Here is a 57,671-nt window from a genome sequence, read left to right on the forward strand (position 1 = left end):
GGATTGTCTGCTGCTCCTTAATCGCTTCAATGGCTACCTTCGCCTTGAAGCTTGCACTGAATTTCCTGCGTTCTTTTTTCATTTTTACAACTGCTAAGTTAAACATTTAAGCAGCTGTCCAATTTTTGGGGAGTACTATAAACCTTTCAAGCGATGAATTTGAAAGTTGGTGATGAGATAAGTTGCGATAGTCTCAAAGAACAAGAAAACTTTTTTTGGAAGCAGGCTTATCAAGACGTTTGGAATGATGAGAAAGTGAGAATTGAAAAAGTAGCCAAACTGATTGAACGTATTAATGAGCAGGCATTAGTAAAAATTGTTGGCTTTGGTGCTGATACGGAAATGCTAATAAAGGAGCATCCAGATGAAAAAGGGAAACCCGACATCGCTGTGATGCATCGCTTAAAACCTGGAATTACACTGCTAAAAGTGGAGGTAACAGGGACTGAGAGAATGAGGGGAGCAGATTATTGGGTAAGACCTGACAAAATTGAATATGCTGAAAACCACCCGGACGAAGACGTTTGGATAATTCTTCACTTCTCAATGCCGGAAGAAATTTTCATTTTCATCCAACCCGTAAAAGGCAAGAAATATGAGCGGCAGGAGAAAGTAATAAGAGGTGCGGGAGAAATTTTCTGCATATTTAAGGATGGTGATGAGGAATTAAAATCTCAGGAACAGTTTTCAGAACACTTAACGAAAAAAATAGACGCAAATAGCAACGACAGCGGTTAGACGTGCTGATTAATAGCGATTATTTCAAACCGATGACGCCTTATGTCGTTAATATCATTAAGATGGATAACTAACGCATATGCGATTTGAAATACCTGATTTCAGCTTATTGACGGAAGTGATGCCAGGAAAAGCATCGTTGCGTGGACGGGTGGTGATTTTCCACTTCCCTACGCATACGGTTTTGGAATTGGTCCGCGCCGGTAATCCTTTACTGGAATCGATCAGCCCGCGCTACGACTGGGACCGCGTGAATAAATACGGGGAAATTGACAAGCTGACGTTTATCGTGCACCGCTACGTTACCGATGAACTTACCACGGTATTTGAGCAAGCAAAAGCTTGGTATCTAGATGCGATGGATTGGCTGGAGATCAGGGACGATGCACTGGATCATTTCCTTAACGACTGGGAAAATCATTCGGACGACCTACCAAACTAATCAAACAATAAATTTCGTATTATTGCCGGTACATCATGTACCCTACGCTATTAGCAACGCATTCATTGGTCCGGTGGCTTGTGCTGGCTGCATTGCTTATTGCCGTTACCTGCGCTTACAACGGTTGGTTTTTTAAAAGGAAATTCTCCCGGTTTGATAATACCGTGCGCCACTGGACGGCAACCATTGCCCACATCCAGCTGATATTGGGCCTCTGGCTCTACGTCATCAGCCCGTTTTCCAATCATTTTCTACGACATTTCCCGGAGACGATCCATCAGCGGGATTTTCGTTTCTTCGGCATGGAGCACAGTTTGATGATGGTCGTAGCCGTCGTGTTGGTTACCATCGGTTCGGCAAAAGCCAAGCGGAAAGCAACGGACAATGAAAAATTTAAGACCATGGCCATCTGGTATACGATAGGTCTATTGATTATCCTAGCATCGATTCCCTGGGCATTTTCGCCATTTACCAGCAGACCGAATTTCCGGCCGTTTTTTTAAGCGCACTTCACGCTTTGTTGTTGACAATAAACACCGTGCCTACCGGGTCTTGCATCATTTTCCGCGGCACGGCGCTTAATCGCCTTTCTCGTTAACACCTCGGAAAGTAAAGGTTGTTATCGTATTCTTTTCGTACCTTTGATTAGCGTAAGACAATGAGTAAATTATTCATAAAAAATATGGTTTGCAATCGTTGTATCATGGTGGTACAGAACGAGATGGACAAACTTGGCATAGGCACCAGCCATATAAAATTAGGAGAAGTCACTCTCGATCGGGAATTGTCCGATGCGGAAAGAAAGGCACTGGATAATGCATTGACCGATGTGGGGTTTGAACTCATCGACGACAGAAAAAGCCGCATCATCGAGCAAATCAAAACGGCAATCATCGAGTTGGTGCATCACCGGGAAAGCGACAACAAATACAACCTATCGGAGGTGCTCAGCCATGCCCTCAACCATGATTACAGCTACCTATCCAATCTGTTTTCAGAAGTGGAGGGTACCACGATTGAAAAATATTTCATTGCCCAGAAAATCGAAAAGGTGAAGGAACTATTGGTGTATGATGAACTGACGCTTAGCGAGATTGCCTACCGGCTCAACTACTCCAGTGTGGCATACCTAAGCAATCAGTTCAAAAAGGTGACCGGGCTTACCCCTAGCCATTTCAAGAAAATCAAGGAAGACAAACGAAAACCACTGGATAAGGTATAAATCTTACAAAACAATTCCAGAATTCCACAACGACTTGAACGGATTAAGTTGCCACCTTTGTATTGTACGATAAAAGCATGAGCAATGGCAACAGCAACAGCTAATAATTTGATAAAACAGTCTTTCCCGGTACTGAGCATGACCTGCGCATCCTGCGCGGCCAGTGTGGAAAGCATGGTCAAAGCTACCGAAGGGGTAACCGACGCATCGGTTAATTTTGCGACGGCCACCTTATCGGTGGCGTACCAGCCGACCATCACCAGCCCCCTTGCCTTGCAGGAAGCCGTTCGGTCGGTGGGTTATGATTTGCTCCTCGAAAGCGAAGACACACGGCAAGAGACACTGGAAGCCATCCACGAACAGCAATTCCGGTCGTTAAAACAAAAAACTATTTGGGCCGTTGCCCTCTCCTTACCCGTGGTGGCTATTGGTATGTTTTTCATGACCATACCCTACGCCAATGAGGTCATGTGGTTGTTTACCACGCCCGTGGTGCTGTGGCTGGGCCGGGATTTCTACCGTAATGCCTGGAAACAGGCCAAGCACCGTAAAGCCAACATGGACACCTTGGTGGCATTGAGTACAGGCATCGCCTACGTATTCAGTGTTTTTAATATGCTAATGCCCGAGTTCTGGCACGAGCGGGGCCTTGAGGCCCACGTGTATTTCGAAGCGGCGACGGTCATCGTTGCCTTTATACTGCTTGGGAAACTATTGGAGGAAAGGGCCAAAGGCAACACCTCGTCAGCCATCAAAAAACTGATGGGTTTGCAGCCGAAAACCGTAACATTGGTACTGCCTGACGGCCGCGAACAGCAAACCGCCATTGAAGATGTGCATGTGGGCGACGTGGTTTTGGTGAAGCCGGGTGAAAAGATTGCGGTGGATGGAATGGTCTTGTCCGGCAGCTCGTATGTAGACGAAAGCATGTTGAGTGGCGAACCCCTGCCTGTGCTTAAAGCGGCAGACGAAAAGGTCTTTGCGGGCACCATCAACCAAAAAGGAAGCTTCCGGTTTAAAGCGGTGAAGGTAGGCAAGGAAACCATGCTTGCCCAAATCATCAAAACGGTGCAGGATGCGCAGGGCAGCAAAGCTCCGGTACAGAAACTCGTAGATAAGATCGCTGGCATTTTCGTCCCCATTGTGATGGGCATCGCCCTGCTTACATTCATACTGTGGGTGGTATTGGGCGGCGACAATGGTATAGTACATGGGCTTTTGGCTGCCATTACGGTACTGGTCATCGCATGCCCTTGTGCCTTGGGACTGGCCACCCCCACGGCGATCATGGTGGGTGTGGGTAAAGGTGCCGAAAACGGGATACTCATCAAAGATGCCGAAAGCCTGGAGCTGGCGAAAAAAGTAAACGCCATGGTGCTCGACAAAACCGGGACCATCACCGAAGGTAAACCGGAAGTAACCGGTGCGAAATGGCTGAACGACGACGATACGGCAAAACAGGTTTTGTTTAGCTTGGAAAAACAATCCGAACACCCATTGGCCGCTGCGGTGACCAATCACCTCGCCGAGGCAAATACGGTAGATTTAACGGCATTTGAGAGCATTACCGGCAAGGGCGTAAAAGCGGTTTACAACGGCGAAACGTATTTCGCCGGGAACAAAGGGCTTCTAGCAGAGCATGGTGTTTCCATTGCAGCCGTACTGCAACAGCAGGCTGACGAATGGGGTAAACAGTCAAAAACGGTCATCTGGTTTGCAAACCGCACACAAACACTGGCCGTACTGGCTATTTCGGACAAGATTAAGGAAACTTCCGTATTGGCCATCAAGCAAATGCAGGAAATGGGCATAGCGCTATACATGCTTACGGGCGATAATGAAGCCACGGCCAAGGCCATTGCGCAGCAAACCGGTATTGGGCATTACAAAGCGGAGGTTTTGCCACAACACAAAGCGGATTTCGTGAAAGAGCTCCAACGGCAGGGTAAAACCGTAGCGATGGTGGGCGATGGCATCAACGATAGTACCGCATTGGCTACGGCAGATGTAAGCATCGCCATGGGCAAAGGCAGCGATATTGCTATGGATGTGGCGAAAATGACCATCATTTCATCCGACCTGACCAAAATCCCGCAGGCCATCAGACTGTCTAAACAAACCGTAGCAACTATCAAACAGAACTTATTCTGGGCGTTCATTTACAACCTGATTGGCATCCCTATTGCAGCGGGGATATTGTACCCAATCAATGGTTTTTTGCTCAACCCCATGATAGCCGGGGCAGCGATGGCCTTGAGCAGCGTGAGCGTGGTGAGCAACAGCTTGCGGCTGAAATGGAAAAAAATAAACGATTCATTAACGACAAATCCAAACAAGATGGAAAATAGTAATCAACATTTGCAGTTCAAAACAAACATCAACTGTGGCGGCTGTGTGGCCACTGTGACGCCGCATCTCGACCGGCTAGATGGTATTGCGCATTGGGAAGTAGACACGGATAATAAAGATAAGATACTGACCGTATCGGCTACCGGAGCATCCGCGCAACAGATCATGGAAACGGTACAACAGGCGGGTTTTACCATCGAGCCGGTCAACCAGTAGCCATTGCGGGTCGGAGAGGCGCGTCGCCTTTATTTCTCCAGCTCGGTGTCGCTCGTATTTGCTAAGATACGCCGCCCTAGCATGTAGTGCCGCGTTTGACGCATTAATTAAATGAAATGTGGATGTGGCGCAACAAAACCGAAAACTAATTTACATGGGAACGGTTGAAATCATAATAGCAAATAACAATGCAGGCATTATCATCGATAAGGACCGGTCCTTATGTAAAGGCCGGAAAAGGCTGCCACTTTCGGGTTTGGGCTCCGCTAACGCATGAGGTTACACTACATCTTATCTCGCCTGACGAAAGCTGGCATGACATGGGGCGGGGAAGCGATGGCTACTTTGAAGTGGAACTCCCGGATTGCCCGATAGACGCCCAGTACTATTATGTGCTGGATGGCGGCGACGACCTACCCGACCCGGCATCACACGACCAACCCAACGGCGTACATGGCCCATCCGCACTCGTTGACCATGGCAACTACCAATGGAAAGATCACGAATGGGAGAATCCACCCCTGGAAGAGCTGATAGGCTACGAGCTGCATGTGGGAACATTCACCGAACAGGGGACATTCGAAGCCATTATTCCCAGGCTGGGCGACCTGAAATCAATCGGCATCAATGCCATCGAACTCATGCCTATCGCCGAATTTCCCGGCAGTAGAAACTGGGGTTACGATGGCGTTTTTCCATTTGCTGTCCAACACACGTACGGCGGCCCGGAAGGTTTAAAAAAACTGGTGGATGCTTGCCACCAAATCGGGATAGCTGTCTATCTCGACGTGGTGTACAATCACCTCGGGCCCGAAGGCAATTATTTCAATCGGTATGGGCCGTACTTTACCGAAGCATACCAAACGCCCTGGGGCGCAGCAATCAATTTCGACGGCCCTTGGTCTGACGGGGTACGTGATTACTTTGCCAGCAATGCGCTCCATTGGTTTCACCACTACCACATCGACGGCCTGCGGCTAGATGCCATCCATGCCATGATGGATAACGGGGCCGTACATGTGCTACAGTATATCAACAAGCATGTAGACCAATATATTCAAGAAAGCGGAAAAAATGTTTATTTGATTGCCGAGAGCGACTTGAACGCACCGCGTGTTATCCAGAATTCCCAGACAGGTGGATATGGTTTCGATGCACAATGGTTAGACGACTTTCATCATGCATTGTTTGTTTTGCTATATCCGGAAGGTAGGGAACGGTACGAAGACTTCGGTGCCATGGAACAGCTGGCCAAGGCCTATACGGATGGATTTGTGCATAGCAGCGAGTACGTGAAGGCGCGCCAACGAAAACATGGTGCATCTTCCGCAGGCATCCCCGGATTTAAGTTCGTGGCGTTTATCCAAAACCATGACCAGGTGGGCAACCAAAAGAACGGAGCACGGTTATCCAGCCTCGTATCCGAAAGCCATCTACGCGTGGCCGCGGCTGCGTTGCTCCTCTCCCCTTATATCCCCCTGTTGTTTATGGGTGAAGAATACGGAGAAACACGGCCTTTTCTATACTTCACCAGCCACAGTGATCCGAAACTGATTGCCCGGGTAAGGGCCGGACGGAAGCGTGAATTCAGCGATTTTTTTGACCATGAGGATCCCCCCGATCCACAGGCGGAGTCATCTTTCGCATCGTGCATTCTTGATTGGCCCATCCGCACGCAGGGGAAACATGGCGAGTTGCTGGAATGGTATAAACGGCTCATCGCGCTGCGCCAGTCGCATGCCGCATTACGGAATTTCAACAAGCCAGCCACGCAAGTCGACGTCATCAATTCCCATGCATGGGCATTGCGCAGGCAGGATGAATCCGGGCAGTCGCTGTTGCTAGCCCTTTTCAACCTTTCCGGCGACACGATACGGCATACGCTACCCGCAAACACAACGTGGACGTGTTTGTTAGATTCAACAGCGCCCCTTGCCGCGGCAGCGACTACAACCGCTAACGCCCATGCGCTGCTCCTGCCCCCGGTGAGTGTATCGGTGTTTACGGCTGAAACATAAATACATCCGGATACTCCGGTACCGGAATTTTGATGTTAACGCATGATAATTTGTTATGGTCACAACTACAAATGCCCCTTGGTGGAAAACCGGCGTCATTTACCAAATCTACCCACGTTCATTTATGGACGCCAACAATGACGGTATCGGCGACCTGCAAGGGATTATCAATAAACTGGATTACCTGCAATGGTTGGGAGCCCATGCGATTTGGATTTCGCCGATATACCCATCGCCCATGGCCGACTTTGGCTATGATATTGCGGACTATACGGGGATAGATGAACGATTTGGCACCATGGCTGATTTCGACCAGCTTCTCCAAGAGGCGCATCGCCGGGAGTTGAAAGTGATCCTTGACCTGGTGCCGAACCATACGTCCGACCAGCATCCGTGGTTCATCGAATCTAAAAGTTCGAGGGATTCACCCAAGCGCGACTGGTATATTTGGCATGATGGCAAGGCCGACGGCAGTCCGCCAAACAACTGGAAAAGCGTATTCGGCGGAAACGCGTGGGAATGGGACGACCATACCAAGCAATATTACTATCATGGTTTTCTGAAAGCGCAGCCCGATCTGAACTGGTGGAACCCCGATGTGCGGGAAGCGATGTTTGATGTGATGCGGTTTTGGTTGGACAAGGGCGTGGATGGCTTCCGGGTTGACGTGATCTGGCATTTGATCAAAGACCGGCAACTACGTGATAATCCGCCGAATCCCCACTACGACAATACGCAATCGACCTATAACCAGCTGTTGCCCGCATACTCCACCGACCAGCCAGAAGTACACCATATTGTGCAGAAAATGCGACAGGTGGTTGATGCCTATGACGACCGACTGATTATTGGCGAAGTTTACCTGCCTTTGCACCAACTGATGGCTTATTACGGGCCGCAAAGCGACGGTGTGCACATGCCCTTCAATTTCCAATTGCTGACCATGCCGTGGCGCGCGCAGGAAATTGCCTCAGCAATTGACCAGTATGAAGGGGCGCTACCCGCCGAAGGGTGGCCGAATTGGGTACTCAGCAATCATGACCAGCCCCGGTTGGCAAGCCGCGTAGGCGAACACCAAGCCCGCGTGGCAGCGCTACTGCTGCTTACCCTTCGCGGTACCCCCACGCTCTACTACGGCGATGAAATCGGCATGCGCGATGTAGCCATCCCTTTTGAGGAGCAACAAGACCCCCAAGGCTTGAACATGCCGGAAAAAGACCTCAGTAGGGATCCAAGCCGCACACCTATGCAATGGTCAAATGCTGCTTATGCTGGCTTCTCGACAGCCAAACCGTGGCTTCGCGTAGATAAGCGATACCCGCGCTACAATGTGCAGCAGCAGCGGGAAAACCCGTCCTCCATCCTGCACTTATATCACGAACTCATCGCGCTACGAAATAGGGAGCCTGCCTTGAACCGGGGGACATATACACCGATTCATTCGAACGACCAGTACCTGGCCTATCAGCGGGAATCGCCCGACGGCGACAGCTTCTTTGTGATGCTTAACCTTTCGTCCCGTCCCTGCCGGCACCGCCAGGACCCATCCCAGTTACGCAACGGCGTGGTTGAACTATCGACATCACCGGAATTGAAAGGGATGGCTATCGGTGAGCAAATTTATTTGAGTGGCGATGAAGGTATTATTGTAAGGCTATCAGCAGTGAGACACTAAAGACAGAAATCATGGACGATTCATTTCAAACCTTATTGCAAAAAGTATGGCACTGCACATTGATGTGTGAGAAATGTGCCAACGAAAGTATTTTACGGCCAGACCATGGGCACCTCAGCGAATGCATACGGCTCAGCCAGGATTGTGCTGAAATTTGTGTGCTATTAGCCAAATCCATCAAACGGCAGTCTATCTTGTTGCCGGCGCTGCTTGACCTTTGCGAGTGGATATGTAACCAGTGTGCCCGGGAATGTAACAAACACCCGGCAGACCATTGCCAGCAATGTGCGGCCGCATGTTTGTTGTGCAGCGAAGCTTGTTATTTGCTAAAAGAGCGCCTGCAAACACGGGGCGACAACGGGTTTGATCAGTCGGCTAGCTGATATACCTGCATCGAGCGTCCGGCGACCTCGAAGTGACTACCCGCTTCGAGTTGATTCGGCGACGCAGCGATCTGTGCTGATGTGGTATCGATTACCTTTATCCAGAAATCACCATACCGTTTGTCTTTGGGCAATATAAAATCCAACGGCTCTTGGTACGCATTGAAAATGAGATAAAAGCTGTCGCCGATGATTTTTTTCCCTTTTTCGTCTACCGAATGAATGCCCTCGCCGTTCAGGAATACGGCGAGCGACCGGGCAAAATCGTGATCCCAGCTTTCTTCGGGCATCTCCCGCCCATCGGGCAGGAACCATGCGATATCTTCCGTGCCAACGCCTTTTATTGGCTCACCGGTAAACCATTTCCGTCGGCAGAACACAGGTTGAGAAAGCCGCAATTCGATCAACTGCCGCGTATATTCCAACAATGAACCATCAACCTGGTCCCAATGAAACCACGATAACTCGTTGTCCTGGCAATACGCATTGTTATTCCCCTGCTGTGTTCGCCCCGCTTCGTCACCTGCAAGCAGCATGGGCACGCCCTGTGAAAGAAGGAGCGTTGCTAAGAGGTTGCGCTTCTGTTGGGCGCGCAATGCATTTACTTCCACATCGTCCGTAGGACCCTCAATGCCGCAATTCCAAGACCGGTTGTGGCTTTCGCCATCGTTGTTGTCCTCTTGGTTCGCCTCATTGTGCTTCTCGTTGTACGATACGAGGTCGTGCAACGTAAAACCGTCGTGAGCCGTGATGAAATTGATACTCGCAGTCGGTTTCCGATAATCGTCTTGATACAGGTCCGAACTCCCGGTGAAACGTGCTGCAAACTCGGACAGCATGCTTTCGGCACCGCGCCAATAATCGCGTACACAATCGCGGTATTTACCGTTCCATTCCGCCCAGCCCGGCGGAAAATTGCCCACTTGGTATCCCCCCTCGCCCAAATCCCAGGGTTCGGCAATTAATTTCACCTGTGAAATGACGGGATCCTGCTGGATGATATCGAAGAAAGCACTTAACCGATCAACTTCATGCAGTTCGCGTGCCAAGGTAGCGGCTAGGTCGAACCGGAATCCGTCTACGTGCATCTCGGTAATCCAGTAGCGCAGGCTATCCATAATCAGTCGGAGAACGATGGGCAGGTTCGCATTCAGTGTATTTCCGGTGCCGGTATAATCCATATAAAACCGGGGATCGTCGGTAAGCCGGTAATAGTTCGCATTGTCGATGCCTTTGAAACTCAGCGTGGGCCCTAGGTGGTTCCCTTCGGCCGTGTGGTTATACACCACATCCAATATCACTTCGATTCCGGCTGCATGCAACGCCTTAACCATGTTTTTAAACTCGTTGACTTGTTGCCCCAACGCGCCGGAAGACGCATAGCGCACTTCCGGCGCAAAAAAACCGATGGTATTGTAGCCCCAATAATTGGATAACCCATCGCTATGCCGGTCGTTTACGAATTGGTGTACGGGCATCAGTTCGATGGCTGTAATGCCGAGATTTTTCAGGTATTCTACTGTTTTGGGGTGGCCCAAACCGGCATAGGTTCCGCGAAGATCGTCCGGAATTTCCGGACGCAGTTTCGTCAGCCCCCGCACGTGGGCTTCGTAAATAACGGTTTGGCGAAAAGGAATGTTGAGCTGCTTATCGCCCTCCCAGTCGAAACCCGGATCCACAACGACCGATTTTGGCACGTGTGGTGCGCTGTCCTGTTTACTGAAGCTCAAATCTTCATCCGGATGGCCCGCCTCATAGCCCAGATGGGCTTCGTGTGCATCTAAAACGCCCGATATCGCTTTGGCGTAGGGGTCTAGCAATAGCTTATTGGGATTGTAACGTTGACCAGCCGACGGTTCGAAGGGACCATCCATCCGATAGCCATAGCATTGCCCCGGCGCCAGACCCGGCACATAACCGTGGCACACCTGATGGGTGCGCTCCGTAAGGGTAATCACCGTTTCTCCGGCATCGGGGGTAGCGCCATCAAACAAACAAAGGTGCACGGCTGTTGCCTGTTCGACATAGATGGAAAAGTTCACGCCTTCCCCATCCCAAGTTGCACCCAGGGGATACGGTTTACCGGGATAGATTGTATATTTCATAAACAACCAACCGCGGAGCACTTGTAATTGTTTTGAAATTCACTACCGGCCATACAATTGTACCCATTCGCTCAATTGGCGTCGTAAACGGGTGGTTAGTTGGTCCGGATCGAGCCGCCAGCGCCAGTTACCCGTGGGCACTGCCGGTATATTCATGCGTGCTTCCGTTCCGAGCCCCAATAAATCCTGTAAGGGGATAATGGCTAAGCGGGCCGGGGACGCGTAGGCCAGCCGGCACAGCGTTACGACAGCACGTTGCGGCGTAAGCGTGCCAGCACCGGCGTACGCGCTCAACCGTGCCTTTGCGGCCGTTGACTCATTGCGATACCATCCCACGGCCGTGTCATTATCATGTGTACCGGTAAACACGACATCGCGGGCCGAATGATGATGCGGCGCGTGTAAATTAGTAGCGATATCGTCGCCGAAAGCGAATTGCAAGACTTTCATTCCGGGAATGCTCAGCTCGTCACGCAACCGGTAAACCCCTTCATGGATGTCGCCCAAATCTTCAGCGATGAACGGCAGACCGCCAACGGATTTTTTGAAGGCCCTGAAAGGCGCTACTCCCGGGCCGGGCTGCCACGCGCCTTCTTTCGCACGCTTTGCCGTAATGGGAATTTCCCAATAATCGTAAAACGCCCGGAAATGATCGAGCCGCAACAGATCGTAAAATGCCAAGTTTTTTGTTATCCGCTGCGTCCACCAGGCAAAGCCGTCGCTGGCGTGGTTTTCCCAACGGAAAACGGGCATGCCCCATAGCTGTCCGTCAGCGTTGAAATAATCCGGTGGTACACCTGCCATATCCGCTATTGCCCCATTGTCATCCAACTTGAACAGCCCACGGTGCACCCATACATCTGCGGCATCATGATTAACGTAAAAAGGAATGTCGCCGATGAACTGCACGCCCGATTGCCGACTGTATTGGCGGAGACGATTCCACTGCAAAAGAAACTGATACTGCAGCCATTTTACTTTTTTTAGTTCGTATGGATATGATGTGCCGAGTGCTTTCAGTGCATCTTGCTTGCGGTTACGGTAGGCAACCGGCCAGCTATACCAAGGCTTACCGCGGTATCTATCCTTTAGCACCGAATATAACGCATAGTCGTCTAGCCACCCGGACTCACGTTTGCAAAATGCCTCGAACCCTTGGTCTCGGCGACCTACCCATTGACGAAGGTAGTTTCGGAAAGCTTTACCAAAAAGCACGTTTTTCAGCGCCGATGCTTGGTCGTATACCGCTTCTGACGCGTTGGGAAGCTCGTGCATTTCCAGATCGGCTTGGACAAGCCACCCTTGTCGCGCAAAATCGGCCAGATCGAGAAACAAGGCGTTGCCGGCCATTGCCGAGTGCCCGCTATACGGGGAATAGCCTACTGCCGCGCTTGTTGGATGGTGAGGCAGCATCAACCAATACCGTTGGCGCGCTTGCCCCAAGAAATCCACGAACCGATAGGCTCCGCGCCCCAGATCACCGGTTCCAAACGGCCCTGGCAAGGAGAATAGCGGCATCAACACGCCCGCTGCCCGGTGAGTTTTCTGCGTGTCGTCGGTGGCTATCCACACACTTACCGGAAGCGGATGAACGTGCTGGCCAAGTATGAACTGGCTTACGTTTTCCTTGATTTCGCCGGTAAATACGTTGCGCCACTGCCGGGGTGCATGGTCCGGTAGCATGATCCGGGTAGTACCCCAGTCGATATGCTCTAATTTTCTAGTTCGACCCACCATGCGGCTTCCGATATGGATGGGCACCACCACCAGCAGCCATTGGTGGTTTAGGCGGCGGATAAAGGACAAGACATGTTTCCGATATCTTCCTGACGCCGCAATGGGGATATACAATCCTTTCTGAAAAAGGTCAGGGTACTGGCGGCGTAGCTGTGCCAGCCATTCCGTGATGCTGTATTTCACCTGCCCCGAATGACGGTCTTTCCATAGTTGATGTACCACATCGGTTCCGGCACCCATTTTATGCAGTCGCTGTTGCCATGCCTGGCGTTCGGCGAAATCCACCGGTCGCCGGTTATCGGGGTCTACAAATGAAAAGTCCCAACCTTCGCTGCCCTGATAGCAGTCCGGAATGCCGGGGCATGTAAATTTCAATACCACTTTTGCGAGCGAGTTCAGGATAGACAGGTCCACAAATTCCGTATGAAATGGGCGAAAATGCTTAAAAAATGGGGCGCGCGGATGAAGTATACTCCGGATGAAACGCACTACCGATTGCTCATATGTTTGATTGGGGGCGGCCCAGTCCGTATGTCGCTTGGCTTCACGCATCGCTTTGATAAGGTAGGCCTCCAAGCGTTCCCGGTAGGGTTTAAGCGGCTTACGGGGCATCGGAAAGGTGCCCCATAGCGTTTGGTAGATGAAATATTCGTCGTTCGCGTCAGGCATGCCATTCGTTTTGAATGACGCATTCCATTTCATCCATGTCGCCACGGCCGCACTCCATGCGCGTGGAAATGCCGTAATCACCTGCAAACGTGCGCTAGCATCTTCGCCCCGTTTGGTATCGTGTGTGGCCGTGGCATTCAAGGTGTGTTGTTGGTATTGGCTACGTTCTTCCATAAATTGGTGGAAGTCGGCGACCGATCGGCTGAACTCCGCGGGCGATCCACCAACCTCATTCGCACCGATATACCGATTGTAGGCATACATCAATGTATCTTCCAGCCCTTTGGCCATCAATGCACCGGTAAGCTGCATACATCGTTGGTAAAACAAAGCGATATGCGCCAATTGAGGTCCGGTATTTATTTTCTTCGCAGAGACCAGCAACCCTTCCAGCAAGGCCAGTTCCTTACGCAAATCAGGACGATCGGCGGCAGCCAGTTCCAGCGTCTTCCTTATCGACTCCACTTCCGCGTCGGTAAGCGGGAAAGCATGCCCGTACCAACGGTAGACGGGGCAATGGATGATAAATTGTGCCAACGCCGATTTCAGCATCTCTTGGCTGTGATTTTTAGATAGCGTTGCTTCTGCCAGCACGACCTCTTGCAAAAACCGGGAAAGGTTGTCCAGTTCGCCTTTCATCGCTTCCATCAATTGGCTTTCTTTCGCCTGCCAAAGCAGCGGTGGAATCGGCTGGTCCTGACCGGTAAGTTTACTATAAAAACGGGTTAGCCGCTCCTCATTGCTCCCATCTGATAGGACTGCGTTGGCCATGGCGAGGAAATCGTATCCGGAAGTTCCTTGAATTGGCCATTGGGTTGGAAGACGTTCGCCCGGCTGGAGGATTTTTTCGACCACGATGAGCACATGGTCGCCGACTAATCGACGTAACCGGAGTAGATAACCTGTCGGATCGACAAGACCATCGATGTGATCGATCCGCAGGCCTGTAAACACACCATTTTTTACGAGTTGAGCGATCAACCGGTGGGCCGCATCAAAGACGCTGCCATCTTGTACGTTTAATGCGATGAGGCTATTGACTGTAAAGAATCGCCTGTAATTGATGCGATGATGCGTTTCCTTCCAACTACAGGGCTCGTAGTATTGAAGTGTGATTAAGTCGCGGATTATCGCCGGGTCATCTAACAATTTGTCTCCATTCAACCTACGGATAAATGCTTGTCCAGCCGGATTGATTGGCCATACCTTTCCTGCAAATGCTAGTCCGAATTGCTGATTAAAGCTGCTGAGCGTGACACGACCGGTATGGATGGCCTCTTCGAGCGGAACATCGAGAAAAGGCAGCATTAAGCGGCCGGAAAAATAATTAGGCGACGCGAAAGGTGTATCAAAGAACGTGCGATAGGTCGACTCGGGGCCTTTCTCCAGCACATCCCACAACCACGGATTTTCCGGATGGAAGGCCATATGATTGGGTACGATATCTTGTATCCAGCCGATTCCGGCATGGGCAAGCTTAGTGGCAACACGCTTCAGCTGTTCAAGCGAACCGATTTCGGGATTGAGCTGCGTGGGATCGGTCTGATCGTAACCATGGCCGCTTCCGGGAACGGCGCGGAAAATAGGCGATGCATAAATGGCGCCGACTCCCAAACGGTTCAAATATGGAATAAGATGTTCCAGGTCGCGAAACGTAAAGTCCTTATTGAACTGTACCCGATAGGTCATATTTGGAAGTTGCACCATAAGTAGGAGAATTAACCAACGCACTGCGTAATTGTTCGGATATACATTTTTCTAACAGTTCATCCATGTGCGAAAACAAAAGCGTTGTGTGGCTTGTTGGCTTCTCACAATAGCAATGATATGGGAACGCTAGACAGGTTTCAGCTCGAACAGATGGGGTTCAATCCGCCGGAAGGCCCCTGCATCGCCAATGGGCGATGGCTTCGTTTTTTTATTTTTCGCGATAGGCCCTGGTTGGGAATAGAGGAATATCTCTCAGCGGAAACCAGCCTAGCGGGGCCTGCGGCTGGTGAGATTTATGCCGTCAATTACGGCACACATAAGATGGAGGCCATACAGACATTGGACGACATTAAGTTTTTTTTATACCGGAATTATTGATTCGTCAACTCGTTGCTAAACTGATGTGCTCTAATTCTACTTCCAGCATATGAAAAGGATGCGGTTTGCCCTGTTGAGCTAGTAAGGGCAACGATACGTTCCAAACCTTTATCCCATCCGCCGTTTCAGCGGCAAATTGCCCCTTATGCGCATGACCATGGAACACGGCGATGATGTCATCAGTGTTCCGTTGAATGGGCTCCAATAGCCGCGAAGAACCCAAAAATGGGTAAATTTCCAACGGCTCGCCCACGACGGTATCGACGATTGGCGCATAATGCAATACGGCAATTTTTCGAACTTCGCCGCCATGCTGGCCTAGCCGCGCCAGGGCCCGTTCCAGTTTTAGCGCCTCATCAACTGCTTCCTGAACAAACAGCTTCATCATTTCTTCACCGAATTTGGATAACATCGCTGCACCGAATCCGCCCCCAAAGCCTTTTACACCCGCAAAGCCAATACCATGGATGACAACGGATTCGCCGTCTAGTATCTGAATGTTGGCTTGTGCCAGGGTTTCTTTGATGAGTTTTTGACGTCCTTTTTCATAGTCGTGGTTGCCAAGTACGCCGACCATCGGTATGTTACATCCCTTGAGTTCCTCTACCAGTAGCGCCGCTTCGTCTTCATCACCTGTATCGGTTAGGTCGCCGGCCAGCACCAAGACGTCGGCCTCCCGGCAAATGGCCGTAAAATATTCCTTCCACTTCCCCCGGTCGGTCTCCCGCACGTGCAAGTCACCTACTGCTGCAATTTTGATTGTTTTTTGACTTACTTCCATCGCTATATGTTTATATGCTCCTCATTGTATACGACTTGTAGTTCCACACTTTGACATCTACCTCATACTGCGTCTGGTCGATAAGCGGTCCGCGGCATACTTTTTCGACCGAAGGCGGCAATTCGTACTGTTCATTTGCCCGTTTCATCAGCTCATGAAATACCCAATCGGGCACGATATCGCGGTAATCTGAAGGATAGACAAACTGAAAAATGAGTAGTTGTGCCAGCAGCAAATGCCAGTGTGCATCAAGCCGAGCCAATAGCCGCTGCCAATCCAATCGGTGTCCGGTTTTTAATAGCAGGTGATTGACATCTGCACTGTCATTCCGCTCGCGGTTTTGGACATAAATCTTGCACCATATCAACTCTTCCGGCGCAATGAACCTTACCGGCAAACCAAGAAAATCACCTGTCTCTGCATGGGCGAACCATGTTTCGTCGACGCTACAGATTCCGTTGACGGTATCAAAAATAATGTCAATAAAATAGTCGTCTTTAAACGCCTTAGCCAGCCACCTGGAATCCGTCAGCTCAACGCGGTATCCATCGTTCGCAAAACACTTAAGCAGGTGCGTATAATCTTTTGGCTGGCAGAAAACGTCAAGGTCTTTCGTATCGCGCTGTATGCCCGTGTGAAAAGACAATGCAAATCCACCGCCAACCATAAAATCACACGCGCCGTTAAGCAATACCGATACAGCATCGTGGTAAATTGAAGTCGGATTTTCAGACCCGTCGTTTAATAGCACATCCATACCTGAGCGTCTGATTGCAAAGCTAAATTCACCAAATCATTCCCTCATGCGACGGATTGATTCGCCCAGTATACCACTTGGTGCTCGCATCGTTCACGTCCTTCTTGTCGCCCATGTTGCGCTTCCTTTGGTCTTTTGTCAAGTTGATTTTTCTCATTTCGCCCACCACCGCTGCCTTGAGCGGATTAATGGACTTTTCTTTCTTTTCTAACATAATAACTCCTTTTACACTACTATTTTTTCACTGCTTTCACTCACCCTGGATGGAGATGACACCTGAGCAGCCAAATTGTTGGCTTTTTTCAGCGGATAGTCTCCCCGATAACCGTACCACTGGGCAAAACCGCCCATTTTTTTACAATGACTAGACCATCGACAATTCCATAGGTTTCGAAATCACCATTTTCGAGGTGCGGCCCACCCACGATACGGACGTTATCGCCAATTGCACAGTTTTTATCCAGAATAGCGCATTCGATGTGACAGTCCGCTCCGACGCCCATAAACGGCAAACCTTGTTCGGCTAACTTTTCAATTTCATTCAGCGTCTGGTAACTATCGGTCCCCATCATGTAGGTGTTGTGCATCGTGACGCCGGGACCGATACGTGATCGGATGCCAATGACCGAGCGAACGATTTGCTCGGCTGCGATTACGCACCCATCTGCAACGATGGCATTGCGGAGATAGGTCCCCGCGATTTTAGACGGTGGCAAATGCCGCGGCCGCGTGTAAATCACACTTTTATTGAACAGATTGAACTTGGGTAAATCATCCGTCAACCCAATATTGGCTTCGAAAAAAGATGAAATGTTTCCGATATCTGTCCAATAACCATCGTAAAGGAAGCTGTTGACATGATGTTTCTGGATGGCCTCGGGAATCAATTCTTTCCCGAAATCGGCGTAGGGCTCGGTGAGTAGTTGCGCTAAAATATCTCTGTTGAAAAGGTAGATGCCCATGGAAGCTAAATAGTTTCTTTCCTCTTTACGCAGATTGTCTTCCACGTCAGACACCCAATCCGGAAGAGCTTCTACAGGTGGCTTCTCGATAAATGAGGTGATCTTGCCGGCTTTATCGGCTTTGAGAATCCCAAACGAGCTTGCGTCTCTGGCAGCTACCGGGATGGTAGCCACCGTAATCTGCGCGTTTGAACGGCGATGGCTTTCTATCATTTCACCTAAATCCATCTGATAGAGCTGATCGCCAGACAGTATCAAGACATATTCAAATGCAAGGTGTGCGAGGTAACGATGCAGGTGCCTTACCGCATCTGCGTTGCCCGAGAACCATTCTCGGCCATCGTTCGTTTGCTCTGCCGCAAGGATTTCGACAAATGCATTGTTGAACGACGGGAAATGGTAGGTGTTTTTAATATGTGAATTGAGCGATGCGGAATTGTGTTGTGTGAGGACAAAAATCCGGTCTAATCCCGAATTGAGGCAATTCGATATCGGTATATCCACCAAGCGGTATTTTCCAGCTAAAGGTACCGCTGGTTTTGAGCGGTTTTCGGTCAGCGGGTGGAGGCGCGTGCCTTTTCCCCCACCCAATACCACGGAGATGACGTTGTTTGCCATGATTTTATATGTTAACGAAGCAGGCGCCGCGAGTGACTATCGATACGCTACTCAAGTTACCATCTGACAAACATCCGGGATTTTTGTTTGACTACGTTTGGAATCGCCAATGGGCTAAGCGTTAGGTAAGGATATCTATGACCCCTGCCCTTATGGTTATTTCAATTTTTTTCCTTTTTTTGAGTGTGATTAACTCATCGTCCACATGGATTGTTTGGCCATCGGAATCAATGACAACCTCACGAGTGGCGGTAACGATCTGCCAGGGAACCGCACTTGCCGTTTGCGGTACCTGCTGCCGCAAGCGGCGCAAGTACGTCGAAAACACCTCCCTGTTACTTTGCTTCAATAGCGCCACTTCGAAATTTCCATCGGTTGGGTCGGCACTCGACGCGAGAACAAGATTGGGACCGATTGATTTGATATTCAAAACTTCCACTAAAAGGTAATCGTCTTCATACACTAGGCCGTCTATTGTTACTTTCGCTCGTGTAGCCGGAGAGGTTTCTACAATTTCTAGCAGCTTTTCTAACGCCAATTCCAACTCGTCTTCAGCAGTATGCACGTGATCGAAATCTACGGTTTTCATTTTCTCCATGAGCGTAGGAATCAGACCGAATCCCAGACCCTCAATAAAAAACCGGGCTTTCCCCAACTTGCCGATCAACCCGACATCCACTTGTTTCGGTTTCCATTGCTGTATATTCCGCTCAAATGTGTCCAAATCGGGCGAAATCCCTAATGTTTTTGCAAAATTGTTTGCTGTACCACTCGGGATCAGGGCCACTGTCAGTGGCTTGTCGAGTATACTTCGTGTCAGCAGTTTTTTCAGTACTTCGCGCACCGTCCCATCTCCTCCGGCAATAACCACCAGGGCTGTTTTGCTTGCAAAACGTTTCCATCCTTTCTCTTTTAAGGATGCGTACTGGCACGTGAAACCTAGCGATTCGATCCGCCTGATTAATTCTTCTTTGACATGGTCTTGATCTCCGGCTTTGGGGTTATGTAGAAGGCGGGCGTGGGTGTTTTTTTTCATTTGCAAAATTTCCGCTAAGGATATCGAATGTACATTCAACCAAACAAAGAATCACTTGTACTTGTTTTAACCAATATGAATGACATGGTACCATTCAGTAGCTGTCAAAAACTTTTTTTATGCGGATTTTAGTAACGAATGACGACGGTATTTATAGTCCTGGCATTAATGCGCTGGCCACCATTGCTTCAAAATTTGGTGAAGTAATTGTTGTAGCGCCCGATGTTGAACAATCATCGATGGGTCATGCAGTAACCCACTCGCGTCCGCTTTCTTATAAAAAGTCACCTATCGAGTTCGAGGAAGGAATTGAAGCCTATCGTGTAAATGGTACTCCGGCCGATTGTGTAGCACTTGGAACCCATCTCAGGAACAATATACAGGTCGTGTTATCTGGCATTAATATGGGCCCGAATCTAGGGAACTCGATGTGGCACTCGGGAACGTTGGCAGCTGCTAAGCAAGCGGTGCTATTTGGCAAAAAGGGAATTGCATTCAGCACACCCGTAGGGAAGAGCGAACCTGCGTTTGATTTATTAGCGCCCTTCGTTGAAGAAACGCTCAAGCTATTACTCCGAAATCCCGACGAAGTGGGGTTATTCAATGTGAATTTTCCGCCGCGGCCCACAGGTATACGCTGGACCCGCCAATCCGTACGATTTTATGACGGCCAAATTATACCGGGACAGGACCCGATGGGGAGAAAACATTATTGGTTCACTGTTATTCCCTTAGACCCGGCAGAAGCGGGAACCGACCGATGGGCTGTGGAAAACGATTTGGTTTCCATTACTCCCTTACGACTTGATCTCACGGACAAAAATATGCTCCAAGCCCAATTGCAAGTCAATAAAGCACTTGCTGAAAACGATAGCCCCTAACACGGGCGATGCAGCTAAACAAAATGACCGCATCGCTGTTAAGAAAAATAAAAAGTGTACATGGCAAAAACGATACTTGTTATTGATGACGACGAAGACATCTTGGAAATCCTAAATATTGTGTTTCAGGATTCCGGTTATGAAGTCATTCTCTCTAGGGTAGGCCTTGAAACCGAATTCATTAACGTGCTGCATCCCGACATCGTACTTTTGGACGTGCGTATCGTTGGATCGCCCAAAACGGGAGCCGACATCTGCAAAGACCTTAAAGCTGACGCACGCACGAAGCACGTGCCGGTTATCCTCTTTTCCGCCGAGCACGACCTACATACCATGGCTACTGCCTGCGAGGCGGATAGTTATATTGCCAAGCCCTTTGGAATAGACAGCTTGCTGATGCAAGTCCAAAAACAACTCTCATAATGCATTAAATACAAAGCTATGCCCACGGATATTGAACTCGACCCAAGCAGCCTGCGCGACTTTTTCATCGTACATTTGAATAAGATCTACACCGCGAAATCACATCTTATTTCCAGCCTGATCATATTGGAGGAAGAGGCCCATTTTTCCGATTTAAAAAAGGGAATCCGTGAAACCATCGACGACGTGCAAAAGCAGCAGAAAAGGATGGAACAAGTCTATCAGCGTCTAGGCATTGAATTTTCAGAAGAAAGTTCAAGCGGTATGCTTGGCTTGATCAAAGATTCTTTCGAAGAAATAAGACAGCGTAGTGGGCAACCCATATTACGAGACCTATCCATGCTGTTTTACCTCCATAATATCGAAAGCATTGAGATGGCTTCTTTTCAGCTGCTTCAAATGATCGCGGTGAAAATGAAAGACGACAAAATAAAGCGCCTCGTACGTGAAAATTACGAAGATGCCAAGGCCGGCCGGACGCTATTATTGCTAATCACAACGAAGTATCTCACGTCAACATCATCGTAAACCGAATAAACCTCGCTAGAAACGTCTGCCCTACAAGTTATTCAAAACATATGCTTGCTCATGGTTGTTAGCCTCATACGAGAAAAGATTGATTTTTCTAATCGATACGATATGAACAACTTCAAACAGAAAGACAAACCCCAAAAGGGAACAAAACAACACCATTAGACACTCCATGTACACCAAAACCAAACAACTCGCCTTCAGTGCTGCCATCGCCATGTTGTCGGCCACGGCACTGTATTTTGCTGCCCCTTTTCTCATTCCGATTGTCCTTGCAGCTTTGCTCGCTATGCTGTTGACCCGTGTCAGCGAATGGTTGGAACGCAAAGGTATGGGACGAGCAGCCTCATCAGCCATTGCTGTGCTAATGCTGATTGCGGTTATCGCGCTGTTGGCTCTTATTCTTTCATGGCAGCTAAGCCAGTTGACGAGCAGTATTGATGAAATGAGGGAGCGGCTTGCCAGCGGCGCAAAAGAGCTCCGTGATTGGGTAAGCACCACCGTGGGCATCAGCGCCGATGAGCAAAACAAAATGTTTGAGGAACAAAAGAATCAAGCATCGGGACAGGCAAATGCGTTATTGATGAGTTTTATAAATTCGCTTGCAACGATCTTCATCAACACTGTTCTTGTCATCGTTTATATCTTTTTGTTTTTGTATTACCGCGATCACCTTAAAAAGTTTATACTGCGAATCGTTCCGGAAGATAAAAAACAAAACGCACAAGAAATCATCCAAAAGTCGGAAGCGCTTTCTGGACACTACCTCACCGGCTTGTTCAGCATGATAGCCATGCTGTGGGTAATGTATGGTATTGGTTTTTGGATTGTCGGGTTACAGGGGGCATTACTTTTTGCCATCATCTGCGGCATCTTAGAAATTGTACCTTTTTTGGGGAACTTGGTAGGCAACCTCATTGCTGTTTTTGCTGCGCTGGTACAGGGAGGTGATTTGGGCATGGTGATTGGCATCGTTGCGGTATACCTAACGGTTCAGTTTTTGCAAACGTATGTTTTGGAGCCCGTGGTCGTGGGCCAACGGGTGAACATCAACCCGCTGTTTACCATTATGGGGCTGGTGGCCGGAGAACTACTTTGGGGTATTGCGGGCATGGCGCTCGCCATTCCGGTTATCGGTATTGTGAAAATTGTATGCGACAACGTGCCCGGTCTCCGAGCTTATGGTATGCTAATCGGGCCAGCAACTACACCAAAAAAGCGCCCGTCGTTTATTCATGTTTTAAAACGTAAAACAATCCGAAGCAGCTAATTATTAGAGTCTTTCACCGCGGCGCGTTCCAGAAAAGTCAGCAAGCGCTGTTCCGTTTCTTTCTTTGTGAGCAAACGACGCCCATTTTGTGGGTTGGTGAGGTATGCTGCTAATGTGCCGGTTTTATATGCATGGACAATACTATCGGGCACGTAATACTGTTTACAGACTGTACGTGTGTTGCCCAATCTGCGAGACACCGTATCTAATACCGATACGATGTTTTCTTGGCACTCGTGTTCGCTGGCATACATCCCACAACGGGCAAACAGCCTGAAAGCCCAAAAGCTAGCATACCATGTTCTGTAATCTTTTGAAGAAAACTGCGAGCCGGCATACTGCCGGATATACGCGTTGACGTCTTGGGCGCGAAGCCGATATGACGCCCCATTGTCTTCCATAACGTATTGAAACAAATAAACTCCTTTTAATCCGACCAACACAGTCATATGGTGGGCTAATTGTGCATTGCGGATCGTAATTTCTTGCCGCACCCCTTTCTTGCCCTTAAACCGAAAGACGGTCTCGTTTCCTGAGACGTTTACATGCTTCTTTTTGAGTGTAGTTAATCCGTGGCTCCCATACCGACGGAGGTATTGGTCATTGCCGATGCGAATCAACGTTTCTTCTGTCGTTTTTAATGCGATGGCAATGACTTTTTCTTTCGTCAATGTGTGGTTTCTCAAATCGGTTGCCATCTGCCGCCTTATACGAGGCAACGCTTTGCCGAATGCTGCGATTCGTCCTAATTTTTTCGCCTGCCTTTCAGTAGTCCAATCAGGGTGATACAGATACTGTTTCCGGCCACGCTCATCGATACCGGTGGCTTGGAGATGCCCTTTCTTACTCGGGCTTATCCATACATCTTGCCATGCCGGGGGGATAACCAATGCACGAAATCGTGCGAGTTTCTTCGCATCCGTAACCGGGTTTCCCACTAAATCCGTATAAGAAAAACCCCGTCCGCGCCGTAGCCGACCGTAGCCGGCCCCCACGTCCAATAAGTAACGAAGCTTTATACGTTTACGCTTAGTGGTCGGTTTCTTTTTCGTGCGTTTGGATGAAGTCAAGTCCTTGTTGTGTAATTTCCAACATCGCGTTGCCAAACGGTGTATCGTCTTTCATTTGGAAAGCTACCAATAGACCCGCTGCCTGCAATTCCCGGGCGGCCTCCTGCAGCTCTATTGGATCGACATCAAGTTCTTCGGAAAACTTATGGATCGAACCCGTAGACCATCGACTCAGGGTAAGCAGCAACTGCCAAGCGTGAGGTGTCATCAACCGATGCTATTGTTCTCCACGGGCCATGCGGCCTTGAACACGACAGAAAAACAAGGCAAGTTTGAGATTTTCAAGCATCCTCGTGCGCGACACCTCTTGCCCTTTGTTATCGCTTATGCTGTCCTCATTTGCCTTGTCAAAAAGAATCTCGTGGTGGCCTTCAGCGCCCAGCGCCGGCTTACCGTTTACTTTTGCTCTTTTCATTCGAAAATAATTTTGTTCTTTATGGCCTCATGGGATCAATGTATATTCTGACAACAATTATCCTCCGGGATAGTGGTTATTTACGACGTCAATTACATCATATATCTCAAACGGCTTACGGATATAGGCATTTGCACCACAATGCTCCGCGATATTATCGATTTCGCGAACAGCCGAAATCATGATGATCGGTATGTTCATTGTTTTTTCATCAGACCGCAACTCCTTACACAGACTGCTGCCCCAGCACCAACTGAGCCCTTCATCCATTAATATAAGGCCGATATCGTTATCTTTTAAAAGTTTGTGCATGGCCTTTCCGCTATCTGTAAGTACTTCGTAATCCTCAAATTGCATGATTTCCGCAACGATGTCAGCCATATCTGGATCATCTTCGATATACAAAATTTTCTTCCTCATCGGGTGCCTATAATGATCAATTATTCCGTTGATAAATTTTATTGTTAAGTTTATTCAATGAAGCTGGCCACTGTTATCATCATAACGCTGGGTATCTGAAAAGATTGTACAAACGTATCCATAATAATGTTTTACCTATATTATTTTTCTGTGTACTTATTTAGAGGTATCCTTCCTGTTGTCGGTTTGTAATCGGTTTCCTCCGCCAGGCTTGGTAGTACCGCGCGACTCGCCCTGTCCCTCAGGCACGGTATTAAGCTGCTCATCTTGCGGATCGATGCCTGCCTCGTAGTTTTTTTGCTGCCTCTTTTCCTTCAAGTCGTGTCGCACCCGGATAAGGCTGTTATCTTTCTTATCGCGCAATTTTTCACTACCGGCTGTTAGCGAGGCGTTTTCTTTCTTTATCGCCATACCGTATCTATTGTTTGCCTTCTCGTATTAGATGACAATTGACAATGGCAAATGTTTAAAAAATCTCAAACCAACGGCAAATTGAATTGTTAGCCCCTTGAAACGTAGCGCATCTAGCAGATTAAATTATCAAGTATGGCTTCAACGACGGATAAGCATAATAAAGGGACCGAAGGGTTGGGCGAGAGTCCCGTAAATAAATATCCAAAGCCGCCATTTCCAAAAACACCGCAAGAGGTGCCTGGTACCGAAAGTGCGATGAATCCCAAAGCCGACCACGGCGAGCAGTCGTACCGCGGCAAAAACCGATTGGCAGGCAAAGTAGCGATTATCACAGGCGGTGATTCAGGCATCGGGAAAGCGGTAGCTATTGCTTTCGCACGAGAGGGGGCTGACGTATTAATCAGCTACTTGGATGACGTAGAAGACCGAGATGCCGAAGATACCGTAAAATACGTTCGAGAGGCAGGGCGAGAAGCTATTGCGGTGAAAGGTGACATCAGTTCAGAAGCGCATTGCCAAAAAATTATCGGGGTAGCTGTGGACAAGTTTGGTAAAATCGACATTTTGGTCAATAATGCAGCATACCAGATGTCTCGCGAAAAATTACAGGATATTCCAGCATGGGAGTGGGAAAAGACGTTTGCCGTTAATATGCACAGCATGTTCTACCTTTGCAAAGCTGCAGAACCGCACATGGCGCCGGGCGGAAGTATCATCAACACGACTTCGGTAAACGCCTACGAACCCAACCCTACGCTGTTACCTTATGCCGCTACAAAAGCTGCCATTCAAAATTTCACTTCCAACCTCAACCAATTGCTCTTGGAACAAGGGAAAGGCATCCGTGTCAATGCCGTCGCGCCCGGTCCCATTTGGACACCGTTGATTCCTTCTACCATACCGGATCATGAGCATTTTGGCGAAAACACACCATTTGAACGCCCCGGACAACCGGTAGAAGTGGCTCCGGCTTATGTTTTCCTGGCATCGGAGGAAGCGAATTATATTTCAGGGGCCACCCTGCCAGTTACGGGCGGCCGCATCACGATATGACCGTATGTTAAACTAAAGCAAAAATGAATATGAAGCCGTCAAGAATAGTGCTAGCCTTCGGATTATTAATCGGAATGGCATCCTGTGGGTACACCAACGGAGGGCGCGACGATATGGAGGGCGCCGATTCGCTATTTGGCGATTCTGTTGCCAGTGATTCCGCGACCTGGGACGTGGATACAACGAAAACGACCGACTCGCTCGCCAGTCCATCATTCCCATGACGAATGGTAGTACCGGTTAAGTTAGCCCGTCTTTCGCATTTCGCGCTCCAAATAGTTACCTTTGCCCAAAAGTAACTATAACTATATGACGTTAACATCACTGACCGCAATCTCGCCCATAGATGGTCGTTACCATCATGCAACCAGGGAATTGTCGGCCTATTTTTCCGAATATGCACTCATTAAATACCGTGTATTTGTAGAAGTCGAATATTTCATCAGCCTGTCTGGATGCGGGATACCGCAATTGCAGCATTTTGATGGTAGTCTCAATGCGAAACTCCGTGATATCTATATAAATTTCAGTTTGGCAGACGCGCAATGGATTAAGGAAAAGGAAAAAGAAACCAATCATGATGTTAAAGCCGTGGAATATTTTCTCAAAGACCGGTTTGAAACGCTTGGCTTAATTGATTCGTTGGAATTTATCCATTTCGGATTAACGTCTCAAGACATCAACAATACCGCGCTACCGTACGCTTGGAAAGAAGCAATTTCCAACGTGTACCTACCCGCGCTTAAAAAGTTAATCGCTGCACTGGAAGAGCGGGCGATCGAATGGAAAGCTGTTCCGATGCTTGCCCGCACTCACGGCCAACCCGCCTCCCCTACCCGCTTAGGGAAGGAAATCATGGTATTTGTAGAGCGGCTGAACAATCAATTGCAACTGCTTGAACGCATTCCCTATGCTGCAAAATTCGGTGGGGCAACAGGCAACTTCAACGCACACCATGTGGCCTACCCCTACATAGACTGGACGACATTCGGCAACACATTCGTCAACGAAACACTAAAGCTCAGCCGATCGCAAACAACCACCCAAATTGAACATTACGATCACTTCGCGGCGCAATGCGATGCGATAAAACGTATCAACACGATCTTGATCGATTTATGTAGGGATCTCTGGACCTATATCTCGATGGATTACTTTAAGCAGAAAATTACCAAAGGCCAAATCGGCTCATCGGCAATGCCCCATAAAGTCAATCCGATCGACTTTGAAAATGCCGAGGGAAATCTGGGTATCGCCAATGCACTATTTGAACATTTCGCAGCCAAACTCCCAATATCGCGCTTGCAACGTGACCTCACCGATTCGACCGTACTGCGCAATACCGGGGTTCCGGTTGCCCATACCCTAGTCGCTATCAAGTCGGCCGCAAAGGGACTGCAAAAACTTATCCTCAACGAGCAGGTGCTACAAGACGATCTAGCGCAGAATTGGGCCGTTGTAGCGGAGGCTATTCAAACCATCTTGCGGCGCGAGGGTTATCCAAAACCATATGAAGCGTTGAAAGCGCTGACCCGCACCAATGAGGCGGTTACGCAGGAAACCATTGGGGCCTTTGTAGAAACACTCAATGTTAGCGATGAAACTAAAGCTGAACTCAAGGCAATAACACCATGGAACTACACCGGTGTATAACCTTTGACGGTATACTGACCCAGTTTTTGGGGAAATATTGATACTTTTGTAAAAACGACGAAAAAATGGCAACGATAAACGTATATACTGAATATACTCCTAACCCCGCCACCATGAAATTTTTGGTTAACAAATTGTTGATCAATGGGAGTTTGGATTACCCCAATCGGGAAAAAGCACAGGAATCTCCGTTTGCCCGCGAACTTTTCAAATTTAACTTTGTCAATGGCGTATTTTTCGCGAGTAACTTCGTAACCATCACCAAAACAGATGACGCGGAGTGGGAAGATATCGAAGCTATCTTGAAAGATTTCGTGAAAGGTGCCGTTGAATCTGAGCTGAAAGTGCAAGAAGTGGCTAAAGACGAAGACGTGACGTTCGAAGGATCGGAAACGGAAATCAAGATCCAACAAATTTTGCATGATTACGTTCGGCCGGCCGTTGAACAAGATGGCGGAGCAATCAGCTACGTGGCATTTGAGGAAGGAAGGGTACTCGTCGAACTCCGTGGTTCGTGCAGCGGCTGTCCCTCATCGATGATTACGCTCAAAGCGGGTATAGAGGGATTGCTCAAGCGGATGGTACCTGAAGTAGAGGAAGTAGTAGCTGAAGCCATGTAGCGATGTTTTTGAAATGGCAAATTGTTCTCGGCATATTTCTGATAGCGGCCTGCGGTAGCCCGTCTAACGAGGCAAATCAAGAAAGCAACAAACCGCCCCAAGATACAGCTCCTTCCTTGCTCAAGGAAGACACGAAAAACATCCTCTTTTTCGGGAATAGTCTCACTGCTGGATACGGCCTCGAAAATCAGGAGTTGGCTTTCCCGGGCATTATTCAGCATTGGATAGATTCACTTGAACTTCCCTATCGCGTAATCAACGGTGGATTGAGCGGTGAGACCTCGGCAGCGGGGAGAGAGCGTATTGACTGGCTTTTGCAAGAGAAAATCGACGTGTTTGTGTTGGAGTTGGGAGCCAATGATGGGCTCCGAGGTATACCTACAGAAGAAACCAGTAAAAACTTACAAGAAATCATCGACAAAGTGAAAGCGCAGTATCCAGACTGCAAGATGGTGCTGACGGGTATGATGGTGCCCCCAAGTATGGGTGGTGCGTATGGAAAAGCATTCACGGCGATATTCCCTGCACTGGCTAAGAACAACAACATGGCCTTTGTACCCTTCCTGTTGGCGGATATTGCTGGTGAAACTGATCTGAATCAGCAAGATGGAATTCATCCGACAGAAGAAGGTCACCAAATCATGGCGGAGCATGTATGGGAAGTGCTCGAACCACTGCTCTAATGTGGCAGTGCCAACGTTGAAACCAAATTGATACGAAAGCGAAAACCGGCGGCCTAAATCACTACGAATCTCATAATTAATCCTTAACTTTAGCGCCAAAATCGTTAATAACCACTTTATAATGAGCGAAGAAATCAACAAATTAGAACGAGTTGCATCACAAGTAAGACGAGATATCGTCCGGATGGTCCATGCTTGCCAATCGGGGCATCCCGGCGGGTCATTGGGCTGCACGGATTTTTTTGTGGCCCTGTATTTTAGTGCCATGGAGCGGAAAGCCGGATTTCACATGGACGGTATTGATGAGGATTTATTCTTCCTGTCAAACGGACATATTTCGCCGGTATTCTACAGTACATTAGCCCGCTCGGGCTATTTCGAAGTTAGCGAATTGGCTACTTTCCGTAAAATCAATTCACGACTTCAAGGGCATCCCACCACGCATGAAGGATTGCCAGGCATACGGATTGCATCAGGCTCATTGGGCCAGGGGCTCTCTGTTGCTATCGGAGCAGCCCGTGCAAAAAAACTCAATAAAGATAACCACCTGGTATATGTATTGATGGGCGATGGTGAACAGCAGGAAGGACAAATCTGGGAAGCTGCCTTGTATGCACCCCACAATAAAATAGACAACCTCATTGCGACCATTGATTACAATGGCCAGCAAATAGACGGCTCCACAGAACAGGTGCTATCCCTGGGTAACCTGAGAGCCAAGTGGGAGGCGTTCGGCTGGGACGTGATGGAGATGAATGGCAATGTAATGAGTGAGGTGTTGTCAGGATTGGCCGAAGCCAAGTCTCGTACAGGCAAAGGTAAGCCGGTAATGATTCTCATGAAAACCGAAATGGGGAGCGGCGTGGACTTCATGATGGGATCGCACAAATGGCACGGTGTGGCTCCGAACGATGAGCAACTGGCATCTGCGCTTTCGCAATTGGAAGAAACGTTAGGAGACTATTGATTAGACATTAGACAACAAGATGTCAGACGTTTTATCCATGTCTCACATCCGATATCTCATATCTTAAAAACAATGAAAAAATACACATATACAGATAAAAAAGATACGCGTTCGGGTTTTGGCGCGGGATTGCTTGAAGTGGGCAGAAAAAATGACAACGTGGTAGCGCTCTGCGCCGATTTAGTAGGTTCGCTCAAGATGAACGATTTCATCAAAGAATTTCCGGAACGTTTTTTCCAAGTAGGTATTGCCGAAGCGAATATGATGGGAATTGCAGCAGGATTGACCATTGGCGGAAAAATTCCTTATACAGGTACGTTCGCCAATTTCTCTACGGGCCGAGTCTATGATCAAATTCGCCAGTCAATTGCCTATTCTGATAAAAATGTCAAGATCTGCGCATCGCACGCTGGACTAACACTAGGTGAAGACGGTGCTACACATCAAATTTTAGAAGACATTGGACTGATGAAAATGCTGCCGGGGATGACGGTAATCAATCCATGTGATTATAATCAAACTAAGGCTGCTACTATCGCTATTGCCGACCATCATGGCCCGGTTTACCTGCGCTTCGGGCGCCCAGTGGTCCCTATTTTCACCGATGCAGACCAAAAGTTTGAAATCGGCAAGGCATGGATGGTGAATGAGGGTGCAGATGTCAGCATCTTTGCCACCGGTCACCTGGTTTGGGAAGCAATTCAAGCCGGCGAGCAGTTGGCGGAATTGGGCATCGACGCGGAAATCATCAATATACATACCATCAAGCCATTAGACGAGGAAGCGGTATTGAAGTCAGCGGCCAAAACCAGATGCGTAGTTACCGCCGAAGAGCACAATCGTCTCGGCGGGCTCGGCGATAGCATTGCGCAGGTGCTGGCCAAACACAATCCAACGCCACAAGAATACGTTGCGGTGGATGACAGCTTTGGAGAAAGCGGCACACCGGCCCAACTCATGGAAAAATACGGACTTAACGCCGCCAATATTGTGGCTGCCGTACAGCGCGTGATCAAACGTAAATAAAACGTTAAGCACGAACGCCGCACAGTTCAATATGGAAGACGCTCAAATACTGGCGAACTTTGCTGATAAGCGCACCCGGGATGACGCATTTGGGCAGCTCCTGAAAAAATATCAGCAAAAAATCTATTGGCATGTGCGGCGTTTGGTTATCGATCACGATGACGCCGATGATTTGGTTCAGGATATATTCATTAAGGTATGGAAAAACTTGGAGAATTTCAGAGAAGATGCGCAGTTGTATACTTGGCTTTACCGAATCGCTACCAACGAGTGTATCACTTTCCTGAATAAGAAGAAACAACGGCACCAAGTATCGCTTGATGATGAAAGCTCCGCATATTTAGCCGAGACGTTAACCGACACCACGTATTTCAACGGAGATCAGGCACAGCTGAAATTACAACAGGCCCTACTCACATTACCCGAGAAACAGCGCATGGTGTTTAACATGAAGTATTTTGATGATTTAAAATATGAAGAGATATCTGACATTGTGGGTACCAGTGTAGGTGCATTAAAAGCATCATATCACTTAGCAGTAAAGAAAATAGCCCACTTTTTTGAAGAAAACGATTAAACCTTCACGTAACAAAAACATCTAAGGAGTACCATGAAGGAAAAACACACATACCACCACGTAGATGCTTCGGTCAAGCTGCCCGAACTATTGCGTGTGAACCCGTATACCGTGCCCAATGGTTACTTTGAAAACTTATCCTTCCGGACAATCCAGAAATGTCAAAATACAGGTGACGGCCCTAGTACGTTTGGCGTGCCCGATGGCTATTTTGAACAATTGACGGATAGCATAACGGTGAAAATTGCCGAACAAACACTGAGAACCACTGTGAATGAATCGGGCTTTGTTGTACCGGACGATTATTTCAGTGCGTCGGAGCAACGGCTGATGGCCATCCGTAAAATCAATGAACGCGTAACTGACACAGGATTTACCATTCCCGACCATTATTTCGATACGCTGCCGCACCGGATCATGCCGGAAACTCATCAAGCCGTTACGCCTGTGCGTAGGCTACACCGCCCAAAATGGGTAGCTTATGCCGCAGCAGCGAGCGTCGCCTTGGTATTGGGATTGGCCGGTATGTTCGGAATCGCTATTGACACTTCCGACACTAAAAGCCCGTTGGCATCGGTATCGGACGAGCAAATTGTCGATTACCTGGAGCTTTACGGCCCGCCAAACGATATGATTTATATCTCCGAGCAACTCGATGACTTTGATGGGCATAGCATCGGCCAAGGGATTAGCGAGGAGGATATTGAAGCATACCTTAATCATACGTTGTAACAATGACCGTCGCAAAATCATTTCACCTCATCGCAGTAGCGCTGTTGCTTCCCGTCTCCATAATCGTGGCACAGGAAGGAAGGGCTGAGCGTTTTGAGCGAATAGAGGCGGAGAAAATCGCATTTATCACCCAAGAGTTAAAGCTGACACCGTCGGAAGCCCAAAAATTCTTTCCGATGTACAACCAATACCATCGTGAAATTTCCAAACTTAAGCAGGAGCGACGTTCAACGAAGCGGCTCAGCAGTAAGTCACAACTGGAAAACAAGAAAACACTTGGAAACGGTTTCAACCCCACTGAACGTGATGTCCTTGCATTTGATGCCAAGGAACTGGAACTAAAGAAAATATACCGGCAGCGCTTCGCCACGGTCGTTGGCCAAGCCCGTGCATCGCGATTCTTTGAGGTCGAAGAGGAGTTCCGAAATTACCTGCTCCGCGAATTGCAGCAACGGCGGCGCGATCGAGACCATCCATAAATTATTCCGTAACTTTGCATATGCTTAGTAATCGGCAGCTTTTTCTCGCTAATACGGCGCAGACATCTACTTCTCCCCGACTTATCGAAATCGACCGTGCAGAGGGGGTATACTTATATGGCCCGAGTGGCGAGCGGTACATTGATCTGGTATCTGGCTTTGCGGTGAGCAATATCGGCCACCGCCATCCGCGGGTAATCGAAGCAATTAGCAACCAGCTCGACAGGTACTTGCATGTAACGGTGTATGGTGAATTTGTACAAGCGCCACAGGTTGCTTTGGCCACGGAGCTCCTTGCCGTCCTCCCTGAGCGTTTCGATTCCGTTTACTTTACCAATTCGGGCACAGAAGCTACCGAAGGTGCCATGAAAATAGCAAAGAAATTCACCGGACGGCGCCAAATCATAGCGGCTGAAAAAGCTTATCATGGGAGCACCCAGGGCGCATTAAGTCTTATCGGCAACCCCGAATATCACCGGGCCTATGCTCCACTGCTGCCTGAAATTGAATTTATCCGTTACAACAATCAAAACGACATCGCCAAAATCGATACGTCAACCGCTGCCGTCATCTTAGAAGCGGTACAGGGTGAAGCCGGAATACGTGTACCCGATTTGTCGTATATGCGCGCTGTGCGCGAGCGCTGTGATGAAACGGGCACCGTACTCATTTTCGATGAAATCCAAACTGGCTTTGGCCGTACGGGCAAACTTTTTGCCTTTCAACATTATGGTATTGAGCCGGATATCCTACTCCTCGCTAAAGGAATGGGTGGCGGCATGCCTATAGGAGCATTTATAGCCAATAAAGCGATAATGGATGTAATTAAAGACAATCCGATGCTGGGCCATATAACAACCTTCGGCGGCCATCCTGTTAGTTGTGCGGCTGCTCTGGCATCGCTCAATGTCATTATTGACGAGCACCTCGTTGATGATGTTGAACGAAAAGCACAACTATTCCGCAAATACCTACAGCACCCCGCTATCCGCGAGATCAGAGGTATCGGTTTGATGATGTGCATCCAATTGGATACTTTCGAGCAGGTAGCAGACGTGAGTAGATACTGCGCAGACAATGGTGTCATTATCGACTGGTTTTTGCATTGCGCCACCGCTTTGCGTGTCTCACCGCCTCTTATTATCAGTGATGACGACATCGCGAAGGCCTGCCAAACGATTTTGAATGCGCTCGACCGCAAACACTGAATTTAAATCTTCCAAACATTGCTCATTTATTTCTGCCGGCGATGCAACATCGGCGGGGTTGCCCGCGTCTATTGGTCAAAGCGAAAGGAAACTAAGCGGAGGAATTGATCGTATTGCACCATTGAAGCATCATAATAAAAAACTCGTTGGAAGCCTCATTCACTGATAAACATTACGAATTGGTAGTGGCCTGCAAGCAAGGCGACCGCCAATCGCAATTCAAATTGTATAATTTATACGCAAAGGCGATGTATAATACCGCCTTGCGTATCGTACAGGATGAGGCTGAAGCGGCCGATGTGCTACAAGAAGCATTTATTGATGCATTCTCCCGTTTAGATAGTTTCCGCCAAGAGAGCACATTTGGTCTCTGGATGAAGCAAATCGTGGTAAATAAGTCGATATCGACGTTGCGAAAACGGAAGTTGGAATTGCAATTGCTTGGAGATGGCGAGGAACCTGCAAATGAGGAAGACATTGAAAATGACATCGAACTACAAGTGAACACCATCAAACAGGCGATTAACAAATTGCCCGACGGCTATCGATTGGTACTCACATTGTATCTGTTGGAGGGGTATGACCATGAAGAAATCGCGCATATTCTCCGAATCAGTGAGGCGACCTCTCGAAGCCAATACCTTCGGGGAAAGCGGAAGTTGCTGAGTTATTTGGCGAACTGAATGGAAAAGCAAAGGAGTTGACATGAAAAAAGATTTGAAATCATTCATCCAAGAAAACAGGGAAGCATTTGATGATGCCACCCCTTCGTTACACCTTTGGCAAGGTATTGCCAGTGGACTGGATGAGCTGGACCGCCAGCGCACCGATATCCCAAGTAGCAGGACGGCCTGGTTTGCCCAAGTATTGAAAGTAGCGGCCGTCACATTCCTGGTGGGCACGGTTGGGATGTTGATTTACTTTTATGGAAAAAGGGAGGCCTACCTCGATTATAGCCGGGTTAATCCCGATTTGGCTGCAGAGCAGCAGGTGTACGCGCAATTGGTTACGCAAAAGAAAGATTCGATTGCCTATATCGCGACATCAAATCCCGCACTATATGGGGAATTTTCGAAAGTAATCGACCAAATGGAATCAAACTATGAAATGTTGAAACAAGAGTTCGCGAAAAGCCCCAATAGAGAGCTGACATTGGAGGCTATGATACGAAACCTACAAGCACAAATCGATATACTCAGCCAGCAGTTGGACATATTAAATTACCTCAACAGCGCTAAAAACGAAACCCACAATGAACAAATTTAAGATATATCTAATTCTTTCGATACCGCTGTTGTCGTATACAACAACGGTATTCGCCCAGCCGGCAGACCCGCAGGAGTTGCAGACTGTGGTGCAGGATATCGGCCAACTGGCTGCAGATCTTAGCAATGGGATAAGTAACGCCTTGGAATGTATCGATGTGGATGCGTCAAACCTCACCCCCCTCATCCGTGAAAGCGAGTCGTTGGCCCAAGAGATTACCCAGCTGGATTGGCAGCGGCTTTTGGAGCAACAGGACGCTATGGCGCATCTTATCTACCAAAAAGAAAAGGTAACCGAATACGCGTATCCCATCAATAGCCGCCAATCGGTTAACATCGATAACCGTTATGGCAAAATAACTATCAATAATTGGGCAAAAAATGAGATAAAGGTAATCATTACCGTGCGCACTGCCGAGAACTCCGAGCGACGGGCCCAAGAAGCTTTGGATCACGTTCGGATCGACCAATCCCGCTCAAGCAACGTCATTTCCTTCAAAACGGCCATCGAGTCGGGCGATTCGAATTGGTGGTCAATGTTAACAAGTGGTGGAGGAGACCGCACATTGCGCGTAGACTACGACGTTTATCTCCCCAAAAAAAATGAACTGGCACTTGCAAACCGTTACGGCGCCATTGAACTATCCGATCGCGACGGTACTGTTAACGTATCGGTAAGTTACGGAAGTCTGCAAGCTGGCCGGTTGAATGGTCCTAATAATTCGTTATCGGTTGCTTATTCAAAAGCGGACGTTGAATACTTGAATGAAGGAGAGGTAAGCGTGCGTTATGGGGGATTCACATTATCCGAGGCCGAAAAGCTCACGTTGGCGATGAGTTCGAGCGGCGGAAAAATAGGCAAAATCAACCAAGAAACCAATATCAGCCTCCGGTACAGCGGCGGATTTGAAATGGGCCTGGGCCCATCCATACAAAAAGCAAGTGTGGCAGCAGCGTACTCCAATATCCACATTCGCCCGGCACGCGATGCCGCCTTCAATTTTGATGTTGCGGTGAGTTATGGTGGGTTCGATTACGATCGCAATCACATCAATATTGGCAGCAAGTCAGAGAGCCATACATCCGCCAGCTACTCAGGCTATTGGAACAAAGCCGTAGATAACATGGTAAGCGTCAATGCACGGTATGGTGCGGTGAGTTTAAAATAAGTGAGTAAATTTTGCGTAATTTACTATCCGAATCGCTTCCGCAGGATTGCATACAGTTTGTCCGCCGTTTCGGGCTTGTCTGCCCAATTGTTCTTCTGGGCATAGTTTGCCTGCAAGAAACCGTCGGCAGAAGTAAAATCATCGTACCTATTTAGCAGCTCGATAGCTTCGCTATAAGCCAAGCTGTAGCCATTAAAAAGATCTTTGATGAATAGCAATTTGTCATTGAGACTGATTGCCGATTTAATATCCGAAATCCGTTCACCATCGCCCCGGGTTGCTATTAGGGGATTGCTACTGCTTGCCCTCCGCTGTGCAGAAAGGCGTTCGTTGAGCGAAAGCGGCCGTGGCGGCTTTTCATCATTATCCGGCCGGGTGGGCACGTCGGTAGCATCGATTTCAACAGCCTTTTCTTCAATTACTACTTCTTCCGTAATAACTTCATCTTCTCCTCCGTCTTCTTCTGCTACTTCCTCTTCCTCAATGACAGTGTTATAATCGGGTTCTTCCCGCGATTCCGGCGCCTGCTCACTAACTTCGTCATGCACCTCCTCCGTCTCCACTTCGTCTGTTTCCATTTCCACTTCGTCTTCAGCTTCTAGCGTATTATCGCCCTCAACGACATCCTCACGTTCGTCAAGCTGTTCCTCGCTACGCTCACTCGGAAGGTCGGTTTCGATCTCCGCTTCTTCCGTATCAGTTTGGTCTGCGGATGGCGCATGTGACTCGGTGGTCTCAATATTCGGCGTGAAAACAATTTCTTCCGAATCATCCGTTTTGGCATCGACATCCACTTGGTGCGAATTGCCAAAATTGACTTCAGTTTCCTGTATCGGTTGCTCCGATGTTTCTATTTCGGCCTTCTGCAACTTATTGTAAACCGTTACATTCGCTGCAAAATAATTGACGGTAGCTTCAAATAAATCGGCCTTTAGACCATCGCCTGCTGTTGCATCGTTTTCCAAATCGCCAAATTGGCTGTTAATATCGTTGAGTAAATCCGCTATTTTCCCTAAAACCTGCTGTTTTGTTGTCATGCTATTAAAACGTATGCCTCTAATGATAAACCAAAATTAACATTAAATTCTGATATTAGCAGGCTTGGGGCTTACAATTAATTGTGATTTCCGCATAAAATAGCGATAGATACCATGCTTTTTTCAGAAGACCGGTTGGTGCACAAGAATACTCCTTATGGGAGCATTGAAGTGATTTGCGGATCGATGTTCTCGGGCAAAACTGAAGAACTCATCCGTAGAATGCGGCGCTCACAGCTCGCCAAACTTCCGGTGGAAATATTCAAGCCCACATTGGATACCCGTTATCACGATACGGCTATCACGTCGCACGACAGTAATAGCATACCATCTACCCCGGTAGAACATTCGTCTAACATCCTACTATTGGGAAGCATTGCAAAAGTGGTGGGCATTGATGAAGCTCAGTTCTTTGACGATGAACTGCCCGATGTTTGTACAAAACTAGCCAATGCGGGAATCCGGGTAATTGTAGCCGGCCTAGATATGGATTTTAAAGGCCAGCCTTTTGGCCCTGTACCGTCACTCATGGCCATTGCCGAACACGTAACCAAGGTACACGCAGTATGCGTACGTTGCGGCGCGCCTGCCAATTATTCTTACCGGATTACAGAAGATGACCAACAGCTGCTTGTAGGGGAAAAAGAGAGTTACGAGCCGCGGTGCCGCGCCTGTTTCTATCGGAGCCAATAAGCGACCTAAACCCTATAGCCACACTTTTTTCACAGCTCGCTGGTGATCGCATCGCTCATCGGCTCTGTCTTCGAACGGAAACGATGAACAAGCTTACCGTGCTCGTCGATTAGGAATTTTTCAAAATTCCATTTGATTTCACCGGTAAAATCCGGATTTTCAGCCGCCGTCAGGTAGGCGAACAATGGCGATATATCTTTTCCCTTTACGCTGCTCTTTTCGGCCAGCAAAAACGTTACACCAAAATTCTTTTCACAAAATCCCTGAATTTCTTCGTTGCTACCCGGTTCCTGTCCACCGAAATTATTAGCGGGAAAACCAATGACTACTACTTTATCGCCATATTTTTCCGATAATTCTTGTAACCCTGCGTATTGCTTGGTAAATCCACATTCCGAGGCCGTGTTGACCAGCAATAGCTTTTTCCCTTTGAACTGAGAAAGATGAACTTCCTCACCATCGATAGACTTGACGGTAAATTGATACACGTTGTCTGCAGGAGCACCAATCAATATTGCACCTAACATTAAAATAATTACCTTCATATACTTTAGTTTTTTATGTTACTTCCTTTGCGAAGACACCATACAATGATTAAGCGTGTATTTCGTAGTTTTTCTCGCGCTGGATAATATAGTTAAACAGTTCGTTAATCGGACGGCTCAATACCTTGCCCATCTTGACACCGCGTTGTTCGCATACTTCACGTAATTGTTCAATAAAAAAATACGCAATCGATCCCACGAAATGGCATACGTAGTCCCCATGATCCGGAAACGGCTTTATATTTGTCATAATGAACTCCGTAAAACCGCGCTTAAGCAAATCGTCTATGAAGGGATGATCACTATATGCCGCCATAAATGGTGCAAATGACGCCAGATACGCATTGGGGGTGGCGCGCTGGTACACGTTTTTGATAACGATTTCCTTGTTAAGCCGGTATTTGGTTTCAAACTGGGCAGCGAGATCGGCCGGCATAGCACCGTACAAAAACCGGGTTACCAATTGTTTTCCAAACCAGACACCCGAACCCTCATCCCCGAGCACATAACCGATCCCCTGTTGTGTGGGAAGCACCTCTTCGCCATCGAAAAAGCTAACGTCAGAACCCGTACCCAATGTTGCGATATACCCTTTCCTATTTCCACATGTGGCATAAGCTGCACCAACCAAATCGGTTTCTACAGAAATGAATGCATTAACAAATAGCTGAGATAATGCATTGGAAACCATTTCACGCCTATCGGGACTCGTACAGCCCGATCCAAAAAAATAAACTTCGGTTACCTGCCCCGCATGCGGAAGGATCTCATCCGCATTGTGGATAATCTTTGCGATGTCTTTTTCGTTCACAAAAAAGGGGTTCAATCCTTTCGTCGCAAATGCCAACCGCTTGCCATCAGGGAGTGCCAGCATCCAATCCGATTGTGACGAACCGCTATCTGCTACTAATATCATTGAATTACTTTATTATAAGAATTAACTAGGGATATCAAATTTAGCTAAATTTGATATCATGTGCAATATAATAATGTAAAAGTAATTTATCTTCCAAGACTTGTTTCCACAGGCCCATCACTCCATATCGAGCACGCCCGCGATCTGTTGCAGCGTTATCTCGGCCAACTTGGCTTGGTACTGTGACGTGCTATAACGGGTACTGGCATCTACAAAATTACGCTGCGCCTCGCGAAATTCAACCGGAGCAATGCTTCCCAGCTTGAATTTCTCCAGGGTGATATCCATATTCTCTTTGGCGATATCTTTATTCCGTTCCTCTAATCGTACCAATTCCAAATTCATCAAATACGTTTGGTAAGCAGCCAGCAACTGCGCATCGATATTCTCCTTGATTTTATCTACTTCGATTTCCGCGGCATCCAGCATCAGCTCGGCATTTTGCTCATTTCTACGTTGTATGAATCCATTGAATATATTCATAGACGCGGAAACACCATAATTGAGCCCATTGTTATGCGACCGCGTAGAGAAACCCAATTCGGCCGCCGAGCGCGAGCGTGTATAAGCTGACGAAACACTGACCACGGGATACCGCTCGCCTTTAACGCGCTTCAGTTCCAACTGGCTAATCCGATGATTGACTAGGGCCGACTGCAGCGCTGGGTTGAGCTGTTTCGCCTGTTGGGCAAGCTTCTCGTAGTGGAGGTCGCTTGCGATTAAGATGGTATCTGCCACCGTAAAATCGGCATTTACATCGCGTGCCAGCAGCTCATTCAACCTAATCTGTGTCGTTCGATAAACATCGCGCTGCCGCAATAAGTTGGTGGTATCTGTGTTGAGGTCCACACTGGCTGCTAATACTTCCAATTTGGAAGCCCGCCCAATCTGGTACCTGTTTTCTGCTGTTTGATGGCGAAAGGCAGACAATTCCAAAGCGGTCTGCGTGGCTTTAATCAACTGCTGTTGTTGCACAAGGTCAAAATAACCACTTACTACCTCATACACCGTAGACAAGATGGCAGCTTTAAGGTTGGCCTCGCCGAGTTCCTTAAACGCCTTGAGTTGGTCATACCGGGCAAACATCTGGAAACCATCAAAAATTGTCCAGTCCAAGTTCACACCATAAGCCATCGACCGGCTTTTGGCTCCGCGCAATGCACGGGTTTCACCACTCAGGAGGGTTTGTGTTGTATTTTGAATACTTGCCGCGGCCGAGACATCACCGCTAACCGATGGTAGCATACCCGCATTACCGATATGCACGTTGTTGGTGGCCACGTCGGCGTCCTTCGCTACCAACCGGATGTCGTAATTATTCTCCAGTGCTATGGCTACGGCTTCTTCCATCGTGAGCACCGGTTGACTGGTTCCCAGAAAGGGAACGAAAAATAAGGCAACAATAATCAATCTCTTCATAACGAATGTTCACCTGCCATTACTTCTTCCTCGATTCGTTTAGCTTCTTCCAAATCGGGATTAGGTTTATATTCTCGAGACCACATCGCATACACGGCCGGGATGATATACAAGGTCAGTATCAACGAAAACATGGTCCCGCCTACAATAACCACCCCCATTCCGATGCGGCTGGTTGCAGCGGCACCAAAGGCCATAGCAATCGGCAACGCACCGAGCGAAATCGCTAAGCTCGTCATGAGAATGGGTCTAAGCCGAGCTTCGGCCGCCTCTATAATTGCCTGTCGAACGGGCAACCCCCGCTCTTTAAGCTGGTTAGCAAATTCGACGATAAGTATGCCGTTCTTCGTAACCAGCCCGATAAGCATTACGGTGCCGATCTGGCTAAAGATATTCCACGATTGCCCCGTAAGCCAAAGGGAGAGCATTGCACCAGCTACCGCCATGGGTACGGTAAGAATAATGATTACAGGATCTAGAAAACTCTCAAACTGTGCTGCCAAGATGAGGTATACCAGCAAAAGGGCCAAGGCGAACGCAAACATGGCATTGGAGCTACTTTCCTTGAAATCGCGCGATTCTCCACCCAAATCGGTCGAGAAACTGTCATCAAGCACCTCATCCGCAATGCGATCCATCGCGTTGATACCGTCTTCAATCGTTTGTCCCCGTGCTAGCGATGCGGAAACCGTGGCCGACATAAAACGATTGTTATGATACAATTGCGGTGGACTGCTTTGCTCGACCATATCGACGAGGTTATCCAACTGTATCAACTCGCCGGTACTGCTACGCACAAAAATGGTTGCCAAATCGAGCGGCGAACTCCGATCTTGGTCGGAAAACTGACCAATCACTTCATATTGCTTGCCATTCATTAGAAAATAGGCAAATCGCTGCCCGCTCAGTGAAAGCTGCAGGGTTTGCGCAACATCCAACACCGATACGCCCAGACTTTGTGCCTTGTCCCTGTCAATACTGACATTCAGTTCCGGTCGATTGAATTTGAGATTAACGTCAACATTAGCGAAAGTAGGATCTGCCGTGGCACGATCCATAAATTCGGGTATTTTCTCTTCTAACTTACCAAAATTGGGTGCTTGGATGATATACTGAATGGGCATCCCCCCTCTCCTACCTACCGATATGGTGGGTTGCTGGGAAATAAAGGTGCGCGCCTCGGTATACCGGCTGGTTTGTCTTGACAATGCCTCCGCAATCTCATCCTGCGAGCGTTCCCGATCTTCGGGCGGCACCAGGCCGAGACGCATCATGCCGGTATTGGCCGACCCGGATCCTCCCCATGAGGGCGATGTGTTGACCATATTGACTTTTTTCTCCGGAACGGAGTCATTAACCAACTGGATTAGCTCCAACATAAACCGGTCCATATACTCGAAGGTGCTACCTTCCGGGCCGGTAATACTTGCACGCAACAAGCTACGGTCTTCATAAGGAGCTGTTTCTTTACGCAAGTGTACCCAGAACCATGCGATAAGCGCAAAGCAAATTGCCAAAATCGGGAAACTCACCCACTTGGCACGCATATAGCGTCGTAGCGACTGGGCATATCCCTTCGTCATCTTCACAAAATAGGGTTCGGTAACGGTGTAAAACCATGAATGCTTTGCCCCACGGCGCATGAGGTATGCATTGAGCATGGGCGTAAGGGATAATGACACAAATGCTGAAATCAACACGGCGGCAGCAATGACCACTCCAAACTCTCGGAACAGCCGCCCAACGAAGCCCTCCATAAACATTACAGGTAAAAACACCGCCGCCAGCGTTACAGAGATGGAGATCACAGCGAAGAAAATCTCGTTTGCTCCTTTAATCGCTGCCATAATTGGCGACATGCCCTCCTCTACTTTTTTATAAATGTTTTCGGTCACCACAATTCCGTCATCGACCACCAAACCCGTAGCCAGCACGATAGCCAGCAACGTCAACACGTTGATCGAGAACCCAAATAGATACATTACGAAAAAAGTGGCAATCAGCGATACGGGTATATCAATCAACGGACGGAATGCAATAGCCCAGTCACGGAAGAAGAGAAAAATAATCAAAATCACCAATATCAATGCGATCAGAATGGTTTCGGCAACCTCTGTAACTGACCGCTTGATAAATAACGTATTGTCTATCGCTACGTCCATCACAATGTCGGCCGGCACTTCATTCTTGAGTTGCTCGAGACGGTCATAGAATGCGTTGGCAATATCAATGTAATTGGTGCCGGGCTGTGGTATGATCGCCATTGCAGCCATAACAGAATTGGACTCCCGGAATTCGCTTTCTAGCTGTTGCGGGCCAAGCACAGCAGTGCCGATGTCGCCAAACCGAATAATCCGGTCGCCTTCCGATCGGATGATCAGGTTATTAAACTCTTCTTCGGTTGTAAGATTACCTACGGTTTTTATCGCTAATTCGGTATTCTCTCCCATAATTTTGCCCGACGGCAGCTCTACATTCTGGCGGTTCAGTGCATTACGCACATCCAATGGAGTGAGCCCGTAAGCCGAAAGCCGCATTGGATCGATCCACAACCGCATCGCGTAGCGCTTTTCGCCCCATATCTGAACCGAACTCACCCCCGGCAATGTCTGTAAGCGTTGGGCGATCACGTTATCGGCAATTTCACCGAGTTCAAGCGGGGATCGGGAGTCGCTTTGAACCGTCATTACGATGATTGGATCGGAATCGGCATCGGCTTTCGACACCACCGGTGGTGCGTCGATATCCTGCGGCAAACTGCGCATGGCCTGCGAGACCTTATCGCGTACATCGTTGGCGGCCTCCTCCAAGTTTTTGCTCAGCACAAATTCGATATTAATACGGCTGGAACCTTGACTACTGGATGAAGATATGTTGCGAATCCCATCAATTTGGTTAATTGAGCGTTCCAACGGTTCGGTAATCTGCGATTCGATAATATCCGGGTTAGCCCCGGCGTAGTTAGTCCGCACCGACACGATGGGGGGATCAATGGAAGGGAACTCCCGTACACCCAGGAACGTGTATCCGATAATGCCAAATAAAATAAGGATCAAGTTCATCACGATGGTGAGAACCGGCCTTTTTATGCTGGTGGTGGAGAGACTCATGTGCTTATCTTTTAATCATCCTATTCATCAACCTTTACAGTTACCGCCATCCCGTTGGCGAGCGACATGATCCCGGTGGTCAACACCGTATCTCCAATTGCAACACCCTCGGTAATCAACACATCCGTCCGGGTTCGATTTTCAGCTTCCACCGGGGTTGCGACTGCCTTTCCATCTTTCAATAAAAACACCTGTTTGCCATTTTGCACCGGAATTACCGCTTCGGTAGGGACGAGCACGGCATTTTCCGTATGGTCCAATGGGAGCTCGATGCGGGCGAAGGCGCCGGGAAACAGTCGCTCTTCCGGGTTGTTAGCGATTGCGCGGATACTAATCGTACGCGTAGCGGCATCCACACCCGGCTCGATTGCATAAATCTCGGCGTGATACTTCGCTTCCGATCCACTGACGCTAAAAGTCAGCCCCTGCCCCACATTTATTTGATTACTATACTTTTCGGGCACCGAAAACAATACCTTAACCGGATTGATGCTCAGCAAATTGGCTACCACAGTTGACGGCGTCAAATATTCCCCTTCCGAAATCGAACGGAGGCCGATCTTACCACTAAATGGCGCCCGGACAGTGGTTTTGGCGATCTGGGCACGGATAAGCACGGTTTGCGCCTTGGCCGACTCGTAATCGGCATGCGCTACGTCATATTCCTGCTGACTGATAGCTTCCTTTTCCAACAAAAGTCGTGCTCGCTTTTCATTGTCTCCTGCCAACGCTTCGCTACTCTGTGCTTGGATAAGACGCGCCTGCAATTCCGAATCATCGATACGTAGCAACACCTGGTTCTTTTGTACGGCGGATCCTTCGCGGAATGTCAACGCCCTTACGATCCCCGATACCTCACTGCGGATTTGGACCTGCTCGTTGGGCTCAATCGATCCCGATAAGGTAATGGTATTGGAAAATGCACGGGGCGCCACCACAATGGCATTGACCTCAATAGCTCCAGTACCTTGTGATTGTTCCGGTGCAGCAACTTTGGGTTTAGGGTTCCGCGTAAGCCAATAACTCACAGTGGCCACAGCAACGATAGCTATCGCGATATAAAGGTATTTTTTTTTCATTTTAGTATCTGAATGTTAGGTATCAGGCAATGCCTAACAACCTAAAAAGACTTAAATCTACGGTCTTTATCAGCCAAAACTACTGGAATCTCTAAGTATTTCGCAGCTGTATCACATTTTTTACGGAAATATCTGTGGGATACCGCCTAGGGCAAGCGACCTCTGCCGAGCGCGAAATATATAAACCTGCCCAACTTTTACATTTTTTCATTAACATTGCACCAATCATTGTCAACTAAAATATGTCGAAGTACGGTTGTTTTGTGGTTGCATTTGTAGCGGCCTTGTGGGTGCATGCACAAGAAACCAACGATATTGACCATTTCATGGTTAGCGAAAACCTGATTAAGAATAGTAAGCTGGCCATTATTGCCACCGATGCGGAAGAGCATCCAAATGAAACTATTTCAGGCACCTATCAGTTCGTAATCAATGGTTTTAAGCAGGAGTTGGAGTTCAACGATGGTGTGGCTATAACACCGAACGCCATCGAAACGTCAGCATTCGTATTCATCAAACACAACAATCAACAAGGCTCGCACGGCCGACTTTATTATATATGGAAGCGAGACCAGCGCATCAATCCTATCGCCATAAATTGGTATTTCCTTATCCTTGTTCCCGCTGTAATCCTGTTTATCGCTTATCTTTTCAAACGGATAATGGTATTGGCAATCGTAGTGTTGATTGGCTTGTTTATCTATAATTACAGTAAAGGGTTGAATTTGGAGAATATCTTCGAGACCATTACCCATGGAATTAAGTCGTTAGTTGCTAGTCATTAATCAACATCCCATTTCCTTGTAACTGTGAAAACCAGCACTTTGAACTTAACTTGGTGCTTACGACTAAAATCAAAACGGCATTCCAATCCCAAAATTATACTGAATGAAATTATAACGATCGGGAGCATTGGTGAGGCGGTACTGGCCCTTAAATTCCTTGCTATTGAAAAACTCCGAAATGACCCATTGCTGCGCGCCGGTAAATTGTGGATCGCGCACTTTTATACCGGCATCCAGCCGGATAACGAAATAATCCAAATCGAAACGTAGGCCAGCGCCGGCGCCGATTGCTAATTGCCCGAAGAAACGGTCGAATTTGAATTCCCCTCCCGGATTCAATTCATTTTCATTGATCCGCCAGATATTACCGAAATCTGCAAACGTAGCAGCTTTGAGTTTTGCTCCAAAAACATCATTCACTACCCTAAAACGGTATTCCACATTTCCTTCGAGTTTGACCTCACCCAGTTGGTCGAGATTACGGAGATTAAGGCGCAGGCCTGGATCGAGCACCTTCCGGTTATAATTGCCCGGCCCTAAAGTACGTGCCTGCCACGCCCGGATACCGTTCATACCGCCGCCGAAAAAGCTTTTTTCGAAAATCAGCAGACTCGAGTTGTTGCCATAAGGGATGGCCACGCCCGGATTGAGTCGGATAACCAACTGTTTGTCACCACCAAAATATCGATAATACCGCATATCTGTTTCTATCTTGGCATATTGCAGGTATGGCACCCCCATGATTTCCTTTTCACCATCTACATTCTGTTTGAAATCGATTAGACGGCTGGCTAGCCCTAGTAGATTGCCGCTCAAGTCCAATGCACCACGGAAGTAAAGAAAGCTTTCCAGCCTCAAAAGCCGGATAGCATTTACCGTATAGGCATATTGTGAGCCCAATCCGAAATAGGCCCTGTTATTACTACGTACATATAGCAAAAAATCTTGGTCGATCAACCGTTGGGCAAACTCACTGTTTAATCTACCATAGCGGTATTCCAGTACTATTGGAGTAAGGTTGTGTTGTTTGTAACGCGTATCGAACCAATTATACGATAATGTGCCGCTGAAATAGCGGTTGGAATAGGTTTGAAATTGGTCGAACGCCTGGACATTCGCGGAAAACACCGTCCGCGGCAACCCGCTCCTACCAACGGGCGGGACGGCAAAGGGGGTAATCAACCGAGGTACCGTAATATTAACCCCAATCTGGAAATCGTTGTTGAATACTCGGTCGAACAGACCACCCGATAGCCGCGAGTCAAACAGCACGCCATAACGCAACTTCACTTCCAACTGCTCTAGCCCGCCGAAAAGATTGCGGTGGGTAAACGTGTTTCCAATATTGAAACCACTCATCCCTGCATTGAACGTGTACTCACCCTCAATCTGGTTGCCCATATAAGGCCGAGGCACCAACGTATAATGCACATTCAGGCGATTAGAATCTACTTTTTCATAGTCGATCTTCACATTACGAAAGCCATTCAACTCGTAGAGGCGATCATAAGTTAAATTCTCCAAATTGGAATTATAAGTATCACCCTGCCGATGGAACAAGTATCGAGCGATAGGTGCCGCCCGGAAGCGACCTGTGTAATCCCGAACAGCAAGCTGCCCGTCCAGCTCGACCTCATCGGGGACTGCTTGATTGAGACCCGGACGATCGTGCTTGATAACCATAAAGCTACTGTCGATATTAAATTTCGTATGGTGTACTCGACCTTCGGGATTGTCTACGATAAGCGTTACATCTGCTTGGTTACGTTGGAGACTGGAATCTACATCAACGCGCATGTACTGCCTAAAATAGTCGTGGTAACCCTGTTGGCGCATCAGGTGGTACACGCGTTCACGTTCAACGACCAACGAATCGGCGTCATAACGCGATCCGGGTTTGATCGGACTCGACGCACGGAGCCGTTCGGCATACAAGCGAGCCAATGCCGTATCGGCGATATCTACGCCCACCTCACGGAGCATGAACGGTTCGCCCGGCACTACATTGAAATACAGGTGTGCCCGTTTACCTCGTCGAACGATGTCTTGGTCTACCACCGCATTGAAATAACCTTTAGCTATCAGGTAGCGGGTAATCTGCTGTGTTGAAAAATCGACCAAAGCACTATCCAAGATATGCGGGGGTTCCCCTACATTGCGTATATTAGTTGTCCGGTACCGCCCTTTACTGGCGTTCGCCAGGTTATAGATAAATAGATTGATGCGCGAATTGGGCCGCAGGGCAGGTGGAATATACGCTTTAGCTTCCTCAGCGAATTGAGGGTCAATGCCCTCGATGTCTACTTTGGTAACCAATGCCTGTTCGGCCTCTAGCAGTCGTGTGGATCGGCATGATGCGGATAATACCAGCAAAAGCATTATACTTGCATACGTAAAAAGACAATCCCGTTTAACCATTGACAATGCTTTCAAAACCGCAAATCCGTGCCATTACATTACTACAGCAAAAAAAATTCCGCAAGGAACAGGGGTTGTTTATTGTGGAAGGCATTAAATCTGTCACGGAATTCCTCCATTCCGACTATAGCGTCCAACGTATTTACTATACCACCCAAGCGGCTGCAAAATTGCCTAAAATCCCGCAAAATATAAAATCGGTTAAAATCGACGATACGACGTTGGCACGTATCAGTTCTCTCAAAAGCCCACAAGGTGTACTGGCGTTGGTGAGCATACCTGATTACCCACCGCTAACCACCGATGTTTTGCAGAAGGGCTTCCATTTGGTGCTTGACGACATCCAAGACCCCGGCAATCTCGGAACCATTATCCGAACGGCCGAATGGTTCGGCCTCAAGCACGTGATTTGCTCGATTGGTTCAGTGGATGCGTATAATCCGAAAACCGTACAAGCCAGTATGGGCTCACTTGCAAGAATGCAAATACACTATACGGACATCGTTAAACTGGTAGCTTATTCGCCCATTCCGGTTTTTGGCGCTGTTCTCGATGGCAATTCGATTTACGATACGGATTTCGGCGAACAGGGATTGGTGGTGTTAGGCAATGAAGGCAACGGCATCGGCCCGGCAGTATTGCCGCATATCACACAGCATATTACCATCCCGCGCATCGGCCAAGCTGAGTCGCTCAATGTAGCCATTTCCGCCGCACTTTTCTGTGCGGAGTTGACGAGAAAAAGAGGCAACACATAAGCAAATCCAGTATCAAAAAATATTGTATTTTTACGACCGATGAGCAAAACGTACGCATTGGTAACAGGAGCGAGTCAAGGATTGGGCAAAGCTTTTGCCCTAGAACTAGCGAAGCGCAAAATCAACATTATCCTGGTCAGTTTGCCGGGCGAGGGCCTCGATTTCGTAGCCGCTCAGGTGGCGGAAATAGGTCAAGATGCTCATTGTTATGAGACAGACCTTACACAAAAAACGAATATCGTGGCGTTAGCCAATTGGATCAACGAACGATTTCAGTTATCGGTATTAATCAACAATGCGGGTTGTGGCGGCACCCAGCGGTTTCAGGATGTTGATGTAGACTACTTGGATCGCATTATCCAACTTAACGTCAAGGCCACCGCATTGCTCACCCACCAATTGCTGCCCAACCTGATGAAAAGCGACGAAGCGTATGTGCTTAATGTAGGTAGTGTAGCCGCTTACAGTCCTATCGGATTCAAAACGGTGTATCCGGCGTCCAAGGCATTTGTACACAGCCTCAGCCGAGGACTCTATCAAGAATTTGTCGATAGCAATGTATTCTTTAGCGTGGTCAATCCCGGTCCCATGATGACCAACGCCGACTCGTCGGCCCGCTTGCAGCAGCAGGGATTCTTTGCCACTATGGGATTGCTTACCCCGGAAGAAGTCGCTGCAATAACCATTAGGCAACTCTTCAAGCGGGATACGCTAATCATGCTCAACTGGGTAAATCGGCTTACATGGATGGTGATGAAATTTCTTCCCATATACATTCGGCTTCCATTGTTGACCAAAGCCATGAAAAAAGAAGTTAAACGCACATGAAGGTATTAGTGACCGGCGCGAACGGCCTACTAGCTACCAACACCATCATCACCTTACTATCCCGCGGATATCAGGTGAAGGGACTCATACGGGATACCCGGAAATTTCTCCTGCCCGCCCAAGACAACCTGGAGCTGACGGTTGGCGACATCACCAGCCCCCTATCGTTGGATCAGGCAATTGGTGATTGCGATTATGTTATCCATTGTGCCGCAACAACCGATCAGCACCTACTCCATTACGATGACTATCACCGCATCAATGTGCAGGGAACCGAAAACGTCATCCGGGCAGCGATAAAACACCGTATCAAAAAAATCGTCTATGTGGGCACGGCAAACACCTTTGGGTACGGTACATTGGAGGAGCCAGGCAATGAAGCGCTACCACCGAACGCACCCTTCGTTTATGCATGGTATGCAAAAAGCAAGCTCGAAGGGCAACATTGCATATTAGCCGCCGCCGGGAAAATCGACGTTACTATTGTGAGTCCCACATTCATGATTGGCCCATACGATGGAAAGCCCAGTTCCGGCACGATCATCCATATGGCCTATCGGAAAAAGGTAGTCCTCCATCCACCAGGTGGGAAAAACTTTGTAAATGTTGAAGATGCAGCCAACGGCGTTGTAGATGCCCTCGAGAAAGGCAAACATAAGGAGGCGTATCTATTGGCTGGCGAAAACCTCACCTACCGGGCGTTTTTCCGAAAGCTAAGCGCACAAACTGGCCAGCAGACGCTATTTATCCAAATCCCGCCTTGGCTACTGCATGCTGCCGGTTACGTTGGCGATATACTCCGATGGCTTGGCGTCCGCACGGCATTATCGCGTGTAAACATGAAAATTCTGTGCGTCAATAACTATTATACTAATAAAAAAGCACAAGCCGAATTGGGCACGTCGTTCAGATCTATCGAAAACGGCATTGCTACCGCTATCGACTGGTTCAGGCGTCATAAGATGTTGTAATGCCGTAAATTGCGCAGCCCCCTCAACGTAGGATTGGTATAACCTTTGCGGGAGAGTAGATATGAAACGGAAACAACTTACAAATCAAGCGTTCTTTCTTACACTTTTGGTCATGGTATCTACATCGGCTGTTTATGCCCAACAGCGCGCCACTGAAATCAATCCTATGAACTCTTGGATAAAAGCTGGTATCAATGTGGGACTTCCCATTGGCAATTTGGCTGACCAAAGCAGCATTGCATTAGGGGCCGATATCAAAGGACAACTCATGTCTACGCCCAATTGGGGACTAGGACTTGCGTCCGGCTATACCCATTACTTCCCAAAAGACGAACAGGAAAACTTCGGATCTGTACCTATTGGTATTTTTGCACGTTATTATCCGGCTAGCCAAGGATTTTTCGTCGGTGCCGACGCAGGGTACAGCTTTCAAACCGGAAGCGATCTCAATGGCAACGGCGGCATGTATGCAAGACCACAGGTTGGTTATCACAACCGATTGTGGAACGTTTTTGGTTTTTATAATGGCATTTTCCGCAAGGATACCAACGGCGGTATTATGCAATATGTGGGCATAGGTACCACCTTCAACATCATGTTTGATTAGCAATAATGGTATAAACGTACCATCCTCGGCTATTGGACGCAAATCAAGGCCAACTACCCGCGGGAGCAATGAGGTAATTTTGTAACTGAAGACACCTCAAAAGCCTTTATAACCACAAAGCCCACGCTGTAAACACAGCACGGGCAAGCATACACAACTGACCAGCATGCTGTAAACAAGCCTACCGACGCTTCGCTAACCGGATATCCCTACCGAACCAATCACCATAAAAAATAAAAATTATTTGTAATTAGTCTTAATTACCTCTATGTTTATCGTGTTATTTTTAAACATTCTAAATAACATGGCCAGAAAATCAAGTGTATTATATATCCTGTTGCTACTAGCTTCCCGATTGACAGCTCAAGATGGAATCGCCACGTCAACAGCGGATACCTTAAAAAAGAATCCATTGGATGAGGTGGTTGTAACAGCCACGCGTACGGACAAAAAAATTGAAGAGCTGCCCATTCCAATTACAACCATCTCTGCACGGGAAATCCAAAACCCGGGCATCGTACGGCTAAATGAAATCCTGGCCGAACAGACCGGATTGGCGCTGGTTGGTGACCACGGCACCGGCGTACAGATGCAGGGATTCGATGCGCAATATACCATGATACTAATCGATGGGGAACCGCTAATTGGACGCACATCGGGTACATTGGAGCTTTCCCGAATCACCATGGCCAATATTGACCGTATCGAAATCGTCAAGGGTCCATCTTCCTCATTATATGGCAGTGAAGCAATGGCGGGCGTCATCAACATCATTACCAAAACCCCACCAAAAGGTGTATCGGCAGGCATAGCCACCCGCTACGGCACCAACCAATCGGCGGACATCAGTGTCGACGGCGCATATCGATCGGAAAAATTAACCGTATCGGGGCTTGTCAACCGTTTCAGCAATCAAGGTTATAGCCTGATGCCTGAATCAGGCTTTCAGACCGTTGCACCGTTTGCAGCCTACACCGCGTCAGGCAAAGTAGGATATCAGTTTTCGGATAAAACTGCTTTCAATGTGTCGTTGCGCTACTATGACAATTCGCAAGACGACCGCTATGGCATCGAGGACCGCGTGGTGTCCGGTAGTGGGCTCCAACGCGATTTCAGTATTTTCCCCAGCCTCACCCATCGGTTTTCGGATAGCCATACATCCATGTTACGCTTGTACCGCGCCACCTATAATACCGAATCATCCATACGTTATGAGGATACCGAAGAGCTATATGACGAAACCTATTTTGACCAAGGTTTTACACGGGGTGAGTTCCAGCACGATTATCGCATGAAGCCCAACCTCGTTTTCACCGGGGGTATCGGTTACCAACAAGAGACTGTAGAAGCAACGCGCTATGACGAAAAAAAACGCTTCAATTCGAGTTACGGTTATATCCAAGCTGATTGGAAACCGATCGACCGGCTCAACATCATTGCAGGTGGGCGTTATGATATGCACAACGTATATAAGTCTCAGTTCAGTCCGAAAGTCGCTGCAAGCTATAAACTTCATGAAAAATTCACGGTTCTAGCGTCGGCAAGCCGCGGATACAAGGCACCCGACTTCCGACAGTTATACCTCAATTTCTCAAACGCAGTGGCGGGTTACAGTGTATTTGGTTTTGAGGATCTCGCGGAAAATCTACAACGGATGCAGGATGAAGGTCAGATCAGGGAAATATTGATAGATCCGGCTACGTTATCCAAGCTCAATGCAGAAAGCTCCTGGGCTTATAATATTGGCCTGCGTACGCAGCCCATCGATAAATTAATTCTCAACATCAATGTTTTCCGCAACGACGTGGACAACCTGATTTCCACAGCCAGTGTCGCCATCAAAACCAACGGCCAATCGGTATTCTCCTATTTCAACCGCAATGCGGTATTCACCCATGGTGCGGAGATCGACGGGATCTATCTGCTCACGAATACATTGGAAGTCGGGGCCGGTATCCAATACCTCGAAGCTAAAGACGTGGATGAATGGAACACGGTCAAAGAAGGGCGGGCCTACGCCCGCGATCCGGAGACGGGACAAACCGTTGCCGTAAAACGAAATGAGTACGGTGGCCTGCTCAACCGTTCCAAGTATATGGCTAATGCCCGGGTCTCCTACTATGATGCACATACGGGAATCCGCGTTTCTCTGCGTTGGAACTACCGGGGCCGGTATGGTATCCGGGATATCGATGGCAACGGCATCATCAACCTCGATAGCGAATATATAAAGGGTTATTCGCTCGTTAATGGTTCACTATCTAAATCACTTCTCGATAACCGGTTGCGCTTACAACTTACAGCCGATAATATCTTCGGGTTTACCAACAAAGCATACATCAGCCACTTGCCCGGCAGGCTATTGTATGGTGGCCTGTCATACCGTTTGAACAACTAAGTTTATCCAATAATCACATCACAAAAACACAAAAAACAAATGAAAACAGCAATCAGTACATTAAAAATGCTATCCATCGCATTCGTGCTAGGGGCAATCAGCTGCTCATTCACTGCGTGCAGCAAGGACGACGGCGGCGACAAGGTCAAACCAGAATTAGAAGTCGAAACCATCGAGGACCTGGATGGATCTGGAGCACCCGTATTTTTCAGTTTTTCATCGGGCACTGCCGTTGCGGAGACGTCCACGTCGTGGGATATCAAGTTTGACGGAACAACCTTGTCATTCGGAAACGGCGCTGAAGCAATACTAACAGAAGGTCTATTCAACAACTATGTTACTGCACCTACCAATGGATATGCGGCAGACAACATTGCCGGAAGCGGTTCATGGTACAACTACACCGCAATGACCGAGCCTCAACATGCAATCCTCCCCATCCCCGGAAAAATCATCGTCATTAAGACGCACGACGATAAATACGTAAAACTGGAAATGCTCAGCTATTACGAAGGTAACCCTGATACAACTTCCGACGCGTTTAAAGACCCCGAGGGGCGCCCCACCGCAAAAGTATACACCTTCCGGTACGCTATCCAACTGGACGGATCAACTAATTTGAAGTGACATGGCTGAATGATATCCAGTCAATTACCACATATTGTACCGGTTTACGGTAGCAAAAATAAAAAGATGAATAAGCTTATCATTTCCGGAAGTTTTGCATTGATTGTTATTTCAGCTATCCATGCTTGTAATGTGCCAATCACTTCAACAGGTGGTATAACCGATTCGACCAAAATCGTGTCCACCAACGGCACCGTGTCTGAAATCCTCGTCGACTTGGGCTTTGAAGACAACATCGTGGGTGTGGACGTGGCAAGCACCTATCCGGTCAGCCTGCAGCAGAAGCCGAAAATCGGGCACAACCGCGAAATTTCTGCTGAGGGGGTGCTGGCGCTGAATGCCGACCTGGCACTGGGTGTTACGGGGATGGTAAAGCCCCAAGTTGCCGAACAGATCCGTGCGGCTGGCACCCAGCTTTTGCTTTTTGACCACGAGTATTCGGTAACAGGTGCCAAGCAATTGATCCGTGCCGTAGCCGACAGCTTGGGCAAATCCATAGAAGGTGATTCGATTCTTTCCGTATTGGATGATGACCTCGCTTTGGCCGACTCCGTTGTGGCCCAATCGACGGGAAAACCCAAAGTATTGTTCATCTACGCCCGGGGTACAGGCACTATGATGGTTGCCGGCAGGCGCACCCAAATGGATGAAATAATCAAATTGGCTGGCGGCGAAAACGCGGTATCAGGTTTCGAGGATTTCAAACCACTTACTGCTGAAGCATTGGTTGCTGCCAATCCGGATGTCATCCTGCTGTTCGACAGTGGTCTATCGAGCCTCGGGGGTATAGACGGATTACTGGAGGTGCAGGGGATAGATCAAACCAATGCGGGAAAAAACCGAAAAGTCGTTGAGATGGATGGCCAGTTCCTCACCGGATTCGGTCCGCGTTTGGGTAAGGCTATTCTGGAGTTGGCACAAAAAATCCATTAAATACGGAGAATGGAAAACCCGAAATGAAAAACCACAGCCTCCTGCTTGCAGCCTTGTTCGTCGTGTTGATTGCAGCCTGCGCGCTGTCAATCTGTGTGGGTGCAGTCAAAATCAGCGCGTCTGAATTTTGGTCGATTATCGCTTACCGCACCGGAATAAGTGACCAGGTAGCATTTGCCCCCCAGCAGGAAGCCGTTTTCCTCAATATCCGTTTGCCCAGGGTATTGCTCGGGGCGCTCGTTGGAAGTACGTTAGCCATTGCCGGCGCCGCCTTGCAGGGACTGTTCCGCAACCCATTGGCAGAGCCGGGCTTAATAGGTATTTCATCCGGTGCGTCGCTCTTCGCCGTGATTATCATTGTGCTGGAGCATCGCTTTTTCAGCTTCATGACGGCGGCATTCGGTTATTACGCGTTAGCGATTGCTGCGTTTATCGGTGCCTGCGTAACCACCTTTATGGTTTACCGCCTCGCCGTTGGCAATGGTAAAGCAGACATCACCACCCTGCTACTGGCTGGTATCGCCATCAATGCACTTGCCGGCTCGTTTACGGGGCTACTTACGTATATGGCCACGGATGACCAACTACGTAACATTACGTTTTGGACATTAGGTAGTTTGGGCGGAGCCAGTTGGCGTACATTGGGCGGTATCGTACCTTTCGTAGTGGTTTCACTGGTGGCATTACCCTTTTTTGCCAAACCCTTGAATGCATTGGCACTGGGCGAGTCGCAGGCCGGGCATATGGGCATCAACGTCGGACTGATCAAGAGGCTCATTATCGTTGCAGCCACATTGGGTGTGGGTGCATCGGTTGCCGTGTCGGGCATGATCGGGTTCATCGGCTTGGTAATTCCACATATTCTTCGGATGGCGTTTTCGGCCGATCACCGCCTCGTGATACCCGGATCGGCGCTGTTGGGCGCTTCTGTACTAGTACTTGCCGATTTAGTTGCGCGTACGATTTTTGCGCCGACAGAGCTACCCATTGGTATATTGACCGCCATCATTGGTGCACCGGTGTTTATTTACATCATTTTGGTAGAACGCCGAAAAAAGGGAATACGGTGACAGGCGCAACAACAGTATGATAGATTGCGTGTTATCATCAGAAATTGTTAATTTTAAATTTTAATGGTGGTAGACGGGTCTAAGAGTTACAGCTTATTGCATATAGCCGTCTAAAGCGTACGGCACAGGGACAAGAATGATAGCAGTTAAAAACATTCATTATTCAGCAGGTCAGGTCAAATTACTTGATGACATCAGCTTCGACGTCCAGCCGGGCGAGTTGCTGGCGATTATCGGTGCAAATGGTGCGGGTAAGAGCACATTACTCAAGTTGCTGTGCAAGGAAATCAGAGCTTCTGCTGGCACGATTTACATCCGCGAACAACCCATAGATCGTTACAAGATCGACCATCTCGCTAAATTCCGTGCGGTATTGGCCCAAAGCAATACGTTATCCATTTCCTTTAAGGTGCATGAACTGGTCATGATGGGGCGGTATCCGCATTTCGAAAACAACCCTACAGCTATCGATCTGGAAATCGTCCGAACGGTAATGGAAGAAACCGGCATCACCTCATTTGCCGACCGTGATTACAACACGCTTTCGGGCGGTGAGCAGCAACGGGTGCAATTGGCACGTGTTATCGCCCAAATCTATGATCAACCCAAGGGCCTGCTTTTCTTAGATGAACCTACCAACGGCTTGGATTTACTCTACCAACAACAGATTTTGGTATTGGCGCGGAATCTGGCCGACCGCGGTTACTGCGTGGTGAGTATCCTGCACGACATTAACTTTGCTTCGCGCTATGCGGACAACGTGTTGATGCTCAAAAAGGGAAAGCGTATAGCGTTTGGTAGGCCGAAAGACGTGGTTACCTGCGA

General features: G+C 48.3%; 57 protein-coding genes (1 of these 57 running past the window's edge). 38 read left to right on the plus strand and 19 right to left on the minus strand.

The features are described from left to right. Positions 1–153: 153 nt before the first annotated feature. The 8 genes from VNQ80_RS13820 to VNQ80_RS13855 all read left to right on the plus strand — a co-directional run bounded on the left by VNQ80_RS13820 (position 154) and on the right by VNQ80_RS13855 (position 9,043). Positions 154–738 (plus strand): hypothetical protein, encoded by a 585-nt coding sequence (locus VNQ80_RS13820; RefSeq protein WP_325639597.1) that lies wholly within the window; start codon positions 154–156, stop codon positions 736–738. A gap of 79 nt (positions 739–817) precedes the next feature. Further along, positions 818–1,180, plus strand: coding sequence for a hypothetical protein (locus tag VNQ80_RS13825; protein WP_325639599.1), 363 nt, complete (start codon positions 818–820; stop codon positions 1,178–1,180). A 35-nt stretch (positions 1,181–1,215) separates the two neighbouring features. Continuing rightward, positions 1,216–1,683: a hypothetical protein gene (locus VNQ80_RS13830; protein WP_325639601.1), complete on the plus strand. Its 468-nt coding sequence runs from the start codon at positions 1,216–1,218 to the stop codon at positions 1,681–1,683. Between the two features lie 155 nt (positions 1,684–1,838). Next, positions 1,839–2,402 (plus strand): AraC family transcriptional regulator, encoded by a 564-nt coding sequence (locus VNQ80_RS13835; RefSeq protein ID WP_325639603.1) that lies wholly within the window; start codon positions 1,839–1,841, stop codon positions 2,400–2,402. A gap of 84 nt (positions 2,403–2,486) precedes the next feature. Then, a complete protein-coding gene (locus VNQ80_RS13840) occupies positions 2,487–4,967 on the plus strand; it encodes a heavy metal translocating P-type ATPase (protein ID WP_325639605.1) in 2,481 nt (826 codons plus the stop codon). 188 nt (positions 4,968–5,155) lie between these two features. Further along, the gene (gene treZ, locus VNQ80_RS13845) at positions 5,156–6,985 is read left to right on the plus strand and encodes a malto-oligosyltrehalose trehalohydrolase (RefSeq protein ID WP_325639607.1); all 1,830 of its coding nucleotides are present in this window, start codon (positions 5,156–5,158) and stop codon (positions 6,983–6,985) included. A gap of 55 nt (positions 6,986–7,040) precedes the next feature. Further along, a complete protein-coding gene (locus VNQ80_RS13850; protein ID WP_325639609.1) occupies positions 7,041–8,660 on the plus strand; it encodes an alpha-amylase family glycosyl hydrolase in 1,620 nt (539 codons plus the stop codon). An 11-nt stretch (positions 8,661–8,671) separates the two neighbouring features. Further along, entirely contained in the window at positions 8,672–9,043 is a 372-nt protein-coding gene (locus VNQ80_RS13855) for a four-helix bundle copper-binding protein (protein ID WP_325639611.1), read from the plus strand. On the opposite strand, the gene glgX is transcribed toward VNQ80_RS13855, so the two are convergent. Continuing rightward, positions 9,028–11,148: a glycogen debranching protein GlgX gene (gene glgX, locus VNQ80_RS13860; protein ID WP_325639613.1), complete on the minus strand. Its 2,121-nt coding sequence runs from the start codon at positions 11,146–11,148 to the stop codon at positions 9,028–9,030. The genes VNQ80_RS13855 and glgX overlap by 16 nt on opposite strands. Positions 11,149–11,190: 42 nt before the next feature. Continuing rightward, a complete protein-coding gene (treY, locus tag VNQ80_RS13865) occupies positions 11,191–15,261 on the minus strand; it encodes a malto-oligosyltrehalose synthase (protein ID WP_325639615.1) in 4,071 nt (1,356 codons plus the stop codon). A 120-nt stretch (positions 15,262–15,381) separates the two neighbouring features. Here treY and VNQ80_RS13870 point away from each other — a divergent pair, with 120 nt between their 5' ends. Next, the gene (locus VNQ80_RS13870; protein WP_325639617.1) at positions 15,382–15,642 is read left to right on the plus strand and encodes a hypothetical protein; all 261 of its coding nucleotides are present in this window, start codon (positions 15,382–15,384) and stop codon (positions 15,640–15,642) included. Between the two features lie 4 nt (positions 15,643–15,646). Here VNQ80_RS13870 and VNQ80_RS13875 read toward each other — a convergent pair whose 3' ends face one another. From VNQ80_RS13875 to VNQ80_RS13895, 5 genes are all read right to left on the minus strand, one after another. Next, positions 15,647–16,423 carry a metallophosphoesterase family protein gene (locus tag VNQ80_RS13875; RefSeq protein ID WP_325639619.1) on the minus strand — a complete coding sequence of 259 codons (777 nt, stop codon included), beginning with the start codon at positions 16,421–16,423 and terminating at the stop codon, positions 15,647–15,649. A gap of 10 nt (positions 16,424–16,433) precedes the next feature. Then, the gene (locus VNQ80_RS13880; protein WP_325639621.1) at positions 16,434–17,180 is read right to left on the minus strand and encodes a nucleotidyltransferase; all 747 of its coding nucleotides are present in this window, start codon (positions 17,178–17,180) and stop codon (positions 16,434–16,436) included. Between the two features lie 28 nt (positions 17,181–17,208). Then, positions 17,209–17,394: a hypothetical protein gene (locus tag VNQ80_RS13885; protein ID WP_325639623.1), complete on the minus strand. Its 186-nt coding sequence runs from the start codon at positions 17,392–17,394 to the stop codon at positions 17,209–17,211. Positions 17,395–17,482: 88 nt separating this feature from the next. Next, positions 17,483–18,760: a glucose-1-phosphate adenylyltransferase gene (locus tag VNQ80_RS13890; protein ID WP_325639625.1), complete on the minus strand. Its 1,278-nt coding sequence runs from the start codon at positions 18,758–18,760 to the stop codon at positions 17,483–17,485. Between the two features lie 121 nt (positions 18,761–18,881). After that, the gene (locus tag VNQ80_RS13895) at positions 18,882–19,796 is read right to left on the minus strand and encodes a diacylglycerol/lipid kinase family protein (RefSeq protein WP_325639627.1); all 915 of its coding nucleotides are present in this window, start codon (positions 19,794–19,796) and stop codon (positions 18,882–18,884) included. A 119-nt stretch (positions 19,797–19,915) separates the two neighbouring features. Between VNQ80_RS13895 and surE the strand changes: the two genes are divergently transcribed. The 4 genes from surE (at position 19,916) to VNQ80_RS13915 (ending at position 22,901) form a co-directional block, all read left to right on the plus strand. After that, a complete protein-coding gene (gene surE, locus VNQ80_RS13900; RefSeq protein WP_325639629.1) occupies positions 19,916–20,677 on the plus strand; it encodes a 5'/3'-nucleotidase SurE in 762 nt (253 codons plus the stop codon). 60 nt (positions 20,678–20,737) lie between these two features. Next, positions 20,738–21,100, plus strand: coding sequence for a response regulator (locus VNQ80_RS13905; protein WP_325639631.1), 363 nt, complete (start codon positions 20,738–20,740; stop codon positions 21,098–21,100). A gap of 18 nt (positions 21,101–21,118) precedes the next feature. After that, positions 21,119–21,628 carry a DUF892 family protein gene (locus VNQ80_RS13910; protein ID WP_325639633.1) on the plus strand — a complete coding sequence of 170 codons (510 nt, stop codon included), beginning with the start codon at positions 21,119–21,121 and terminating at the stop codon, positions 21,626–21,628. Between the two features lie 175 nt (positions 21,629–21,803). Then, entirely contained in the window at positions 21,804–22,901 is a 1,098-nt protein-coding gene (locus tag VNQ80_RS13915; RefSeq protein WP_325639635.1) for an AI-2E family transporter, read from the plus strand. On the opposite strand, the gene VNQ80_RS13920 is transcribed toward VNQ80_RS13915, so the two are convergent. The 5 genes from VNQ80_RS13920 to VNQ80_RS13940 all read right to left on the minus strand — a co-directional run bounded on the left by VNQ80_RS13920 (position 22,898) and on the right by VNQ80_RS13940 (position 25,217). Continuing rightward, positions 22,898–23,971 (minus strand): DNA topoisomerase IB, encoded by a 1,074-nt coding sequence (locus VNQ80_RS13920; protein WP_325639637.1) that lies wholly within the window; start codon positions 23,969–23,971, stop codon positions 22,898–22,900. The two genes, VNQ80_RS13915 and VNQ80_RS13920, sit on opposite strands and share 4 nt — an antisense overlap. After that, positions 23,931–24,179 carry a hypothetical protein gene (locus VNQ80_RS13925; protein WP_325639639.1) on the minus strand — a complete coding sequence of 83 codons (249 nt, stop codon included), beginning with the start codon at positions 24,177–24,179 and terminating at the stop codon, positions 23,931–23,933. The genes VNQ80_RS13920 and VNQ80_RS13925 overlap by 41 nt, the downstream gene beginning before the upstream one ends. Positions 24,180–24,188: 9 nt before the next feature. Further along, positions 24,189–24,386: a hypothetical protein gene (locus tag VNQ80_RS13930; RefSeq protein ID WP_325639641.1), complete on the minus strand. Its 198-nt coding sequence runs from the start codon at positions 24,384–24,386 to the stop codon at positions 24,189–24,191. A 57-nt stretch (positions 24,387–24,443) separates the two neighbouring features. Then, positions 24,444–24,806, minus strand: coding sequence for a response regulator (locus tag VNQ80_RS13935; RefSeq protein ID WP_325639643.1), 363 nt, complete (start codon positions 24,804–24,806; stop codon positions 24,444–24,446). A gap of 156 nt (positions 24,807–24,962) precedes the next feature. Next, positions 24,963–25,217 (minus strand): hypothetical protein, encoded by a 255-nt coding sequence (locus tag VNQ80_RS13940; RefSeq protein ID WP_325639645.1) that lies wholly within the window; start codon positions 25,215–25,217, stop codon positions 24,963–24,965. A gap of 135 nt (positions 25,218–25,352) precedes the next feature. Here VNQ80_RS13940 and VNQ80_RS13945 point away from each other — a divergent pair, with 135 nt between their 5' ends. The 14 genes from VNQ80_RS13945 to VNQ80_RS14010 all read left to right on the plus strand — a co-directional run bounded on the left by VNQ80_RS13945 (position 25,353) and on the right by VNQ80_RS14010 (position 36,652). Then, positions 25,353–26,273, plus strand: a complete 921-nt coding sequence (locus VNQ80_RS13945) for an SDR family oxidoreductase (RefSeq protein ID WP_325639647.1) — start codon at positions 25,353–25,355, stop codon at positions 26,271–26,273. 29 nt (positions 26,274–26,302) lie between these two features. Then, positions 26,303–26,497, plus strand: a complete 195-nt coding sequence (locus VNQ80_RS13950) for a hypothetical protein (RefSeq protein WP_325639649.1) — start codon at positions 26,303–26,305, stop codon at positions 26,495–26,497. A gap of 85 nt (positions 26,498–26,582) precedes the next feature. After that, entirely contained in the window at positions 26,583–27,926 is a 1,344-nt protein-coding gene (gene purB, locus VNQ80_RS13955; protein ID WP_325639654.1) for an adenylosuccinate lyase, read from the plus strand. Positions 27,927–27,991: 65 nt separating this feature from the next. Beyond that, a complete protein-coding gene (locus VNQ80_RS13960; RefSeq protein WP_325639656.1) occupies positions 27,992–28,546 on the plus strand; it encodes a NifU family protein in 555 nt (184 codons plus the stop codon). A 2-nt stretch (positions 28,547–28,548) separates the two neighbouring features. After that, the gene (locus VNQ80_RS13965; RefSeq protein WP_325639658.1) at positions 28,549–29,229 is read left to right on the plus strand and encodes an arylesterase; all 681 of its coding nucleotides are present in this window, start codon (positions 28,549–28,551) and stop codon (positions 29,227–29,229) included. Positions 29,230–29,350: 121 nt separating this feature from the next. Next, entirely contained in the window at positions 29,351–30,196 is an 846-nt protein-coding gene (locus VNQ80_RS13970) for a transketolase (protein ID WP_325639660.1), read from the plus strand. Positions 30,197–30,268: 72 nt separating this feature from the next. Further along, positions 30,269–31,222, plus strand: coding sequence for a transketolase family protein (locus tag VNQ80_RS13975; RefSeq protein ID WP_325639662.1), 954 nt, complete (start codon positions 30,269–30,271; stop codon positions 31,220–31,222). A gap of 31 nt (positions 31,223–31,253) precedes the next feature. Further along, positions 31,254–31,799: an RNA polymerase sigma factor gene (locus VNQ80_RS13980; RefSeq protein ID WP_325639664.1), complete on the plus strand. Its 546-nt coding sequence runs from the start codon at positions 31,254–31,256 to the stop codon at positions 31,797–31,799. Positions 31,800–31,832: 33 nt separating this feature from the next. Further along, a complete protein-coding gene (locus tag VNQ80_RS13985) occupies positions 31,833–32,531 on the plus strand; it encodes a hypothetical protein (RefSeq protein WP_325639666.1) in 699 nt (232 codons plus the stop codon). Between the two features lie 2 nt (positions 32,532–32,533). Further along, a complete protein-coding gene (locus tag VNQ80_RS13990; RefSeq protein ID WP_325639668.1) occupies positions 32,534–33,010 on the plus strand; it encodes a hypothetical protein in 477 nt (158 codons plus the stop codon). A 20-nt stretch (positions 33,011–33,030) separates the two neighbouring features. Next, positions 33,031–34,218, plus strand: coding sequence for an aspartate aminotransferase family protein (locus VNQ80_RS13995; RefSeq protein WP_325639670.1), 1,188 nt, complete (start codon positions 33,031–33,033; stop codon positions 34,216–34,218). A gap of 146 nt (positions 34,219–34,364) precedes the next feature. Then, entirely contained in the window at positions 34,365–34,901 is a 537-nt protein-coding gene (locus tag VNQ80_RS14000) for a sigma-70 family RNA polymerase sigma factor (RefSeq protein ID WP_325639672.1), read from the plus strand. Positions 34,902–34,923: 22 nt separating this feature from the next. After that, positions 34,924–35,484 carry a hypothetical protein gene (locus VNQ80_RS14005; RefSeq protein ID WP_325639674.1) on the plus strand — a complete coding sequence of 187 codons (561 nt, stop codon included), beginning with the start codon at positions 34,924–34,926 and terminating at the stop codon, positions 35,482–35,484. Continuing rightward, complete coding sequence (locus tag VNQ80_RS14010; RefSeq protein WP_325639676.1) at positions 35,471–36,652, plus strand: hypothetical protein; 1,182 nt, start codon at positions 35,471–35,473, stop codon at positions 36,650–36,652. The genes VNQ80_RS14005 and VNQ80_RS14010 overlap by 14 nt, the downstream gene beginning before the upstream one ends. A 23-nt stretch (positions 36,653–36,675) precedes the next feature. Here the strand turns inward: VNQ80_RS14010 and VNQ80_RS14015 are convergent, their stop codons facing one another. After that, a complete protein-coding gene (locus tag VNQ80_RS14015) occupies positions 36,676–37,689 on the minus strand; it encodes a hypothetical protein (RefSeq protein ID WP_325639678.1) in 1,014 nt (337 codons plus the stop codon). A gap of 114 nt (positions 37,690–37,803) precedes the next feature. Here VNQ80_RS14015 and VNQ80_RS14020 point away from each other — a divergent pair, with 114 nt between their 5' ends. Next, positions 37,804–38,382, plus strand: coding sequence for a thymidine kinase (locus VNQ80_RS14020; RefSeq protein WP_325639680.1), 579 nt, complete (start codon positions 37,804–37,806; stop codon positions 38,380–38,382). 29 nt (positions 38,383–38,411) lie between these two features. On the opposite strand, the gene VNQ80_RS14025 is transcribed toward VNQ80_RS14020, so the two are convergent. From VNQ80_RS14025 to VNQ80_RS14045, 5 genes are all read right to left on the minus strand, one after another. Continuing rightward, positions 38,412–38,927 carry a glutathione peroxidase gene (locus VNQ80_RS14025; RefSeq protein ID WP_325639682.1) on the minus strand — a complete coding sequence of 172 codons (516 nt, stop codon included), beginning with the start codon at positions 38,925–38,927 and terminating at the stop codon, positions 38,412–38,414. Between the two features lie 49 nt (positions 38,928–38,976). Beyond that, positions 38,977–39,843 carry an N-acetylglucosamine kinase gene (locus VNQ80_RS14030; RefSeq protein WP_325639684.1) on the minus strand — a complete coding sequence of 289 codons (867 nt, stop codon included), beginning with the start codon at positions 39,841–39,843 and terminating at the stop codon, positions 38,977–38,979. A gap of 117 nt (positions 39,844–39,960) precedes the next feature. Next, positions 39,961–41,262: a TolC family protein gene (locus tag VNQ80_RS14035; RefSeq protein WP_325639686.1), complete on the minus strand. Its 1,302-nt coding sequence runs from the start codon at positions 41,260–41,262 to the stop codon at positions 39,961–39,963. Beyond that, entirely contained in the window at positions 41,259–44,372 is a 3,114-nt protein-coding gene (locus VNQ80_RS14040; RefSeq protein WP_325639688.1) for an efflux RND transporter permease subunit, read from the minus strand. Before VNQ80_RS14040 ends, VNQ80_RS14035 begins: the two co-directional genes overlap by 4 nt. Positions 44,373–44,392: 20 nt before the next feature. Beyond that, positions 44,393–45,451, minus strand: coding sequence for an efflux RND transporter periplasmic adaptor subunit (locus VNQ80_RS14045; RefSeq protein ID WP_325639690.1), 1,059 nt, complete (start codon positions 45,449–45,451; stop codon positions 44,393–44,395). A gap of 242 nt (positions 45,452–45,693) precedes the next feature. Between VNQ80_RS14045 and VNQ80_RS14050 the strand changes: the two genes are divergently transcribed. Then, complete coding sequence (locus tag VNQ80_RS14050; protein WP_325639692.1) at positions 45,694–46,236, plus strand: hypothetical protein; 543 nt, start codon at positions 45,694–45,696, stop codon at positions 46,234–46,236. Positions 46,237–46,305: 69 nt separating this feature from the next. On the opposite strand, the gene VNQ80_RS14055 is transcribed toward VNQ80_RS14050, so the two are convergent. Next, positions 46,306–48,615 (minus strand): BamA/TamA family outer membrane protein, encoded by a 2,310-nt coding sequence (locus VNQ80_RS14055; RefSeq protein WP_325639694.1) that lies wholly within the window; start codon positions 48,613–48,615, stop codon positions 46,306–46,308. A 44-nt stretch (positions 48,616–48,659) separates the two neighbouring features. Here VNQ80_RS14055 and VNQ80_RS14060 point away from each other — a divergent pair, with 44 nt between their 5' ends. From VNQ80_RS14060 to VNQ80_RS14100, 9 genes are all read left to right on the plus strand, one after another. Then, positions 48,660–49,412, plus strand: a complete 753-nt coding sequence (locus VNQ80_RS14060; RefSeq protein ID WP_325639696.1) for an RNA methyltransferase — start codon at positions 48,660–48,662, stop codon at positions 49,410–49,412. A gap of 39 nt (positions 49,413–49,451) precedes the next feature. Continuing rightward, on the plus strand, positions 49,452–50,240 hold the full coding sequence (locus tag VNQ80_RS14065) for an SDR family NAD(P)-dependent oxidoreductase (protein WP_325639699.1): 789 nt from the start codon (positions 49,452–49,454) through the stop codon (positions 50,238–50,240). Then, the gene (locus tag VNQ80_RS14070; protein ID WP_325639701.1) at positions 50,237–51,211 is read left to right on the plus strand and encodes an NAD-dependent epimerase/dehydratase family protein; all 975 of its coding nucleotides are present in this window, start codon (positions 50,237–50,239) and stop codon (positions 51,209–51,211) included. The genes VNQ80_RS14065 and VNQ80_RS14070 overlap by 4 nt, the downstream gene beginning before the upstream one ends. 61 nt (positions 51,212–51,272) lie before the next feature. Continuing rightward, positions 51,273–51,818, plus strand: coding sequence for a hypothetical protein (locus VNQ80_RS14075; protein WP_325639703.1), 546 nt, complete (start codon positions 51,273–51,275; stop codon positions 51,816–51,818). Positions 51,819–52,122: 304 nt separating this feature from the next. Next, positions 52,123–54,216: a TonB-dependent receptor gene (locus tag VNQ80_RS14080; RefSeq protein ID WP_325639705.1), complete on the plus strand. Its 2,094-nt coding sequence runs from the start codon at positions 52,123–52,125 to the stop codon at positions 54,214–54,216. 39 nt (positions 54,217–54,255) lie between these two features. Further along, a complete protein-coding gene (locus tag VNQ80_RS14085; protein ID WP_325639707.1) occupies positions 54,256–54,843 on the plus strand; it encodes an HmuY family protein in 588 nt (195 codons plus the stop codon). Between the two features lie 66 nt (positions 54,844–54,909). Then, entirely contained in the window at positions 54,910–55,776 is an 867-nt protein-coding gene (locus VNQ80_RS14090) for a heme/hemin ABC transporter substrate-binding protein (RefSeq protein WP_325639709.1), read from the plus strand. Between the two features lie 23 nt (positions 55,777–55,799). After that, positions 55,800–56,846 (plus strand): iron ABC transporter permease, encoded by a 1,047-nt coding sequence (locus VNQ80_RS14095; RefSeq protein WP_325639711.1) that lies wholly within the window; start codon positions 55,800–55,802, stop codon positions 56,844–56,846. A gap of 136 nt (positions 56,847–56,982) precedes the next feature. Continuing rightward, positions 56,983–57,671: the 5' portion of a heme ABC transporter ATP-binding protein gene (locus VNQ80_RS14100; protein ID WP_325639713.1), read on the plus strand. 103 nt of this gene lie beyond the right edge of the window; the window shows 689 of its 792 coding nt (coding positions 1–689); the start codon lies at positions 56,983–56,985; the stop codon falls past the right edge of the window.

Source organism: Parapedobacter sp. (assembly GCF_035556095.1).
Classification (GTDB): Bacteria; Bacteroidota; Bacteroidia; order Sphingobacteriales; family Sphingobacteriaceae; genus Parapedobacter.

What these genes read in the sequence shown, in the direction of transcription:
- VNQ80_RS13820 (WP_325639597.1), top strand. Translation starts at nt 154, where the DNA reads ATGAATTTGAAAGTTGGTGATGAGATAAGTTGCGATAGTCTCAAAGAA.
- VNQ80_RS13825 (WP_325639599.1), top strand. Translation starts at nt 818, where the DNA reads ATGCGATTTGAAATACCTGATTTCAGCTTATTGACGGAAGTGATGCCA.
- VNQ80_RS13830 (WP_325639601.1), top strand. Translation starts at nt 1,216, where the DNA reads ATGTACCCTACGCTATTAGCAACGCATTCATTGGTCCGGTGGCTTGTG.
- VNQ80_RS13835 (WP_325639603.1), top strand. Translation starts at nt 1,839, where the DNA reads ATGAGTAAATTATTCATAAAAAATATGGTTTGCAATCGTTGTATCATG.
- VNQ80_RS13840 (WP_325639605.1), top strand. Translation starts at nt 2,487, where the DNA reads ATGGCAACAGCAACAGCTAATAATTTGATAAAACAGTCTTTCCCGGTA.
- treZ (WP_325639607.1), top strand. Translation starts at nt 5,156, where the DNA reads ATGCAGGCATTATCATCGATAAGGACCGGTCCTTATGTAAAGGCCGGA.
- VNQ80_RS13850 (WP_325639609.1), top strand. Translation starts at nt 7,041, where the DNA reads ATGGTCACAACTACAAATGCCCCTTGGTGGAAAACCGGCGTCATTTAC.
- VNQ80_RS13855 (WP_325639611.1), top strand. Translation starts at nt 8,672, where the DNA reads ATGGACGATTCATTTCAAACCTTATTGCAAAAAGTATGGCACTGCACA.
- glgX (WP_325639613.1), bottom strand. Translation starts at nt 11,148, where the DNA reads ATGAAATATACAATCTATCCCGGTAAACCGTATCCCCTGGGTGCAACT.
- treY (WP_325639615.1), bottom strand. Translation starts at nt 15,261, where the DNA reads ATGGTGCAACTTCCAAATATGACCTATCGGGTACAGTTCAATAAGGAC.
- VNQ80_RS13870 (WP_325639617.1), top strand. Translation starts at nt 15,382, where the DNA reads ATGGGAACGCTAGACAGGTTTCAGCTCGAACAGATGGGGTTCAATCCG.
- VNQ80_RS13875 (WP_325639619.1), bottom strand. Translation starts at nt 16,423, where the DNA reads ATGGAAGTAAGTCAAAAAACAATCAAAATTGCAGCAGTAGGTGACTTG.
- VNQ80_RS13880 (WP_325639621.1), bottom strand. Translation starts at nt 17,180, where the DNA reads ATGGATGTGCTATTAAACGACGGGTCTGAAAATCCGACTTCAATTTAC.
- VNQ80_RS13885 (WP_325639623.1), bottom strand. Translation starts at nt 17,394, where the DNA reads ATGTTAGAAAAGAAAGAAAAGTCCATTAATCCGCTCAAGGCAGCGGTG.
- VNQ80_RS13890 (WP_325639625.1), bottom strand. Translation starts at nt 18,760, where the DNA reads ATGGCAAACAACGTCATCTCCGTGGTATTGGGTGGGGGAAAAGGCACG.
- VNQ80_RS13895 (WP_325639627.1), bottom strand. Translation starts at nt 19,796, where the DNA reads ATGAAAAAAAACACCCACGCCCGCCTTCTACATAACCCCAAAGCCGGA.
- surE (WP_325639629.1), top strand. Translation starts at nt 19,916, where the DNA reads ATGCGGATTTTAGTAACGAATGACGACGGTATTTATAGTCCTGGCATT.
- VNQ80_RS13905 (WP_325639631.1), top strand. Translation starts at nt 20,738, where the DNA reads ATGGCAAAAACGATACTTGTTATTGATGACGACGAAGACATCTTGGAA.
- VNQ80_RS13910 (WP_325639633.1), top strand. Translation starts at nt 21,119, where the DNA reads ATGCCCACGGATATTGAACTCGACCCAAGCAGCCTGCGCGACTTTTTC.
- VNQ80_RS13915 (WP_325639635.1), top strand. Translation starts at nt 21,804, where the DNA reads ATGTACACCAAAACCAAACAACTCGCCTTCAGTGCTGCCATCGCCATG.
- VNQ80_RS13925 (WP_325639639.1), bottom strand. Translation starts at nt 24,179, where the DNA reads ATGACACCTCACGCTTGGCAGTTGCTGCTTACCCTGAGTCGATGGTCT.
- VNQ80_RS13930 (WP_325639641.1), bottom strand. Translation starts at nt 24,386, where the DNA reads ATGAAAAGAGCAAAAGTAAACGGTAAGCCGGCGCTGGGCGCTGAAGGC.
- VNQ80_RS13935 (WP_325639643.1), bottom strand. Translation starts at nt 24,806, where the DNA reads ATGAGGAAGAAAATTTTGTATATCGAAGATGATCCAGATATGGCTGAC.
- VNQ80_RS13940 (WP_325639645.1), bottom strand. Translation starts at nt 25,217, where the DNA reads ATGGCGATAAAGAAAGAAAACGCCTCGCTAACAGCCGGTAGTGAAAAA.
- VNQ80_RS13945 (WP_325639647.1), top strand. Translation starts at nt 25,353, where the DNA reads ATGGCTTCAACGACGGATAAGCATAATAAAGGGACCGAAGGGTTGGGC.
- VNQ80_RS13950 (WP_325639649.1), top strand. Translation starts at nt 26,303, where the DNA reads ATGAAGCCGTCAAGAATAGTGCTAGCCTTCGGATTATTAATCGGAATG.
- purB (WP_325639654.1), top strand. Translation starts at nt 26,583, where the DNA reads ATGACGTTAACATCACTGACCGCAATCTCGCCCATAGATGGTCGTTAC.
- VNQ80_RS13960 (WP_325639656.1), top strand. Translation starts at nt 27,992, where the DNA reads ATGGCAACGATAAACGTATATACTGAATATACTCCTAACCCCGCCACC.
- VNQ80_RS13965 (WP_325639658.1), top strand. Translation starts at nt 28,549, where the DNA reads ATGTTTTTGAAATGGCAAATTGTTCTCGGCATATTTCTGATAGCGGCC.
- VNQ80_RS13970 (WP_325639660.1), top strand. Translation starts at nt 29,351, where the DNA reads ATGAGCGAAGAAATCAACAAATTAGAACGAGTTGCATCACAAGTAAGA.
- VNQ80_RS13975 (WP_325639662.1), top strand. Translation starts at nt 30,269, where the DNA reads ATGAAAAAATACACATATACAGATAAAAAAGATACGCGTTCGGGTTTT.
- VNQ80_RS13980 (WP_325639664.1), top strand. Translation starts at nt 31,254, where the DNA reads ATGGAAGACGCTCAAATACTGGCGAACTTTGCTGATAAGCGCACCCGG.
- VNQ80_RS13985 (WP_325639666.1), top strand. Translation starts at nt 31,833, where the DNA reads ATGAAGGAAAAACACACATACCACCACGTAGATGCTTCGGTCAAGCTG.
- VNQ80_RS13990 (WP_325639668.1), top strand. Translation starts at nt 32,534, where the DNA reads ATGACCGTCGCAAAATCATTTCACCTCATCGCAGTAGCGCTGTTGCTT.
- VNQ80_RS13995 (WP_325639670.1), top strand. Translation starts at nt 33,031, where the DNA reads ATGCTTAGTAATCGGCAGCTTTTTCTCGCTAATACGGCGCAGACATCT.
- VNQ80_RS14005 (WP_325639674.1), top strand. Translation starts at nt 34,924, where the DNA reads ATGAAAAAAGATTTGAAATCATTCATCCAAGAAAACAGGGAAGCATTT.
- VNQ80_RS14010 (WP_325639676.1), top strand. Translation starts at nt 35,471, where the DNA reads ATGAACAAATTTAAGATATATCTAATTCTTTCGATACCGCTGTTGTCG.
- VNQ80_RS14015 (WP_325639678.1), bottom strand. Translation starts at nt 37,689, where the DNA reads ATGACAACAAAACAGCAGGTTTTAGGGAAAATAGCGGATTTACTCAAC.
- VNQ80_RS14020 (WP_325639680.1), top strand. Translation starts at nt 37,804, where the DNA reads ATGCTTTTTTCAGAAGACCGGTTGGTGCACAAGAATACTCCTTATGGG.
- VNQ80_RS14025 (WP_325639682.1), bottom strand. Translation starts at nt 38,927, where the DNA reads ATGAAGGTAATTATTTTAATGTTAGGTGCAATATTGATTGGTGCTCCT.
- VNQ80_RS14030 (WP_325639684.1), bottom strand. Translation starts at nt 39,843, where the DNA reads ATGATATTAGTAGCAGATAGCGGTTCGTCACAATCGGATTGGATGCTG.
- VNQ80_RS14035 (WP_325639686.1), bottom strand. Translation starts at nt 41,262, where the DNA reads ATGAAGAGATTGATTATTGTTGCCTTATTTTTCGTTCCCTTTCTGGGA.
- VNQ80_RS14040 (WP_325639688.1), bottom strand. Translation starts at nt 44,372, where the DNA reads ATGAGTCTCTCCACCACCAGCATAAAAAGGCCGGTTCTCACCATCGTG.
- VNQ80_RS14045 (WP_325639690.1), bottom strand. Translation starts at nt 45,451, where the DNA reads ATGAAAAAAAAATACCTTTATATCGCGATAGCTATCGTTGCTGTGGCC.
- VNQ80_RS14050 (WP_325639692.1), top strand. Translation starts at nt 45,694, where the DNA reads ATGTCGAAGTACGGTTGTTTTGTGGTTGCATTTGTAGCGGCCTTGTGG.
- VNQ80_RS14055 (WP_325639694.1), bottom strand. Translation starts at nt 48,615, where the DNA reads ATGCTTTTGCTGGTATTATCCGCATCATGCCGATCCACACGACTGCTA.
- VNQ80_RS14060 (WP_325639696.1), top strand. Translation starts at nt 48,660, where the DNA reads ATGCTTTCAAAACCGCAAATCCGTGCCATTACATTACTACAGCAAAAA.
- VNQ80_RS14065 (WP_325639699.1), top strand. Translation starts at nt 49,452, where the DNA reads ATGAGCAAAACGTACGCATTGGTAACAGGAGCGAGTCAAGGATTGGGC.
- VNQ80_RS14070 (WP_325639701.1), top strand. Translation starts at nt 50,237, where the DNA reads ATGAAGGTATTAGTGACCGGCGCGAACGGCCTACTAGCTACCAACACC.
- VNQ80_RS14075 (WP_325639703.1), top strand. Translation starts at nt 51,273, where the DNA reads ATGAAACGGAAACAACTTACAAATCAAGCGTTCTTTCTTACACTTTTG.
- VNQ80_RS14080 (WP_325639705.1), top strand. Translation starts at nt 52,123, where the DNA reads ATGGCCAGAAAATCAAGTGTATTATATATCCTGTTGCTACTAGCTTCC.
- VNQ80_RS14085 (WP_325639707.1), top strand. Translation starts at nt 54,256, where the DNA reads ATGAAAACAGCAATCAGTACATTAAAAATGCTATCCATCGCATTCGTG.
- VNQ80_RS14090 (WP_325639709.1), top strand. Translation starts at nt 54,910, where the DNA reads ATGAATAAGCTTATCATTTCCGGAAGTTTTGCATTGATTGTTATTTCA.
- VNQ80_RS14095 (WP_325639711.1), top strand. Translation starts at nt 55,800, where the DNA reads ATGAAAAACCACAGCCTCCTGCTTGCAGCCTTGTTCGTCGTGTTGATT.